This window comes from Micromonospora sp. LOL_013 (assembly GCF_048060315.1).
Classification (GTDB): domain Bacteria; phylum Actinomycetota; class Actinomycetes; order Mycobacteriales; family Micromonosporaceae; genus Micromonospora_E.
Genome location: NZ_JBHMIQ010000003.1, coordinates 171,036 through 218,004 on the forward strand (window position 1 = coordinate 171,036; position 46,969 = coordinate 218,004).

42 protein-coding genes and 2 pseudogenes (1 of these 44 running past the window's edge) are annotated in these 46,969 nt (G+C 71.5%); 21 read left to right on the top strand and 23 right to left on the bottom strand.

Features of this window, described 5'->3' with window-relative positions:
* The 4 genes from ACFHWS_RS03830 to ACFHWS_RS03845 form a co-directional block, all read right to left on the bottom strand.
* Nucleotides 1-169, bottom strand: partial view of a UvrD-helicase domain-containing protein gene (locus ACFHWS_RS03830; protein ID WP_416567636.1) — the 5' end (the start) only. 3,182 nt of this gene lie to the left of the window's left edge; 169 of the gene's 3,351 nt are visible here — the first part of the coding sequence; it begins with the start codon at nucleotides 167-169; the stop codon falls past the left edge of the window.
* A complete protein-coding gene (locus ACFHWS_RS03835) occupies nucleotides 166-3,600 on the bottom strand; it encodes an ATP-dependent helicase (RefSeq protein ID WP_416552223.1) in 3,435 nt (1,144 codons plus the stop codon). Before ACFHWS_RS03835 ends, ACFHWS_RS03830 begins: the two co-directional genes overlap by 4 nt.
* Before the next feature lie 82 nt (nucleotides 3,601-3,682).
* Nucleotides 3,683-4,228, bottom strand: coding sequence for a TIGR00730 family Rossman fold protein (locus ACFHWS_RS03840; RefSeq protein ID WP_416552222.1), 546 nt, complete (start codon nucleotides 4,226-4,228; stop codon nucleotides 3,683-3,685).
* Nucleotides 4,229-4,233: 5 nt separating this feature from the next.
* A complete protein-coding gene (locus ACFHWS_RS03845; RefSeq protein ID WP_416567637.1) occupies nucleotides 4,234-5,154 on the bottom strand; it encodes a TIGR00730 family Rossman fold protein in 921 nt (306 codons plus the stop codon).
* A 233-nt stretch (nucleotides 5,155-5,387) separates the two neighbouring features.
* On the opposite strand from ACFHWS_RS03845, the gene ACFHWS_RS03850 reads away from it, so the two are divergent.
* Nucleotides 5,388-5,540, top strand: coding sequence for a hypothetical protein (locus ACFHWS_RS03850; RefSeq protein ID WP_416552220.1), 153 nt, complete (start codon nucleotides 5,388-5,390; stop codon nucleotides 5,538-5,540).
* A gap of 7 nt (nucleotides 5,541-5,547) precedes the next feature.
* On the opposite strand, the gene dapE is transcribed toward ACFHWS_RS03850, so the two are convergent.
* Nucleotides 5,548-6,621, bottom strand: coding sequence for a succinyl-diaminopimelate desuccinylase (gene dapE, locus ACFHWS_RS03855; RefSeq protein WP_416552219.1), 1,074 nt, complete (start codon nucleotides 6,619-6,621; stop codon nucleotides 5,548-5,550).
* 108 nt (nucleotides 6,622-6,729) lie between these two features.
* Here dapE and dapD point away from each other — a divergent pair, with 108 nt between their 5' ends.
* Nucleotides 6,730-7,686, top strand: a complete 957-nt coding sequence (gene dapD / locus ACFHWS_RS03860; protein ID WP_416552218.1) for a 2,3,4,5-tetrahydropyridine-2,6-dicarboxylate N-succinyltransferase — start codon at nucleotides 6,730-6,732, stop codon at nucleotides 7,684-7,686.
* A gap of 62 nt (nucleotides 7,687-7,748) precedes the next feature.
* On the opposite strand, the gene ACFHWS_RS03865 is transcribed toward dapD, so the two are convergent.
* From ACFHWS_RS03865 to fdxA, 5 genes are all read right to left on the bottom strand, one after another.
* Entirely contained in the window at nucleotides 7,749-11,159 is a 3,411-nt protein-coding gene (locus ACFHWS_RS03865; protein ID WP_416567638.1) for a S8 family serine peptidase, read from the bottom strand.
* A 154-nt stretch (nucleotides 11,160-11,313) separates the two neighbouring features.
* Nucleotides 11,314-14,436, bottom strand: a complete 3,123-nt coding sequence (locus tag ACFHWS_RS03870) for a putative bifunctional diguanylate cyclase/phosphodiesterase (protein ID WP_416552216.1) — start codon at nucleotides 14,434-14,436, stop codon at nucleotides 11,314-11,316.
* A 192-nt stretch (nucleotides 14,437-14,628) separates the two neighbouring features.
* Nucleotides 14,629-15,291 carry an SIMPL domain-containing protein gene (locus ACFHWS_RS03875; RefSeq protein ID WP_416552215.1) on the bottom strand — a complete coding sequence of 221 codons (663 nt, stop codon included), beginning with the start codon at nucleotides 15,289-15,291 and terminating at the stop codon, nucleotides 14,629-14,631.
* Between the two features lie 9 nt (nucleotides 15,292-15,300).
* Nucleotides 15,301-16,425 (bottom strand): succinyldiaminopimelate transaminase, encoded by a 1,125-nt coding sequence (gene dapC, locus ACFHWS_RS03880; protein ID WP_416552214.1) that lies wholly within the window; start codon nucleotides 16,423-16,425, stop codon nucleotides 15,301-15,303.
* A 17-nt stretch (nucleotides 16,426-16,442) separates the two neighbouring features.
* Nucleotides 16,443-16,769: a ferredoxin gene (gene fdxA, locus ACFHWS_RS03885; protein WP_233606480.1), complete on the bottom strand. Its 327-nt coding sequence runs from the start codon at nucleotides 16,767-16,769 to the stop codon at nucleotides 16,443-16,445.
* Nucleotides 16,770-16,849: 80 nt separating this feature from the next.
* On the opposite strand from fdxA, the gene ACFHWS_RS03890 reads away from it, so the two are divergent.
* Nucleotides 16,850-17,896, top strand: coding sequence for a GNAT family N-acetyltransferase (locus ACFHWS_RS03890; RefSeq protein ID WP_416552213.1), 1,047 nt, complete (start codon nucleotides 16,850-16,852; stop codon nucleotides 17,894-17,896).
* On the opposite strand, the gene ACFHWS_RS03895 is transcribed toward ACFHWS_RS03890, so the two are convergent.
* The 3 genes from ACFHWS_RS03895 to mshB all read right to left on the bottom strand — a co-directional run bounded on the left by ACFHWS_RS03895 (nucleotide 17,865) and on the right by mshB (nucleotide 19,811).
* On the bottom strand, nucleotides 17,865-18,329 hold the full coding sequence (locus ACFHWS_RS03895) for a hypothetical protein (protein ID WP_416567653.1): 465 nt from the start codon (nucleotides 18,327-18,329) through the stop codon (nucleotides 17,865-17,867). The two genes, ACFHWS_RS03890 and ACFHWS_RS03895, sit on opposite strands and share 32 nt — an antisense overlap.
* 115 nt (nucleotides 18,330-18,444) lie before the next feature.
* On the bottom strand, nucleotides 18,445-18,921 hold the full coding sequence (locus ACFHWS_RS03900; protein WP_416552212.1) for a hypothetical protein: 477 nt from the start codon (nucleotides 18,919-18,921) through the stop codon (nucleotides 18,445-18,447).
* Complete coding sequence (gene mshB / locus ACFHWS_RS03905; protein ID WP_416552211.1) at nucleotides 18,918-19,811, bottom strand: N-acetyl-1-D-myo-inositol-2-amino-2-deoxy-alpha-D-glucopyranoside deacetylase; 894 nt, start codon at nucleotides 19,809-19,811, stop codon at nucleotides 18,918-18,920. Before mshB ends, ACFHWS_RS03900 begins: the two co-directional genes overlap by 4 nt.
* Nucleotides 19,812-19,889: 78 nt before the next feature.
* Between mshB and ACFHWS_RS03910 the strand changes: the two genes are divergently transcribed.
* The 8 genes and pseudogenes from ACFHWS_RS03910 (at nucleotide 19,890) to ACFHWS_RS03945 (ending at nucleotide 30,254) form a co-directional block, all read left to right on the top strand.
* Entirely contained in the window at nucleotides 19,890-22,094 is a 2,205-nt protein-coding gene (locus ACFHWS_RS03910) for a prolyl oligopeptidase family serine peptidase (protein WP_416567639.1), read from the top strand.
* A 59-nt stretch (nucleotides 22,095-22,153) separates the two neighbouring features.
* Entirely contained in the window at nucleotides 22,154-23,590 is a 1,437-nt protein-coding gene (locus ACFHWS_RS03915) for a TldD/PmbA family protein (RefSeq protein WP_416567640.1), read from the top strand.
* Between the two features lie 14 nt (nucleotides 23,591-23,604).
* A complete protein-coding gene (locus tag ACFHWS_RS03920) occupies nucleotides 23,605-24,996 on the top strand; it encodes a TldD/PmbA family protein (RefSeq protein ID WP_416567654.1) in 1,392 nt (463 codons plus the stop codon).
* A 421-nt stretch (nucleotides 24,997-25,417) separates the two neighbouring features.
* Nucleotides 25,418-26,224 carry a hypothetical protein gene (locus ACFHWS_RS03925; protein ID WP_416567641.1) on the top strand — a complete coding sequence of 269 codons (807 nt, stop codon included), beginning with the start codon at nucleotides 25,418-25,420 and terminating at the stop codon, nucleotides 26,222-26,224.
* A 13-nt stretch (nucleotides 26,225-26,237) separates the two neighbouring features.
* Complete coding sequence (locus ACFHWS_RS03930; protein WP_416567642.1) at nucleotides 26,238-28,175, top strand: fumarate reductase/succinate dehydrogenase flavoprotein subunit; 1,938 nt, start codon at nucleotides 26,238-26,240, stop codon at nucleotides 28,173-28,175.
* Nucleotides 28,175-28,927: pseudogene (locus tag ACFHWS_RS03935) on the top strand (succinate dehydrogenase/fumarate reductase iron-sulfur subunit); the annotation flags it as partial. The gene ACFHWS_RS03930 and the pseudogene ACFHWS_RS03935, both read left to right, overlap by 1 nt.
* 93 nt (nucleotides 28,928-29,020) lie before the next feature.
* Nucleotides 29,021-29,227: pseudogene (locus ACFHWS_RS03940) on the top strand (succinate dehydrogenase/fumarate reductase iron-sulfur subunit); the annotation flags it as partial.
* A 133-nt stretch (nucleotides 29,228-29,360) separates the two neighbouring features.
* On the top strand, nucleotides 29,361-30,254 hold the full coding sequence (locus ACFHWS_RS03945; protein WP_416567643.1) for a GH12 family glycosyl hydrolase domain-containing protein: 894 nt from the start codon (nucleotides 29,361-29,363) through the stop codon (nucleotides 30,252-30,254).
* A 20-nt stretch (nucleotides 30,255-30,274) separates the two neighbouring features.
* Here the strand turns inward: ACFHWS_RS03945 and ACFHWS_RS03950 are convergent, their stop codons facing one another.
* Nucleotides 30,275-30,937 (bottom strand): NAD(P)-dependent oxidoreductase, encoded by a 663-nt coding sequence (locus ACFHWS_RS03950; RefSeq protein ID WP_282233990.1) that lies wholly within the window; start codon nucleotides 30,935-30,937, stop codon nucleotides 30,275-30,277.
* A 118-nt stretch (nucleotides 30,938-31,055) separates the two neighbouring features.
* Between ACFHWS_RS03950 and ACFHWS_RS03955 the strand changes: the two genes are divergently transcribed.
* Complete coding sequence (locus ACFHWS_RS03955; RefSeq protein ID WP_416567644.1) at nucleotides 31,056-32,048, top strand: AraC family transcriptional regulator; 993 nt, start codon at nucleotides 31,056-31,058, stop codon at nucleotides 32,046-32,048.
* A 16-nt stretch (nucleotides 32,049-32,064) separates the two neighbouring features.
* On the opposite strand, the gene ACFHWS_RS03960 is transcribed toward ACFHWS_RS03955, so the two are convergent.
* Nucleotides 32,065-32,526, bottom strand: coding sequence for a (deoxy)nucleoside triphosphate pyrophosphohydrolase (locus ACFHWS_RS03960; protein ID WP_282233988.1), 462 nt, complete (start codon nucleotides 32,524-32,526; stop codon nucleotides 32,065-32,067).
* Nucleotides 32,527-32,681: 155 nt separating this feature from the next.
* Between ACFHWS_RS03960 and ACFHWS_RS03965 the strand changes: the two genes are divergently transcribed.
* Together ACFHWS_RS03965 and ACFHWS_RS03970 are read left to right on the top strand one after the other, a co-directional pair.
* Nucleotides 32,682-32,993: a 4a-hydroxytetrahydrobiopterin dehydratase gene (locus ACFHWS_RS03965; RefSeq protein WP_281553362.1), complete on the top strand. Its 312-nt coding sequence runs from the start codon at nucleotides 32,682-32,684 to the stop codon at nucleotides 32,991-32,993.
* 87 nt (nucleotides 32,994-33,080) lie between these two features.
* The gene (locus ACFHWS_RS03970; RefSeq protein ID WP_123605368.1) at nucleotides 33,081-33,443 is read left to right on the top strand and encodes a PH domain-containing protein; all 363 of its coding nucleotides are present in this window, start codon (nucleotides 33,081-33,083) and stop codon (nucleotides 33,441-33,443) included.
* Nucleotides 33,444-33,776: 333 nt separating this feature from the next.
* Here ACFHWS_RS03970 and ACFHWS_RS03975 read toward each other — a convergent pair whose 3' ends face one another.
* Nucleotides 33,777-34,016, bottom strand: a complete 240-nt coding sequence (locus ACFHWS_RS03975) for a GntR family transcriptional regulator (protein ID WP_278174364.1) — start codon at nucleotides 34,014-34,016, stop codon at nucleotides 33,777-33,779.
* Between the two features lie 163 nt (nucleotides 34,017-34,179).
* Here ACFHWS_RS03975 and ACFHWS_RS03980 point away from each other — a divergent pair, with 163 nt between their 5' ends.
* The gene (locus ACFHWS_RS03980; RefSeq protein ID WP_282233987.1) at nucleotides 34,180-34,476 is read left to right on the top strand and encodes a hypothetical protein; all 297 of its coding nucleotides are present in this window, start codon (nucleotides 34,180-34,182) and stop codon (nucleotides 34,474-34,476) included.
* A gap of 139 nt (nucleotides 34,477-34,615) precedes the next feature.
* On the top strand, nucleotides 34,616-35,200 hold the full coding sequence (locus ACFHWS_RS03985; protein WP_416567645.1) for a Uma2 family endonuclease: 585 nt from the start codon (nucleotides 34,616-34,618) through the stop codon (nucleotides 35,198-35,200).
* Between the two features lie 54 nt (nucleotides 35,201-35,254).
* On the opposite strand, the gene ACFHWS_RS03990 is transcribed toward ACFHWS_RS03985, so the two are convergent.
* The 5 genes from ACFHWS_RS03990 to ACFHWS_RS04010 all read right to left on the bottom strand — a co-directional run bounded on the left by ACFHWS_RS03990 (nucleotide 35,255) and on the right by ACFHWS_RS04010 (nucleotide 38,177).
* Nucleotides 35,255-35,650: a PIN domain-containing protein gene (locus tag ACFHWS_RS03990; protein WP_282233986.1), complete on the bottom strand. Its 396-nt coding sequence runs from the start codon at nucleotides 35,648-35,650 to the stop codon at nucleotides 35,255-35,257.
* The gene (locus ACFHWS_RS03995; protein ID WP_123605371.1) at nucleotides 35,647-35,886 is read right to left on the bottom strand and encodes a hypothetical protein; all 240 of its coding nucleotides are present in this window, start codon (nucleotides 35,884-35,886) and stop codon (nucleotides 35,647-35,649) included. The genes ACFHWS_RS03990 and ACFHWS_RS03995 overlap by 4 nt, the downstream gene beginning before the upstream one ends.
* A 111-nt stretch (nucleotides 35,887-35,997) precedes the next feature.
* Nucleotides 35,998-37,083, bottom strand: a complete 1,086-nt coding sequence (ychF, locus tag ACFHWS_RS04000; protein WP_416552201.1) for a redox-regulated ATPase YchF — start codon at nucleotides 37,081-37,083, stop codon at nucleotides 35,998-36,000.
* Nucleotides 37,084-37,116: 33 nt separating this feature from the next.
* Nucleotides 37,117-37,623: a hypothetical protein gene (locus ACFHWS_RS04005; RefSeq protein ID WP_416552200.1), complete on the bottom strand. Its 507-nt coding sequence runs from the start codon at nucleotides 37,621-37,623 to the stop codon at nucleotides 37,117-37,119.
* A gap of 83 nt (nucleotides 37,624-37,706) precedes the next feature.
* Nucleotides 37,707-38,177 (bottom strand): hypothetical protein, encoded by a 471-nt coding sequence (locus tag ACFHWS_RS04010; protein WP_416552199.1) that lies wholly within the window; start codon nucleotides 38,175-38,177, stop codon nucleotides 37,707-37,709.
* A 335-nt stretch (nucleotides 38,178-38,512) separates the two neighbouring features.
* Here ACFHWS_RS04010 and ACFHWS_RS04015 point away from each other — a divergent pair, with 335 nt between their 5' ends.
* From ACFHWS_RS04015 to ACFHWS_RS04035, 5 genes are read left to right on the top strand one after another with little or no spacing between them, the layout of a single operon-like run.
* Nucleotides 38,513-39,727 (top strand): MFS transporter, encoded by a 1,215-nt coding sequence (locus tag ACFHWS_RS04015; RefSeq protein ID WP_416552198.1) that lies wholly within the window; start codon nucleotides 38,513-38,515, stop codon nucleotides 39,725-39,727.
* A gap of 55 nt (nucleotides 39,728-39,782) precedes the next feature.
* The gene (locus tag ACFHWS_RS04020) at nucleotides 39,783-41,243 is read left to right on the top strand and encodes an AlkA N-terminal domain-containing protein (RefSeq protein WP_416552197.1); all 1,461 of its coding nucleotides are present in this window, start codon (nucleotides 39,783-39,785) and stop codon (nucleotides 41,241-41,243) included.
* Nucleotides 41,244-41,270: 27 nt separating this feature from the next.
* A complete protein-coding gene (locus tag ACFHWS_RS04025) occupies nucleotides 41,271-41,771 on the top strand; it encodes a methylated-DNA--[protein]-cysteine S-methyltransferase (protein WP_416552196.1) in 501 nt (166 codons plus the stop codon).
* A gap of 30 nt (nucleotides 41,772-41,801) precedes the next feature.
* A complete protein-coding gene (locus tag ACFHWS_RS04030) occupies nucleotides 41,802-43,586 on the top strand; it encodes an ABC transporter ATP-binding protein (protein WP_416567646.1) in 1,785 nt (594 codons plus the stop codon).
* Entirely contained in the window at nucleotides 43,583-45,559 is a 1,977-nt protein-coding gene (locus tag ACFHWS_RS04035) for an ABC transporter ATP-binding protein (protein WP_416567647.1), read from the top strand. Before ACFHWS_RS04030 ends, ACFHWS_RS04035 begins: the two co-directional genes overlap by 4 nt.
* Here the strand turns inward: ACFHWS_RS04035 and ACFHWS_RS04040 are convergent.
* The gene (locus ACFHWS_RS04040) at nucleotides 45,552-46,379 is read right to left on the bottom strand and encodes a class I SAM-dependent methyltransferase (protein ID WP_416567648.1); all 828 of its coding nucleotides are present in this window, start codon (nucleotides 46,377-46,379) and stop codon (nucleotides 45,552-45,554) included. The two genes, ACFHWS_RS04035 and ACFHWS_RS04040, sit on opposite strands and share 8 nt — an antisense overlap.
* A 141-nt stretch (nucleotides 46,380-46,520) precedes the next feature.
* Nucleotides 46,521-46,969: IPT/TIG domain-containing protein (locus ACFHWS_RS04045; protein ID WP_416567649.1), on the bottom strand; the 449-nt coding region annotated here is incomplete at its 5' end.

A 46,969-nucleotide genomic window follows, 5' to 3' on the forward strand; every position in this document is an offset into this window, starting at 1 on the left:
CGGCGACCACCAGCAGCGGCTCCACCGGGGCGGCGATGATCGCCGCCTGCTCCGGGGTCGGTGGCGGCAGTTTCAGCAGCCGGGACAGCTCCTGCGGGGTGTAGCGCGGCCCGGCGTCGGGGCGGCGACGCGGCGGCGGAGCGGCGGCGAACAACGACTGCTGGGTCATCCGTGCTCCGCCGGTGGTTCGACGACCTGCCGGCCCTTGCCGGAGACCGGGCAGCTGGTCTTCACCGGGCAGACCCGGCAGCTGGAGTTGGCCACCGCGGAGAACGTCGACGCGGCCATCGTCTGGGCGGTACGGCGGACCATCGCGCTCGCCCAACCGGCGTCGTCGGTGTCAGCCAGCGGCTCCTGCTGCTGCTCCTTCGCCTCCTTCACCGGGGTACCGAGCTGGACCAGCGCCGCGCCACCGGCGTCGTCGCCGTACTCGGCGAACGCCCCCGCCTCGACCGCCGCCTGGTAGGCGCCGAGCTGCGGATGCTCGGCCAGCTCGGCGGCGGTCACCGAGGTCGACTTACCGGTCTTGAGGTCGATCACCACCAGCCGGCCGTCGGCGTCGATCTCCAACCGGTCCACCCGGCCGGTCAACTCCACCGGCTGCCGCGGGTCGTCCAGCCGTACGGTGAACTCGTGCTCGATGGCGAGCAGCCGACGCGGGTTGCTGGCCAGCCAGCGCAGCAGCTTGTCGACCATGCCCTCGGCGCGGGCCAGCTCCGGACCGGCCATCCAGCGGGCGGCCAGGTCGATCGCGTCGAACCGGGCGGCGACGTACTCCAGCAGTTTCGCCCGGTCGACGCTGGCGTCCTCGGCGAGCATCGCCGCCGCGTGCACCAGGTTGCCGACGCCGGCAGCCGCGCTCGGCTCGCCCCGACCGCCGTGCCGCTCCAGCAGCCAGCGCAGGCTGCACCGCAGCGCGCTCTCCATGGTCGACGGGGTGACCCGGACCGATTCCCCCTCGTCGACCAGCGGCCGGTCGTCGGACAGCGGCCGCAGCCCCCACCAGTCATCCGGGTGGGCACCGGGCACCCCGGCGACCGCCAGCCGGGCGAGCACCGCCGCCGCCTCCTGCCGGCGCTGCGGCTGCGCCGTCTGGTCGGCGACCACGGTACGCAGCTCGGCGACCAGCGCCGGCAGGGTGAGCGACCGGGGCGGCCGGCCGACCGGCAGGGTCGGCAGCTCCTCGCCGTCGGCGTCCACCGTCGACACGCCCAGCTCGTGCAGGAACCGGCTCGGCTGCTCCTCGTGGTCCAGCCCGCCGACCCCTGCGGAGGCGACCGCGGTGACCAGCAGCCGCCGGCGGGCCCGGGTCACCGCCACATAGAACAGCCGCCGCTCCTCGTCGAGCAGCGCCGACGTCTGCGCGACCAGCGACGCGGTGAGCCCGGCCCCGTCGGACCGGCCGGTCAGCACGTCGACCAGCCGTTCCGAACCGAGCAGGCTGCCACGCAGCCGCAGGTCCGGCCAGACGCCCTCCTGCACCCCGGCGACCGCCACCACGTCCCATTCCAAACCTTTCGCGGCGTGCGCGGTGAGCAGCCGGACCGCCTCGCCTCGGTCGCCGCTCGGCGCCAGGGTGTCGGCCGGCAACTGCTGGCCGAGCACATGGTCGAGGAAGACCTCGGTCCGGGCACCCGGCAGCCGATCGACGAACCGGGCAGCCGCGTCGAACAGCGCCATCACCGCGTCGAGGTCCCGGTCCGCCGCCGCGGCCCGCCACCGCCCCCCGGCGTCGGTCACCCCACCGACCGGTACGGTGCCGGCCGGGCCGGCCGGCGTCCGGCCGCGCAGAATCGCGCCGAACCACCGGTCGGCCAGCCCGCTGGTCTGCCACACCGCCCAGAGCACGTCCTCGGCGGTCGCACCCGGCCGGGCCGCGGTGTCCCGCGCGGTGGCCAGCAGCGCCGCGACCGCCTGCGCCGGTGCCGCCCAGCGGCGCTCGATCGCGGCCAGCTCCGCCGGGTCACGCAACGCGTCGACCAGCAGTTCACCGGAGGGACGGCGGTCACCGGCGGCCAGCGCCAGGGCCCGCAGCCCTTGCCGCAGGCGCCGCTCGGCCAGCGGGTCCGCCCCGCCCAGCGGGGAATGCAGCAGGGCGACCGCCGCCTCTTCGTCCAGCCTGTCCGGCTCCAACGCGCAGCGCAGCAGCAACAGCAGCGGCGCCACCGCCGGCTGCCGGTGCAGCGGCAGGTCCTCGGCGTGCACCACGGTCGGCACACCGGCGACGTGCAGCGCCCGCTGCAGCGGCGGCAGTTGCAGCGTGGTCGAGCGCACGATCACCGCCATCCGGGACCACGGCACCCCGTCGATCAGATGCGCCACCCGCAGCGCATGCGCCAGATAGCTGGCCTCGCTGGTCGACGAGCGGAACACCCGTACCGCCACGGCGTCGCCGCTGTCCGGGTCCGCGCCGACGGCCGGCGGTGGGTCGGCCGACGACCGACCGACCATCCCGCCGGCAGGGGCCGGGCGCAGCTCGCGGTGGCCGGCCGGGCCGCGCAGCCGCCGGGCCACCCGAGCGGTGGCCGCCAGCAGCTCCGGGTCGGTGCGGTAGCAGACCGGCAGCAGGATCTGCCGGGCGGGCGCGCCCGAGGCGGTCCGGAACCGGTGCCCGAACGCCGGCACGATGCCCGGATCGGCGCCCCGGAACGCGTATGTCGAGGAGTCCGGGTCGGCGAACGCGACCAGCGGCCGCCCGCCACCGGCGATCAGACCGAGCAGCTCGACCTGCGCCGGGTCCGTGTCAGCCAGCTCGTCAACGTAGACGTAGGACAGCCGGCCCCGTTCAGCCCCCAGCAGCGGCGGATCGTCGGTGAGTAACCCGGTGGCGGCCCGGACCAGCTCGGCGTGGTCGTAGCCGATCGAACCCCGGTTGCTGACGTCGCGCAGCGCGAGGACCGCGACGTACTGGCGCAGGAAGCGGGCCGCCGCCGGCCAGTCAGCCCGGCCGAGCCGTTCGCCGAGCCGGGCCAGCTCGACCGGCCCGACACCGCGTTCGGTGGCCCGCTGCAGCAGGTCTCGCAGCTGGGTGGCGAACGCCCTGGTGGGTAGGGCGGCGCGCAGCTCCGGCGGCCAGCCGACCGGGTCGCCGATCTGATCACCGGCCGGGCCGGTCGAGCCGGTGGAGGCGGCCGGGCCGGCCGGACCGGCGGTCCCCGGCTGTGGGCCGGCCACGTCCAGCAGCTCGCGGATGATCAGATCCTGCTCGGGGCCGGTGAGCAGCCGCGGCGACGGCTCACCCCGTTCGGCGGCGGCCCGGCGCAACAGGCCGAACGCGTAGCCGGGAAACGTGCGTACCAGGGGTTCGTGCAGCACCCGCCGGGAGCCGGCGGCGATCGCCGCCTCGATCCGCCGGCGCAGTGCGACGGCGGCCCGACGGTTGAAGGTGAGCACCAGGATCCGCTCCGGGTCGGTCCCCTCGGCGACCCGGGTGGCGACCGCGTCGACCAGGGTTCTGGTCTTTCCGGTCCCCGGACCGCCGACGACCAGCAGCGGCCCGTCGGTGTGTGTGACCACCGCCTGCTGCGCGGGGTCGTCGAAGCGCGCCGGCTCGGCCTGCGCCGGCCGGCGGACCAGCCGGTACGCCTGCACGCCGCTCATCTCACCACGACGATGGGACAGCTGTCGGCAGCCGGGTGGCCGGCACGCCGGGAGGTGGGCACACCGGACGGCGCGGACCCGGTCAACCTAACCGGGCCTCGATCTCGTCCAGCGCCGCCGACACCGAATCGACAACGATCAGCATCTCCCGGGCCGACCGCCCCACGAACGCCGTCTCCGCCAACGCCGTCAGCCAGTCCAGCAGCCCCTGGTAGAAGCCATCGGTGTCGACCAGCACCACCGGTTTGCGGTGCAGCCCGAGCACCGCCGTGGTCCACACCTCGAACAGTTCGTCCAGGGTGCCAAGGCCGCCGGGGAGGGTGACGAACGCATCCGACTTTTCGATCATCAGCGTCTTGCGGCTGGCCATCCCGTCGGTGACGACGAGTTCGTCGGAGTGGGTGTCGGCCACTTCCAGGTCGACCAGCGACTGCGGGATCACCCCGAGCGTCCAGCCGCCGCCGGCCCGGGTACCGTCCGCGAGCACACCCATCATGCCGACACAGCCGCCGCCGGAGACCAGGGTGTGCCCACGTCGGGCCAGCTCCCGCCCGGTCTCGGCGGCCAGGTCGAGCCACCGCTGCTCGAGAGTGCGCGACGAGGCGCAGAAGACTCCGATCGCGGCCATCCGTGCTACTCCTCTCCTTCCGCCGGCCGGTGGTACCCGGCCGGTGCCCGTTCACCGGCCTGCCGCTCGGCCTCGATCTGGGCGTGCGCCGTCTGGCGCAGCGCCGCCTGCTCCGCGGCGAGTGCGGCATCCGCGTCGACGATGTGCCGTACCGCCTCGGCGACGTCGTCGGTCAGGCAGAGCAGGTCGAGGTCGGCATCGCCGATCCGACCCTGCGCCTGCATCGTGTCACGCAGCCAGTCGACCAGTCCGGACCAGTACCCGGTGCCCATCAGCACCACCGGGAACCTGGTCACCTTGCCGGTCTGCACCAGGGTGAGCGCCTCGAACAACTCGTCCATGGTGCCGAACCCGCCGGGCAGCACCACGAACGCCTGGGCGTACTTGACGAACATGGTCTTGCGGGCGAAGAAGTAGCGGAAGTTGATGCCTACCTCCACCCATTCGTTGATGCCCTGCTCGAACGGCAATTCGATGCCGAGCCCCACCGACACGCCGCCGGCTTCGGTGGCACCCCGGTTGGCCGCCTCCATCACACCGGGACCGCCGCCGGTGATCACGGCGTAGCCGGCACCGGCGAGCGCACGGCCCAGTTCTTCGGCGAGCCGGCATTCCGGGCTGTCCGGCGCGCTGCGGGCTGACCCGAAAACACTGACCGCCGGCGGCAGATCAGCGAGAGTGTCGAACCCTTCGACGAACTCCGACAGGATTCGCAGCGCCCGCCAGGAATCCTTGGTCTTCCATTCACCACGGGCCCGTGAATCGAGCAGACCCTGATCGGCGGTGCTGCGGCGGACCGCTTCCCGGCGCAGGGTCACCGCGCCCCGGTGCCGCTCCGACCCCGGTTCGTCGGATGTCGGGCCGACCCCGTCCGGTCCCGGTCGGGATTGGTCGTCTGGCAGGCAATAGTTGTTCGACTGGTCCATCTGGACAACCGTAGTGGGCGGCGTGCCGTGCTTGACGGGCCGCCCGCGCGTGTCCAGTGCGGACGCCGAACGGCCCCGCTGCGACACTCACCTGGACCATGACGAAAAAGGTGATGTCAATCTTGCGTCAAGCGCAACCAAATCGGCTGCGGCTACGTCTTCTCTAACAGATACTGGGTACGCCGGACGGTGGGGAGGACGCCGTCACGGCACCTTCGGGGGGAGGAGTAGTCATGATGACACGTAGCGAACTCATCCGGGTCCGGCGGCAGATGCACCGCCGGATCCGTGTCGTGGTGGCCGAGCGCCGGGTTGCCGGCGGGCGAGCGCTTCCGGCTGAGCCGGGGGACGACGCCGTCGAGCAGGAGCCGGCACTGCTGCGGTGATCCCGGTTCACTCCGGCGTCAGCCAACGCCGGAGTGTCTCGGCACCTTGCTGAATCTTCTCGATCTCCACGTGCTCGTCACGGGCGTGCGCCAGGTTGGGGTCGCCGGGGCCGAAGTTGAGCGCCGGGATGCCCAGCGCGGCGAACCGGGCGACGTCGGTCCAGCCCAGCTTCGCGACCGGCGGCGCGCCGACCGCCGCGAGGAACTCCCGCGCCGGTGCCGACGTCAGTCCGGGCAGCGCCCCGCCGGCGCAGTCGACCACCTCGACGTCGAACTCGGCGAAGACCTCGCGGACGTGCTGCTCCGCCTGCTGCCCGTCGCGGTCCGGCGCGAACCGGAAGTTGACCTCGACGTCGCACCGGTCCGGGATCACATTGCCGGCCACCCCGCCGCCGATCCGGACCGCGTTCAGCCCTTCCCGGTACTCGCATTCGTCGATGGTGACGGTCCGCGCCGAATAGTCGCCCAGCCGGCGCAGCACCTCACCGGCGGCGTGGATGGCGTTCACCCCATGCCAGGACCGGGCCGAGTGGGCCCGGCGGCCGGTGGTGCCGACCACCGCCCGCAGGGTGCCCTGGCAACCGGCCTCGACGACGCCGTGGGTCGGCTCGTGCAGCACCGCGAAGTCGGCCGACAGCCACTGCGGGTGGGTCTCGGCCACCAGACGTAGCCCGTTGAACCGTGAGTCGATCTCCTCCGCCTCGTAGAACAGGTAGGTGACGTCGTACCTCGGCTCGGCGACGGTGGCCGCCAGATGCAACGCGTGCGCCACCCCGGACTTCATGTCCGAGGTGCCGCAGCCGTAGATCACGCCGTCGACCACCCGGGACGGGAAGTTGTCGGCCAGCGGCACGGTGTCCAGATGCCCGGCGAGCACCACCCGTCGGGAACGCCCCAGCTCGGTCCGGGCCATCACCGTGTTGCCGTACCGCCCGGTGGTGAGCCAGGGCACGACGGACAGCGCCTGCTCCACGCAGTCGGCGATCCGCTGCTCGTTGCGCGACACCGACTCGATGTCGACCAACGCGCGGGTCAGGGTCACCGGATCGGCCAGGACCTCGGGGGTCAGCGGGTTCACCATGGCTGGCACGGTACCGTCTCGGCAGGATCGACTCGTCCGCTGATCACCCGGATCGCCCGGACGTCGACCCGGTGGTGACTCGTACCCCGATCGGAAGGCGACAGTTCGGTGACGGTTTCGACGCAGCCCGCCTGGGGCATCGGCCTGGCCACCTGCACGGAGCAGGGGCAGGTGCTGGACACCTGGTATCCGATCGGCCAGCTGGGGCTCGGCGAGCGTCCGCCAGCCGCGGACGGCAGCACACCCGCCGGGCTGCCCGGCGCAGTGCTCGGCCCCCGGGCACTGCCCGGACTGCGTACCGAGATCGTGGTCGTCGAGATCGGTTCGTTGGCCGACCCGATCGCCGACGCCGCCGACGCGTACCTGCGCCTGCACCTGCTCTCCCACCGGCTGGTCCGGCCGAACGAGCTCAACCTGGACGGCATCTTCGGCCGGCTGGCCAACGTCGCCTGGACCTCCGCCGGTCCGTGCCCGCCGGACCGGGTCGACGAGTTGCGGCTGATCGAGCGGGCCGCCGGGCGGCACCTGGCGGTGTACGGGGTGGACAAGTTCCCCCGGATGACCGACTACGTGGTGCCGTCCGGGGTGCGGATCGCCGACGCCGACCGGGTACGGCTCGGCGCCCACCTGGCATCCGGGACGACCGTCATGCACGAAGGCTTCTGCAACTTCAACGCCGGCACGCTCGGCACCTCGATGGTCGAGGGGCGAATCGTCGCCGGCGTGGTGGTCGGCGACGGCTCCGACGTCGGGGCCGGCGCGTCGATCATGGGTACCCTCTCCGGTGGCGGCACCGAAAAGGTCCGCATCGGCGAGCGCAGCCTGCTCGGCGCGAACGCCGGCATCGGCATCTCGCTGGGCGACGACTGCGTGGTCGAGGCCGGCTGCTACATCACCGCCGGCTCCAAGGTGACCCTGCCGGACGGCCGGGTGGTCAAGGCCCGCGAACTGTCCGGCGTCGACGGGCTGCTGTTCTGGCGCAACTCGGTCACCGGGGCGCTGGAGGCCCGGCCGCGCACCGGCGCCGGCATCCAGCTCAACGAGGCACTGCACGCCAACAGCTGACCGCGGACCGGTCGGTGCCCCACCCGCCGCTACGGGGCGGACAGGGCACCGACCGGCGCGGGTCAGCGCCGCGCGATCCGGTACGCCTGGATGATCGTCTGCCGTGCCGTGTTGCCGGCCCGGTCGGTGACCGACGCCCGCAGCGACACGAAACCGTCCCGGTCCGGATGGTGGACCATGGCGGTCCAGCCGGCCTTGGCGGACCGTACGTCGGCCGGCAGCCAGGTCCGCCCACCGTCGTAGGACACCTCGACGGTCGGCCGACGGATCCCGATCCCGACCACGCCCGGCTGGTGGGTGGCGGTGAACGGGATCTCCATCGCCCGCCCGGCGACGGCGGTGTTGCCGGCGTCCACCGACGGGGTGAACCGCACCGCCATCACCGGCAGGGCCGCCACCTGGTCACGGTTCACCGGACCGGACGGAAAGGTCCACGCCCCGCTGACCGACGTGGAAAAGTCCCCGACGTCGTGCGTCGCCGACACCTCAAGCCGGTAGTCGGCCTGGGCCCGGGGCACCGGGAACCGGCCGTAGCCCGGCTCCGGGCTATCCCCGATCAGCTTGCCGCTGCGGTACAGCGCGGTCCGCGCGGTCCGCGACACCACCCCGCCGGGGTGGCCCTGCGCGTCGCCGAACATCGGCACCTGAACGTCGACGACGTTGCCCCGCCGGCTGACCCAGGCACCGTCGCCCGAGACGGCCGGGAACACCGGCCCGTACGGCGCCAGGTTCCAGGTGTCCAGGGTGCGTTTGCCGGGCTGGTGGCGGCTCGGCGGCGAGACCAGCACGGCGGTGTACTCCGGCCAGAGCTGACCCTCCACCGCCCGGCCGAACTCCAGGGAACTCTCCCAGGTCGACGTGCTCGACACGCTGTAGTGCTCCACCCGCACGCTGGGTAGTTCGACCGGGGTCACCAGCGCCCATCCCCCGATGTCCCGCTCGCCGTGGCCGGGGAAGACCAGCCGGTCGGTGAGGTCGCCGTGGCTCACCCCACGGAACCGGTGCCGGACGGTGGCCAGGTCCCGGGGACGGTAGTGCCTGGTGAACCCGTTGGGCAGCCGGTCGGCGAAAAGCTCGCTCAACCCGTAGAAGTACGGGCTGGCCGTGAACCCGTCCGCGCCGTCCGGTCGCAGCCACTGGCTGGCGATGCTGGCGGTGAACTCGCCCGCGCCCGACGGCCCGCCCTCGTGGGCGGCGGCGAGCCCGTCGAAGGTGTCAGCCAGCACTCCGATCCCAGCACCCGCGTCCGGGGTGCGGTACTGGAAGCTGATGTCGACCAGCGCCGGACGCGCGGTCGACTCGGGCACGGTCATCCGGACCGGGCGGGCGGTACGCGCGTCGAACAGTACGGTGCGGTCACCGTCCAGCCGCAGGTTCGACCGGACCAGGACGGCGAGCTCGTACTCCTGTTCGCCGGTCTGGCGTTGGATCACGCTGGACAGTCCGTACCGGCCGGCGGGCAGCCGGGCGGTGACCCGGCCGGAGCCGTCCGAGGTCCACGGCATCGCGTCCGCGGGCTGGTCCAGGCCGACCGCGACGGTCCAGTAGTCGTCGGTCGCCACGCCGGCCTGGTCGACGTGGACAAAGGTCAAATCGTAGCTTTCCACCTCTCGGTGGACGCCGAACGGGGTGACGACGCGCTGGCCGGCGCCGGTGGCGACCAGATGGCCGGAGTAGTAGCCGTTCGGGCCACCGACGCTGGTGTCCGCGGTCAGGGTGGCAGCGGCGGTGCCGCCGGCCGGTACGGTCACCGTGTCGGCACCGGCCCGGAACATCTCCGCCGGCGCGCTGCGGCCGGTCGGGCCGACGGCTTCGACGGAGAGGGTCAGGGTCTGCGGCTCGCTGCCGGTGTTGCGGTAGGTGACCTTCTCGACGATCGCCGGGTCGTCGTGGTGCGGCCAGTCGGCGCGGCCGAACGATACGCTGGCCGGTCGGCTGATCAGCTCCTGGGTGACGGCGCGGGCGACGTCCACCCGGCCGGCACCCTGCGGGTACGCTCCGGTGCCGGACCGTGGCGCGGCCGACGCCATCAGGCCGGCCTTCAACCGCACGGCGGTCCAGTTCGGCCGCCGCTGGGCGAGCAGCGCGGCGGCTCCGGCCACGTGCGGCGCGGCCATCGAGGTGCCGGAGGCGGCGACGTAGTGCTCGTCGACCGGATCGGCGAGGGTGGTGCCGGCGGCGCGGGCCGCGACGATCCCGACGCCCGGGGCGGTGAGATCCGGCTTGACCGCGTCGTCACCGGTGCGCGGGCCACGGCTGGAGAAGTCGGCGAGCGTGTCGTCGCGGTCCACCGCGCCCACGGTCAGCGCCGCGTCGGCGCTGCCCGGCGAGCCGACGGTGCGGTCCTCGCCGGAGTTGCCGGCTGAGATCACGAAGAGCGCGCCGGTCTGCGCGGTGAGCGTGTCGACCGCCTTTTCCAGCGGATCGGTCTGCGCAGTGTCCGGGCCACCGAGACTGAGGTTGACGACGGTGGCCCGCTGGTCGGTCGCGGCCCACTGCATCCCGGCCAGAATCGCCGACTCGGTGCACCAGGACGACTCGCACACCTTGCCGGAGATCAGGGTGGCGTCGGGGGCCACACCACGGTTCGCCCCGCCCGAGGCGGCACCGCTGCCGGCGATGATCGAGGCGACGTGGGTGCCGTGGCCGACCCGGTCGGCCGGGTCCGGATCGTCGGTGAAGTTTTCCGACCGGGCCACCTTGCCGGTCAGGTCGGGGTGGTCTGCGTCGACTCCGCTGTCCAGCACCGCGACGGTCACCCCGGCACCGGTGAATCCGGCGTCGTGAGCGGCCGGCGCACCGATCTGCCCGACGCTGCGGTCGAGCAGCAGTCGCCGTCGGCCGTCCAGCCAGACCCGGGCCAGGCCGGAGGCGGTGGCCAGGGTTCCGGCGCGGCCGGTGGCCTCGCCGGGCGGTACCGGGGCGGTGCCGGTGACCGCCGCCCAGAAGTCGGTCGCCGCGTGCTTGTCGGCGGTCAGCGCGGCGCCGCCGATCGCCGGCAGGTCCCGGGTGATCCGCGCGCCGGCAAGGCCACCGGCGTCCCGGCGGGCGGCGTCGGCCGGGGCGGCGTACTCGACGAGCAGCGGCAGCCGAGCGGTGGCGGCGTCGTGGTAGCCGTACGAGATCAGGTCGGTGACGTTGAACAGTCGCCGGTCCAGCACGCCGGCGCGGATCAGCGGCTGCGCGTCGGCTGGTACGACGTACCGGCCGTCGGAGCTCTGGTAGGTGTGGAACCGCAGGTGGTTGCGGCCTGGGGCGGGTTGGACAGCGGTGCCGGCGCTGGTGACGACGACCCGGTCCCCGGTGACCAGGGTGACCGCGGTCGCGGGGTCGGTACGGACCCGGCTGACCGGGTCGTCGAGGGTCGGTGCCGGGCGGGCGGCGGCCGGTCCCGGCCGTCCGACACCGACCAGCGTCGCGGCCAGTACGGCGACGAGAGCGGCGGCTTGGACTCTCCTGGATGGATTGGACATCGTGAACCTCCCCGGTAGACGCCGCAGCGGCGTCAGGGTCGTGATTCCGAAGCCCCAGGATTGCATACCTGGTATGCACCGACCCGGCCCGAAACTCGGGGCAATATGGACATGATTTGCACTCTGAGTCGCCAAGCTACTACTTGTAGATGATCTATGGGTGGGTCAACCCGACCGGCCGGCCACCGGCCAGCCAGGCCGCCGCGTCCGCCTCGGCGAGCGGCCGGGAAAACAGATAACCCTGCCCGAAGCCGCAGCCCAGATTACCGAGCAGGTTCCGGTCGACAACCGTCTCAATGCCCTCTGCCACCACCTGCAGACCGAGCGAGTGCGCCAACCGGATGATCCCGTCCACCAACGACCGCTGCCGTTGCGAGAAGGCCATCTCCGCGGTGAACGAACGGTCAATCTTGAGCACGTCGATAGGCAGCTGACGCAGGTAGCTGAGCGAAGAGAACCCCGTACCGAAATCGTCGATGGCCAGCCGGACACCGAGCTCGCGCAGCTGCGCCAGGTCCGCCCAGACCTGGTCGTCGTTCTGCAGCAGCAGACTCTCGGTCAGCTCCAGCATCACCGAGTCCGCCGGCAACCCGGCGGCGATCAACTCGCGACGGACCTTGCCGGTGAAGCCGGCCACCCGGAACTGCCGGGCGGAGACGTTGATGCTGACATACGGAGCCTCGCCCACCGGCAGAGCGGCCCGCCACTGGGTGACAGCGGCGAGCGCCCGGCCCAGCACCCAGTCGCCGATCGGCTCGATCAGCCCGGTCTCCTCGGCCACGTCGATGAACTGGTCCGGCCGCAGCAGCCCCAGGCTCGGGTGCCGCCACCGCAGCAACGCCTCCAGCCCGACGGCGTTGCCGCTGGACAGCTCGACGACCGGCTGGTACACGACGGCGAAGTCGGACTCCGGCGCCGACCGTTCCAACGCGGTACGCAGCTCCATCCGCCGGATCAAACTCACGTGCAACGCCGGCTGGTACCGCCGCCAGCGTCCCTTGCCCGCACCCTTGGCGACGTAGAGGGCGAGATCCGCGTGCCGCAGCAGCTCGTCGGTGCCCTCGGCGTCCGAGGTGGTGGCGACCCCGACGCTGACCGCGCCACCGACCATCCGGCCGGCGAGCCGGAACGGCTCGGTGAAGGCCGCCACCACCCGCTGCGCCGTCTGCTCCACCTCGGCCGGGTCGGTTGCGTCGTCGACCAGCGCGGCGAACTCGTCACCGCCGAGCCGGGCGGCCGCGTCGGCCGATCCCAGCGTGGCCGCCAACCGGTTCGCCACCGCGACCAGCAACTCGTCGCCGGCCTGATGGCCCATCGTGTCGTTGACCACCTTGAAATCGTCAAGATCGATGAACAGTACGCCGACCGCGTACCCGCCGCGCTGGGCGCGGGCCACTGCCTGCTGCACCCGGTCGTGGAACAGCACCCGGTTCGCCAGACCGGTCAACGAGTCGTGGAACGCCCGGTGAGTCAACTCCTGCTCCAGCCGACGCCGCTCGGTGACGTCCCGCAGGGTGAGCACCAGACCGCGAACCGCCCGGTCCGACCGCAGGTCACGGCAGCTCACCTCGACCTGCACGGTGCTACCGTCGGCGTGCCGCAGCCGCCAGTCCGGCCAGTCGTGCGGCTCACCGGAGGAGCGGACCAGGGCCAGCCCTTCGAGCACCCGGCCGTGGTCGGGCGGATCGACCAGGTCGGTCAGCGGGCCGCCGCCCGGTGCCGGCCGACCGAGCACCGTCTGCACCGCCGGGCTGGCGTACCGGACCGCGTCGCCGTCATCGACGATCAGAATGATGTCCACGCTGTTCTGCACCAGGGCCCGGAAGTACACCTCCGCGTCCCGCCGGTTGATCTCGTCACCCAGCCGGATCCGTTCCAACGCCATGTTGGCGTGACTGGCCAGCACCTCGATGGCGTCGCGCAACGCGTTGAGGACGCCGGTCTCGGCCGAGACCAGCAGAACCCCGGCTCGCGGACCGGTCACGTCGGGCCGCGGCTGCGCCGGCACCGGACCGGGTAGCCGCTGCTCCGGCAGCACCAACGGGCAGAGCAACGCGAACGGAAACGACCCGAGCTGGTGGGCCAGCATCGGGGTCAGGGTCGGCCGACGCAGCAGCCGGGTGCGTCGCACCGCAGCGGTCGACGGCAGCAACGTGCCGGTCGCCGTCGCCGGCACCGACGGCCCCCAGACGCTGCTGGCCAGCGCCGGTACCCCGCCGGTGCGGTTGAGCACCAGCACCAGGCGGTGGTCTACGCCCTCCGGCACGATCCGGGCGATCCCGGACCGCACCGCGCGATCCACCTGCGCCGCGTCGGCCGCCGAGACCAGGGCGGCGCACGCGTCCCGCAGCCCCTGCTCCCGGCGGACCGTCTGACGGTGTGCCGCGAGCACGTCACCGAACCGGCTGAGCACCAACGCGAAGACCACCGCCGAGGTGATGGCCAGCATCGCCCCGTCGCGGATCCGCCCGGTCATCGCCTCGATCAGCAGAATCGACGGCGAGATCATGGTTGCCAGGACCAGCAGCACCGCCCACGGCCGGCTGATCTTGCCCGGCTCGATCTCCGCCGGCTCGGAGAGCTGCGCCATCGACGGATGCAGCCCGGCCGCTCCCCAGGTCAGATACGTCAGCAGCCAGCCGAGTTCGATCGGCCCGCCGGGCTGCCACGGCTCACCGAGCGTCGTCAGTCCGTACAGGATGTCGCCGGTGAGCATGCCGGCACCCCCGACGAGCAGCAAAACCAGGGCCGGGGTCCGTGGATTCGTCGCCAGCAGGCGAATCATCACGGCCAGAATCAACAGATCACCGAGGGCGTACGCGGCGAGGATCGATCGTTCGAACGGCTCCATCCCGGGAGCGGTGATGTACGGACCGATGATGAAGATCCAGGCCAGAAGCGCGGCGGTGCACAGAAATGTGAGGACGTCGAGCAGCCGCGACCGGTCGCCAAGCATCTGGTTGCCCCGGGTCAGCATGAACAGGCCGACGGCGGTGAGGGCGAATACCGTCAGATAGCACAGCTCGGTGACGATTGAGCCGGGAAGAATCGCGTAGGTCGTGTCGCCGGCGGCGAGCATCACCACTGCGGCGGCGAGACTCCACCACGCCGCGGCCCGTTTCGGCCGGTAGCGCCGGATACCGAAGAAGATTCCACCGGCGCTCATCACCCCGAGCGCCGGCCACAGCACCGGATGCCAGCCGGGGGCGAGAAGGATCCCGGCGGACAGCAGGATCATCACCGTGGCATATCCACTGGTGAGCTTCCGGACCGACACGGGCCTCCCCTCAGGCCGGACGTCAACACGTGGCAACGCCTACAACTGACCCATTGACGCCCGGGCGATCCATTCACCGCCGGGCAACACATCCACCGCTCGGTTTACCAGTCCGACAACGCGTTGGCCATACTTCTGCCGGGCAATGGTCGGCAACGATGAGACGTCGATCCGGATCGGGAAGTTCGCCGGTCACGTTGGACGCAGTACCGCCGGAGCAGAGATGGTGAATCGGGCCTCCACGACTGCCTGCACCGTCTGCACCTGCGGGTCGAGGTCGAGCTGCGGCGCGGCATCCGCCATCTCGGTCGCGGCGAACGCCCGGGGGGCGCCGCGCAACACCACCGGCTGCGGCGCGGACATCCCGTGGTCGGCCAATTCCACCAGGCCGGTCACCTCCGCCCCGAGCGCGTCGGCGTAGTCGCGTGCCCGGGTGATCGCTTCGGCGATCGCCGCCCGACGGGCCTGGCCCAGCTCAGGACTGGTCGGCCGCAGCGACCACCACGGACCACTGACCTGGACCTGGTCCTGGCCGGCCAGCCGCATCATCAGCTCACCGAGCACAGTGAAGTCAACAACCGTGACGGTGGTGGTGACGCTGGCATGGTAGGCGACAACCCGTTCCCCGGAGCGTCGCCACTCAGGCCGCACCAGCAGCGCACCGGACTCCCGGCGCTCGATCGCCGGCCCGTACCCGTCGATCAAGGTACGGACCGCGTCGCCCCGCTCGGCGAGCCGGGCGAGGGTGCCGGAGCGGTCCTTGCCCCGGGCGACGGCGGTCACCCCGAACCGGGCCAACTCGGGTGGGACCTCCCGGGTCACCTCACCGCGCACCGACACCATCGGAGCATCCATCCGGCCAGCCTAGTCGAGCCGGGCGACCGCCGTCGCCACCCGCTCGTCGGTGGCGGTCAATGCGACCCGCACATGGCGCTGCCCGGCCGGGCCGTAGAAGGCACCCGGCGCGACCAGGATGCCGCGGGCGGCGAACCAGTCGGCGGTCGACCAGCTGTCCTCGTCCCGGCTGGCCCACAGGTAAAGACCGGCGGTCGAGTGGGAGATGGTGAAGCCGGCCGCGGTGAGCGCCCCTCGGAGCCGGTCCCGGCGGGCAGCGTACCGCCGACGCTGGTCGGCCACGTGCCGCTCGTCGGTGAGCGCGGCGACCATCGCCGCCTGCACCGGAGCCGGCACGATCATGCCAGCGTGCTTGCGCACCGCGAGCAGGTCGTCGACGAGCCGCGGCTCACCGGCGACAAACCCGGCCCGGTAGCCGGCCAGGTTGCTCCGCTTGGACAACGAGTGCACGGCGAGCAGACCGGTCGGATCACCGCCGCAGACGTCGCCGCTGAGCACCGAGACCGGCTGCGCCTCGAAGCCGAGGGTCTGGTAGCACTCGTCGCTGGCCACCACCGCCCCGCGCTCGCGCGCCCAGTCGACAACCTTGCGCAGATGCCCGCTCGGCAGCACCTGGCCGGTCGGGTTGCCCGGCGAGTTGACCCAGACCAGCCGGACCCGGCTGGACGGCCCGAGCGCGGTCAGCGAATCGGTCCGTACCACCTCGGCCCCGGCGAGCCGGGCGCCCACCTCGTAGGTCGGGTAGCAGACGGACGGCACCACCACCACGTCGCCGGGACCGACCCCGAGCAGGGTGGGTAGCCAGGCGACCAGTTCTTTGGAACCGACCGTCGGGAGCACACCGATCCGGTCGCCGACGGCACCGCACTCGCGTACGCACCAGTCCCGGATGGCCTCGCGCAGTCGCGGGCTGCCGGCCGTCATCGGATAACCCGGGGTGTCCGTGGTGGCAGCCAGCGCCTGCTGGACCACGGCCGGCACCGGGTCGACCGGCGTACCGACCGAGAGGTCCACGATGCCGTCGGGGTGCCGGGCGGCACGCTCCTTGACCGGGGCCAGCCGATCCCACGGAAAGTCCGGCAGGCCGGCGGCCGGTGACCCGCCGCCGGTCGGCGCGGACCGCCCGGCGGCCAAGCCCTCCCGTGCCCCGGTCAGTGCGCGTCCCCGCGCGCCGGCTGGGCCGCGACGAACGGCGTATCCTTCTCGATCTTGCCGACCTTGGAAGCACCGCCCGGCGAGCCGAGATCCTCGAAGAACTCGTAGTTCGCGGTGGTGTACTCCTTCCACTGCTCCGGCACGTCGTCCTCGTAGAAGATCGCCTCCACCGGGCAGACCGGCTCGCATGCACCGCAGTCGACACACTCATCGGGGTGGATGTACAGCATCCGATTGCCCTCGTAGATGCAGTCGACCGGGCATTCCTCGATGCACGCCTTGTCGAGCACATCGACGCACGGCTCGGCGATGATGTAGGTCACTGGCCTTCCTTCCCGCACGACATGCCGCGATCGCCCGCGGCACTGACGAGCCTAGTATCTCGCCGGGGAGGGGGTCGATCGTGCTCCGGCCACAAGATGTGGGACACCGCGTGGTAGTCCGAAAAATTATAGGTGTTGGCGGAGATCGTCCGCTCTATACCGACCTACTCGGCCTGCTGGCCGAGCTGACCGAGACCGAACTCACGGTGCTGACCCGCAACGGGCCACGCCGGGTCGCACTCGCCGACGTGCACCGCAGCAAGCTGGTGCCGCCGACCGCCAGTCCGGCGGCCCGTCGCGCGGCGGACCGCGAATCCGCCGCCGTCACCGAGCTGGAACGGGCCGCGAACCAGACCTGGGCGGCGCCGGTACAGCAGCGGCTCGGCGACTGGCTGCTGCGCGCCGCCGACGGCTGGACCGGCCGGGCGAACTCGGCGCTGCCACTCGGCGACCCCGGCTGCCCACTGCCGGACGCGGTGGACGCGGTCACCGCCTGGTACGCCGAGCGTGGCCTGCCGGCACAGGTCAACGTGCCGCTGCCAGCTGCCGCCGAGGTCGCTGGCGAACTTGCCCGCCGAGGTTGGCGCAGCGGACCGTTGGTGCTGGTGCAGACCGTGCCGCTGGCCGACCTGCTGGCCCGTACCGCCGGGCTGGGCGAGGACGCGGCAGGCGGTTCACCCGGCGGCGGGCCGCCGGTACGGCTGGACCACGCGCCGTCGCAGGAGTGGCTCGCCCTGGTAGCGGCCCGCAAATCGGCCGGCGACCCGCTGCCGGCCGCCGCCCGCCGGCTGCTCACCGACGCACCGCAGGTGCGCTTCGCCCATCTGTACGCCGACGGCCGGCTCGTCGCCATCGCCCGGGGCGCTGTCGACGCCGACCACCGGTGGTGTCAGATCGCGCTGCTGGAGGTGCAGCCGGCGGCCCGGCGGCGGGGGCACGCCACCCGGATGCTGCGGGCCGTCGGCCGGTGGGCCGCCGACGAACTGGCCACGCCGACCGCGTTCCTCCAGGTCGAACAGCACAACCCGGCGACCGCCCTGTACGCCCGGCTCGGCTTCACCACCCACCACGTCTATCTGCCGTGGCAGCCGGCGGTCAGCGACGAACCACGCGACGGGGCTTGTTGAGCTTGGTCTCGGCGTACCGTTCCAGCGACTTGGACCGGTGGTCCCAGCCGAGTGTGATCAGCACCAGATAGCCGAGCAGCACCCCGCCGGTGGAGAAGCCGGCGTACAGCCATACCTGGGCGAAGAACGCGCCCGCCCCGGCCGAGAACGGATGGTCGCCGCTGACGAACGGCCCGACGAAAATGGTCGGCACCAACGCCGCCAGGATCGCCGCCGCGGCGTCACCGCTCCACCGCTCGACCGGGCGGTCCCGCCCCCAGACGAAGGCCACCGAGCCGAGCACGACACCGATCACCACGAACATCGCGAACGAGAGCCGGTCCTGCGTCTGCGGATCGGTGTCGATCCCGAAGCGGACCACCAGCCGGGCCACCACATTGACCGCGAACAGCACCCCGGCGAGTACGCCGACCGGCAGCCAGCGCTGCCTCATCTCCACCTCCCGCACCCAGACCCGCACCGCGTCCACGGCACGCCGGACCGCGCGGGTGTGTTCTCCGGACCCCTATATTCGTACCGAGGATTGTAGGAGCCGACACCCGGTCGCGTCAGCCTCCGTCGCTGCGGCGGGCCGGCTGGGCCAGGATCATCCGGAACGCGAGGACGGCGAAGGCGATCGCCCCGGTGAAGATCACCGCGAAGCCCACCCAGTTGTCGCCGGCCAGCAGAATGTCCCCCTCGGTGGTGCCGCCAGCGGCCAGCACCATCACCGCGAACCAGGCCGCCGCCGGCAACGTCATCGCCCACCGGGCACCCACCGCGCGGATCGCGAACCAGCTCACCAGCACGTTGCCGGCGATCGCCAGCAGCACCGACACTCCGACCAGGTGCCCGCCGACCCGTACCGTGGCCAGCAGCAGCTCCAGGACCGCGGACAGCACCGCCGCGACCGCCGCGACCACCCCGCCGACCGTCCGCAGCCCCAGGTCCACCAGCTCACGCAGGCGGGTAGGGGCCGGAGCCGTCGCCACCGGCGGCGACGGCTCCACCGCCGACACCTGGCCGGAGACACCGGGCGAGGTCACGGCAGCGGCACCTCGCCAGCCGGCAGCCCAGCGAACAGGTCGGTCTCCCAGCCGTACGGGCCGTCGCCCGGACCCTGCCGGCCGGCACCGAGGACGAAGTACTCGTAGCCCATGAACTCGCCGCCGACATTGCCGGCCAGCGCGTAGAGCCACGAATCGGCCGGGATCTGGCTGGCATGCGCCCGCATGGCGGCCTGCTTCGCCTGGTAGTGGGCGGTGCCGTCGATCCGCGCCGCGATCTGCGGATCGGGGGTGCCGAACGGCAGGTCGTCGACGTGTTCGACGCCGGCGAACGGGTTGTTCGACGCGCCCCGGAACGCGTCGATGCCGGCGGCGAGCACGCTCTTCGGCATCGCGGTGAAGTAGATCTTGTCGGGGGCGACCCCCTCGGCGGCGGCCAGTTCGGCGGCGCGCATCGTCACCCGGTGGGCCTGGATGTGGTCGGGGTGACCGTAGAAGCCGTTGTCGTCGTAGGTGACCACCACCTGCGGCCGGGTCTCCCGCAGCACCTCGAGCAGCAACCCGGCGGCCTCGTCCAGGTCGGCCTGCCAGAACGCCCGTGGGTGGTCGTTGGTGGGCAGGCCCATCATCCCGGAATCCCGGTACCGGCCCGCACCGCCGAGGAACCGGTGATCGCTCACTCCGAGCGCCGCACAGGCGGCGTCGAGCTCGGCGATCCGGTACCCGCCAAGCTGGTCGGCCTGATCAGGGGCCAGCCCGGCGAGGCGCGGCAGGTGGATCTCGCCTTCCTCGCCGAGAGTGCAGGTGACCAGGGTGACCTGCACTCCGGCGGCGGCGTACCGGGCCATCAGGGCACCGGTGCCGATCGTCTCGTCGTCCGGATGGGCATGAACCAGGAGAAGCCGTCGCGCGGCGGCAGGGTCGGTCACTCCGGCAACTTTACGCCGGATGGGCACCGGAGTGGATTAACGGTCTCATCGCTGATCAGCCGGTTCTACGATCCGGGAGTGGAATCACCGGAGCCTGCCGCCCGTACCCGCAGACCTGTCCGGGGCGCCCCGCACGCGGTGACCGTGGGCGCCGACGGCGCCCGCGTGGTGTTCCTGCGCTCCACCGGCCCGCACGACCCGGCCGCCGGTCTCTGGTCGTTCGAGGTCGACAGCGGCGAGCAGCGTCGGATTGCCGACCCGACGATCCTGCTCGGCACCGGGAACACCGCCGGTGCGAGGAACACCGCCGATGCGGGGATCACCCGGTACGCCACCGACCCGGCCGTCCGGGTCGCCGTGTTCGTCCTTTCCGGCCGGCTGTTCCGGGCCGACCTGGTGACCGGCGACGTGATCGAGGTACCGGTGGTCGGCTCGGTCACCGACGCCCAACCGGACCCGACCGGCAGCCGGATCGCGTACGTGTCGGACAACGACGCGGACCCGGTCGGACCGGCCGGCGCGACCGGCGGATCCGGCCGCGATGAACCGGCCCACGACGGATTCAGCGGCAACGGGCGGGCCGGCGACCCGCACCGCGACGGTGCCGGCAAGCTCCGGGTCGTCCACCCGGACGGCCGCGACGTGCTGCTCGCCGGCGAGGACGGCGACATCACCTGGGCACTGCCCGACCCGGCGGCGGTCGACTTCGGCCGGGACCGCGGCTACTGGTGGTCACCGGACGGCCAAAGCATCCTCGCCGCCCGGGCCGACCGTACCCGGCTGCCCCGCTGGCAGTACGCCGACCCGGCGCAGCCGCAGCTGCCGGCCCGCAGCCGGCCGTACCCGATGTGCGGTGGCCCGAACGCCGAGGTGACCCTGCACCTGCTCGACCTCGACGGCGGCTGGGTCGACGTGCACTGGGACCGGGAGACCTACCCGTACCTGGTGTCGGTCGACTGGTCCGACGGCGGCCCGCTGATCACCGTGCTGCGCCGGCTGCAGCAGCACGGTCTGGTGCTGTCCATCGACCCACGCACCGGGGAGACCCAGGTGCACGCCGAGCTGGCCGACCCCCGGTGGGTGGAGCCGATCCCCGGTACCCCGTGCCACCTCTCCGACGGTCGGGTGCTGGTCGGCGGGGAACTCGCCCACGACGGGTACGACGCTCGCTGCCTGTTCGCCGACGGCACCCTGCTCACCCCGGCGGCGCTGTACGTACGCCGGGTGGTCGGCCGGCTGCCCGGCCGGCACACCAGCCCGGACCTGCTGATCGAGGCGAGTGACGGGGAACCCAGCGAACAGCACCTCTACCGGGTCCGCACCGCGGCCTCCTCGGGTGGCCTGGACGCGGTCCGGCTCACCAGCAGCCCCGGCTGGCACGTCGCCGCGGTCGGCGGTGCCGTACTGGCCGTCGGTTCGGCCACCCTGGACCAGCCCGGGGTGCGTTGGACGATCTGCCGGGACGACACCGAACTCGGCGTGCTGCGGAGCCTGGCGGCCACCCCGGCGGTGACGCCCCGGCCCACGCTGCAACGGGTGACCGACCGCCGGCTGCCGTCCGGTGTGCTGTACCCGCACTCGCATGTCGCCGGCCGGCGGCTGCCGGTGCTGCTGGAGGTGCACGGCGGACCGGGCCACCAGCAGGTCCGGGCCGAGCGGGCGGGCTGGCTGGCCCGGCAGTGGTGGGCCGACGCCGGCTTCGCCGTGGTCACCGTCGACAACCGGGGTACGCCGGGCGTCGCGCCGAGTTTCGAAAAGGTGGTGCACCGGCGGCTGGCCGACGTGCTGCTCGCCGACCAGGTGGACGCGCTGACCGCGATCGCGGAGAAACATCCCGACCTCGACCTGGACCGGGTGGCGGTGCGGGGCACCGGGTTCGGCGGCTGGCTGGCCGCGCTGGCCGCGCTGCGCCGCCCGGACGTGTTCCGGGCCGCCGTGGCGCGCGACCCGGTCGCCGACTGGGCGTTGCTGCGCAGCGGGTACGCCGAACGGTTCCTCGGACTGCCCGAGGAGGGCGGCGAGATCTATCCGCACCACAACCTGGTGGAGGTCGCCGCCGAACCGGTGACCGGCAGCGACGAGCTCCGCCCGCTGCTGCTGGTGCACGGGCTGGCCGACGGCGCCGTGCCGGTGGCGCACACCCTGCGGTTGTCCGCCGCGTTGCTGGCCGCCGGCCGACCGCACGCGGTGCTGCCGTTGGTCGCCGGCACCGACCCGGACGCGGCCACCGTGCTGCGCGCCGAACTCGCCTTCGTCCGGCAGACGTTGGGACCGCTCGGCTGAGCGGCCGCCAGCGGGCGTCGGGATCGCCCGGCCGAGCCGATGTCGCATAAGGTCACAGGGTGACCCAGTTCGAGGTGGCGACGGCCGCCGTGCAGGCGGCACTCGACGCCGGTGCCCGGTACGCCGACGCGCGGGTGATGCACCGCCGTTACGAGTCGATGACCGCACGCAACGGTGATATCGAGGCGCTGGTCCAGCACAGCGACGCCGGTCTCGGCGTCCGCGCACTGGTCGGTTCCAGTTGGGGCTTCTACGCCGTACCGGATCCGTCGCCGGCGGCGGCGCGGGCTGCCGGTGGTCGGGCGGCGAAGATCGCCGCGGCCAGCGCTCAGGTGCCAGGGCCGCCGATCGACCTGGTGCCGGCCGGGTCCGGCACCGCGAGCTGGGCCAGCCCGTGCCGGATCGACCCGTTGTCGGTGCCGCTGCCGGACAAGGGCGATCTGCTGGTGTCGGCGACCCGCACGATGCTCGACCACGGCGCCGACCTGGCCGAAGGGCTGTACCAGATCTGGGACACCGAAAAGTGGTTCGTCTCCAGCGAGGGGCACCGGATCGACCAGCGGATCCGCGAGTGCGGTGCGGGGTTGTCCGCGACGGTGATCGGTGACGGGGAGACCCAGCGCCGTTCCTATCCGAGCCACCGCGGCCAGTACGGCACCAGCGGCTGGGAGCTGGTCGACGACCTGGACCTGCCGGCGCACGCCGCGCGGATCGCCGAGGAGGCACGGGCGCTGCTCACCGCGCCGGCCTGCCCATCCGGGGAGACCACGCTGATCCTCGGCGGGGAGCAGATGGCGTTGCAGATCCACGAGTCGGTCGGGCACGCCATCGAGCTGGACCGGATCCTCGGCTGGGAGGCCGCCTTCGCCGGCACGTCCTGGCTGGACCTGGCCCAACTCGGCAGCCTGCGGTACGGATCCGAACTGATGAACGTGACGATCGACCCGACCATCCCGGGCGCGTTGGGCAGTTTCGGGTTCGACGACGAGGGCAGCCCGGCGGTCAAGCGGGACGCGGTCCGGCAGGGCCGGTGGGTCGGCGTACTGGCCGGGCGGGACTCGGCCGCCGTCGCCGGCCTGGACCACGGCGGCAGCGTGCGGGCGGACGGCTGGTCACGGCTGCCGATGGTCCGGATGACCAACGTCGGTCTGGAGCCGGGGCCGCACACGTTGGACGAGATGATCGCGGCGACCGATCACGGGGTGCTGATGGACATCAACCGATCCTGGTCGATCGACGACAAGCGGCTCAACTTCCAGTTCGGCTGTGAAATCGGCTGGGAAATCCGCAATGGCAAGTTGGGGCGGATGCTGCGCAACCCGACGTACACCGGAATTGGCCCGGTGTTCTGGCGGTCGATGGACATGCTGTCGTCGGAGAGCGTCGCCTGGGGGACGCCGAACTGCGGCAAGGGCCAGCCCGGTCAGGTCGGGCACACCGGGCACCCGGCGGCGCCGGCCCGGTTCACCAACGTCCGGGTGGGGGTACGCGGGTGAGTCTGGACGCGGGGCTGACCGGCGCGGCGACGTCGCCCGCCGAGACCGATCTGGCCCTCCGGGTGGTGGCGGCGGTCCGCCGGGCCGCCGGGCCGGGTGCGCAGGCCGAGGCGTACGTCAGCCACCGGGCGCTGGCGCTGACCCGGTTCGCCAACTCGTTCATCCACCAGAACGTCGCCGAGGCGGTCACCACAGTGTGGCTGCGGCTGCACGTCGACGGCCGGACCGCGATCGGTTCGACCACGCTGACCGGTCCGGACGGGTTGGCCGACCTGGTCGAGCGCACCTTGGCGGCGGCCCGGCTCTGCCCGCCGGATCCGGCCTGGCCGGGGCTCGCCGGACCGGCGCCGCTGCTCGCGGCCGGGTCGTGGGACGAGGCGACCGCGCAGGCCGGCCCGGCGGAGCGGGCTGCCCGGGTGCGGGACTTCGTCGCGGCCGCCGGCGGTCTGGAATGCGCCGGGTTCTGCCGTACCGTGCACCGGTCGACGGGGTTTGCCAACAGCGCCGGGCAGACCGCCGGCGGCCGGGCGGCGGAGGCCGCGATGGACGGGATCGCCCGGACCGACGGCGCCGACGGGGTGGCCCGGCAGGCGGCCGACCGGCTGGCCGAGATCGACGGCGCGGCGCTGGGTGCCCGGGCGGCGGTGAAGGCCCGGGCCGGCCGGCACCCGGTCGATCTGCCGCCTGGGCGCTACCCGGTGGTGCTCGAACCGACCGCGGTGCTGGATCTGTTGCAGATGCTGGCCCGGCACGGCTTCGCCGGCAAGGCGCACCACGAGCGGCGGTCGTTCGTCCGGCTCGGCGAGGCCCAGTTCGACCCGGCCATCACGCTGGTCGACGACCCGGCCACCGGCGGCGGGCTGCCGTTCGACGCCGAGGGCACCCCGACCGGCCGCACGGTGCTGGTGGACGCCGGCCGATCGACGGCGCTCACCCACGACCGACGGACCGCGGCGGCAGCCGGCACCGCTTCGACCGGACACGCGGCACCGGGCAGCGTCGCGTGGGGGCCGGTGGGTCAGCATCTGCGGCTGCTTCCGGCCGGCGGCCGGCAGTTCGCCAGCGACGACGGGCCGGCGGCTGGCGGCAGTGCGGCGCTGCTCGGCGGTGTGCAGCGCGGTCTGCTGGTGACCGACCTGTGGTACACCCGGATCCTCGATCCACGCAGCCTGGTGGTGACCGGTCTGACCCGTAACGGTGCGTGGCTGGTCGAGTCAGGCGAGATCGTGGCGGCGGTCCGCAGTCTGCGGTTCACCCAGTCGTATCCGCAGGCACTCGCGCCCGGTGCGGTGCTGGGTCTGGGCTCGGAGTTGCGCCGGCTGCCGGACAGTTGGGACGACACCTCCTGGCACGCGCCGGCTCTGCACCTGGCGGACTGGCAGATCACCGGCGGCGCCGCGGGCTGACCCGGCGAATTGCGAGATTGACGACGCTACGCGGATTACTTAGGTTAGGCATACCTCATTCCTGAGGGTCAGCGACGGGCGGTGCGGGCTGGTCGACCGCGCCGCCCGTCACCCCTGACGACGCGTTCGCTGTCAATCTGTGACCGACGCCGCTCGGGATCCAGTGAGCTTCTGCACATCCACCCCCATAGCGGCGGGCCGGGCTTTCGTAACCGACGCGATACCGGCGAGACTCCCTTGCGCATACGGCCGCCGGTACTGGGCGTAACGTGTGCACCGGACCAGCGCCCGCCGATGCGTGTGGTGCGGGTTCCGGAGCACGCGGTCGCACGGCATCTGGGCTCTGCCCTGCTACGCCACAGACCGGCCGAAGATATCCGGGTCCGCCCTTGCACGGGTCGGGCCCCGTCAGGGAGACAGGATGACGACTACGGCAACGATGCCGGGGCAGGCGCGGGCGCGCGCCGCCATCGCGGCGAAGACGTTGCGCACCGACCGGTGGTGGCTACCCCCGCTGATCACCGTGATCGGACTCGGTGCCTGGGTCACCTACGCCACTGTCCGTGTTTTCATGCACGACTTCTACTGGGTCCAGGAGCACCACTACCTCACCCCGTTCTACTCACCGTGCGTCACCGAGCGCTGCGTACCGGAGGCGGCGCACTTCGGCCGGTTCCTACCCGGCTGGTGGATCATCCCGGACGCGGCGCTGACCCTGCCGTTCCTGCTGCTGTTCCGGCTGACCTGCTACTACTACCGCAAGGCCTACTACCGGGCGTTCTGGCTCTCCCCGCCGGCCTGCGCGGTCCCGGACGGCCACCAGCGCTACACCGGTGAGACCCGCTTCCCGCTGATCTTTCAGAACGTGCACCGCTACGCCTTCTACGCGGCCGCCATCATCTCGCTGATCAACACCTGGGACGCGGTACTCGCCTTCGACGGCGAGAACGGCTTCGGCGTCGGCCTGGGCAACGTCGTCCTGCTCGGCAACGTGGTCATGCTCTGGGCGTACACCCTGTCCTGCCACTCCTGCCGGCACATCGCCGGTGGCCGGCTGAAGCACTTCTCCAAGCACCCGGTGCGCTACCGGATCTGGACGTTCATCTCCAAGCTCAACGTCCGGCACATGCAGCTGGCCTGGATCACCCTCGGCACCCTGGCGCTGACCGACTTCTACGTGATGGCGCTGTCCGCCGGCTGGTTCAGCGACCTGCGGTTCTTCAACTAAGGGCTTGGACGATATGACTACCCGAATCGAACGACACCACTACGACGTCGTGGTCATCGGTGCCGGCGGCGCCGGACTGCGAGCGGCGATCGAGGCCCGGCTCGCCGGCAAACGCACCGCGATCATCTCCAAGTCGCTGTTCGGCAAGGCGCACACGGTGATGGCCGAGGGTGGCGCCGCCGCCGCGATGGGCAACGTGAACAGCCGGGACAGCTGGCAGGTGCACTTCCGCGACACCATGCGCGGCGGCAAGTTCCTGAACAACTTCCGGATGGCCGAGCTGCACGCCAAGGAGTCACCGCAGCGGATCTGGGAACTGGAGACGTACGGCGCGCTGTTCGACCGTACGAAGGACGGCAGGATCTCGCAGCGCAACTTCGGTGGCCACGAGTACCCGCGACTGGCCCACGTCGGTGACCGCACCGGCCTGGAGCTGATCCGCACCCTGCAGCAGAAGATCGTCTCGCTGCAGCAGGAGGACAAGCGGGAGTACGGCGTCCACGACGCCCGGATCAAGGTCTTCGCCGAAACCACCATCACCGAGTTGATGCTGGAAGACGGGCCGGACGGGTCCCGGGTCGCCGGCGCCTTCGGCTACTACCGGGAGAGCGGCGAGTTCGTCCTGTTCGAGGCGCCGGCCGTGGTGCTGGCCACCGGCGGGGTCGGCAAGTCGTACAAGGTCACCTCGAACTCCTGGGAGTACACCGGCGACGGGCACGCGCTCGCCCTGCGGGCCGGCGCCACCCTGATCAACATGGAGTTCCTGCAGTTCCACCCGACCGGCATGGTCTGGCCGCCCTCGGTGAAGGGCATCCTGGTCACCGAGTCGGTCCGGGGCGACGGCGGGGTGCTGCGCAACACCGACGGCAAGCGGTTCATGTTCGACTACGTCCCCGACGTGTTCCGCAAGCAGTACGCGGAGACCGAGGAGGAGGCGGACCGCTGGTACACCGACCCGGACAACAACCGGCGTCCGCCGGAGCTGCTGCCCCGTGACGAGGTCGCCCGGGCGATCAACAGCGAGGTCAAAGCCGGTCGCGGTACGGAGTCCGGCGGCGTGCTGCTGGACATCGCCAGCCGGCTGCCGGCCGAGGAGATCCGCCGCCGGCTGCCGTCGATGTACCACCAGTTCAAGGAGCTGGCCGACGTCGACATCACCAAGCAGCCGATGGAGGTCGGGCCGACCTGCCACTACGTGATGGGTGGCGTCGAGGTCGACCCGGACACCGCTGCGGCGGCCGGCCGGATCAGCGGCCTGTTCGCCGCTGGCGAGGTCTCCGGCGGTATGCACGGCTCCAACCGCCTCGGCGGCAACTCCCTGTCCGATCTGCTGGTCTTCGGCAAGCGAGCCGGTGAACACGCGGCCGCGTACGTCGGTGGGCTGGACCGGCGGCCGAAGGTCTCGGCCGACGAGGTCGAGCAGGCGGTGGACCAGGCCCTGGCGCCACTGTCGCGCGACACCGGGGAGAACCCGTACACCCTGCAGCAGGATCTGCAGGCGGTGATGGGCGACCTGGTCGGCATCATCCGGCGCGAAGGTGAGCTGGCGGATTCGCTGGTCAGGCTGACCGAGCTGCGCGAGCGGGTGGCCAAGGTCAGCGCCGCCGGCGGCCGGCGCTACAACCCGGGCTGGCACCTGGCGCTGGACCTGCGCAACATGCTGGTGGTGTCGGAGTGCACCGCCAAGGCCGCGCTGGAGCGCACCGAGTCCCGGGGCGGGCACACCCGCGAGGACCACCCGACCATGGCCCCGACGTGGCGCACGGTCAACCTGGTCTGCTCGCTGGACGGCGACACGGTCAAGCTGGAGCACCAGCCGCTGCCGAAGATGCGCCCGGAGCTGATCAAGCTCTTCGACCGGGCGGAGCTGGCCAAGTATCTGACCGACGAGGAGTTGGCGGAGTTCGACGCGCTGGCGCAGGACGCGCTCGCTGAGGAGGCGGACAACTGATGGGCACCAAGCGCCACTTCAGGGTGTGGCGGGGCGACGAGACCGGCGGCGACCTGCAGGACTACCAGGTGGAGGTGAACGAGGGCGAGGTCGTCCTCGACGTCATCCACCGGCTGCAGGCCACCGAGGCTCCGGATCTGGCCTGCCGGTGGAACTGCAAGGCCGGCAAGTGCGGCTCCTGCTCCATGGAGATCAACGGCATGCCGAAGCTGGGCTGCATGACGCGGATGTCGACGTTCGAAGAGAACGAGACGATCAGCGTCAGCCCGCTGCGGACCTTCCCGGTGATCCGCGACCTGGTCACCGACGTCTCGTTCAACTACCAGAAGTCGTTGGAGACGCCGGCGTTCAGCCCGCCGGAGGACCTGGCCCCCGGCGAGTACCGGATGCAGCAGGTCGACGTGGAACGCTCGCAGGAGTTCCGCAAGTGCATCGAGTGCTTCCTCTGCCAGAACACCTGCCACGTGGTGCGTGACCACGAGGACAACAAGACCGCTTTCTCCGGTCCCCGGGTGTTCATCCGCGCCGCCGAGCTGGACATGCACCCGCTGGACACCAGGACCGACCGCAAGCAGTACGCGCAGGCGCAGCAGGGGCTGGGCTACTGCAACATCACCAAGTGCTGTACCGAGGTCTGCCCCGAGCACATCAAGATCACCGACAACGCGATCATCCCGATGAAGGAGCGCGTCGTCGACCGGCGGTACGATCCCCTCGTGTGGCTCGGCAGCAAGATCTTCCGGCGGGGGCAGAACGGCGCGGCGGCGAGTGGACCGGCGCTCGGTGAGTCCGGCCTGGACCAGCCGGCCGCCACGACCGCCGGGCTGCCGGCGGACGGCGACCACAGCGCGGCGGCCGACGCCGAGCGCGGGGTCAACTGGCACCGCCAGGTGCCTCGCCCACAGGCGGCGGCAGTGGACGAAAAGGGCCACCTGCCAATCAGTGAGCTGGCGTTCGACAAGCCGGCCGCGCCGTCGCCGTTCGGTGAGGACGTCACCTTCCCGCTGCCGGACAAGTCGCTCAACTACCACCACCCGGACCAGGACCGCTGAGCCGGTCTCACCGACCAGAGCCAGCTGACCGCCCCTCCCGGTGCTTCGTGCGCCGGGAGGGGCGGTTTTTTTTCGGATTGCCGGCTGCGCCACCGGGGTTGCCGGCCAGCCATCGACGGTCGCAACATCCTCGGTGGAGCCGGGAACGGACCTTGTCCACCGTTTCCGTCGTGGGGCGGCGTCGGGCCGCCGGGCCCACGGCACCAGCCCGTGCTGCGGGCTGCTCGCCGAAGGACTCCCCCACCATGATCCCGCTCCGGCTCCGGCGCCACCGCCTGCCCGCACTCATCGTCGCCGCCCTCGTCGTCGCCGGCGTGACCGTCGTCTGCTGGCACCGGACGCCGACGCCAGCGAACTCTGCGGGCGGGCCGACACGATCGACATCACCGACAAGCGGTACGTGGTGATGAACAACGTCTGGGGTGCGGACACCCCGCAGTGTCTGACCGTCGACGCGGCCGGCCGGTTCGAGGTGACCCACCCCGAGCACGACAAGCGGGACGGCTCCGCCGCCGCCTACCCGACCATCTACCAGGGCTGCCACTGGGGCAACTGCACCGTCGGCAGCGGCCTGCCGATCAAGGTTGGGCAGTTGCGCTCCGCCCGGTCCGACTGGACGATCGATACCCGGGGCGCCACCGGCCGCTGGAACGCCACGTACGACCTGTGGTTCCACACCGACGCCAACGCCCACCGCTCCCCCGACGGCGCCGAACTGATGGTCTGGCTGGATCGGGCCGGTGGGGCCGAGCCGGCCGGGACGCTGGTGGCGCGGGGAGTGCCCCTGGCCGGGGCGACCTGGGACGTCTACTACGCCGACTGGCACTGGAACTACGTGGCGTACGTGCGTACCACGCCGGTCGACGAGGCGCGGGACCTGGAGTTGGCGGCGTTCACCCGGGACGCGGTGGGCCGCGGCTACCTCGACCGGGACTGGTACCTCAGCGGGGTCGAGGCGGGCTTCGAGATCTGGCACGGCGGCGCCGGGCTCACCTCCCGGTCGTTCCAGGTCGCGATCAACCTCTGATCGGCCGTCGCGCTGTCGGGTCAACCGGCCGAGAGGGAGAGCGTCGCGCCGATGTGGTCGTCGTTCTCGACCGACTCCGCCAGGAGCCACGCGACCTGCCCACGAGCCACTTTCATGCTGCGGGTCGCACCGGTGGTCGAGACGAACGGCGGCTCGGTCGTGTCGTCGTCGGTGAGGTTCACCGGTTGAACTGCGGTCCAGTCCAGGCCGCTGGACCGTACAATCCGCTCCTGCCGCTCGGTGTCGACGATCTGCGGTCGCAGAAGCGCCCAGAAGACCAGTCGTTGGAGCATGGGCAGGTGCGTTCGGGTGGGTCCGACGCCGTACGACGTCTGCACCACCAACCGGCGTACGCCGTGACGGCGCATCGCCTCGACAACGACACCGGTCCCCCGGGAACGGACATCCAGCGACGTGTGCGCCGGACCACGCAGCCGGACCCGCACCGGGTTCTCGCTGATACCGAGCGTGACGATCACCGCGTCCTGACCACGCACCGCATCGTCGACATCGCCAGGGTCGGTGGCGTCGCCGTTCAACCCGCGCAGCGAGCCGCCATCGACCGGACCGGCCACAGTCGACGCGTTTCGCGAGAACGCGGTGACCTCGTGACCCCGGCGGCCAAGTTCCCGTACCGTGGCACGGCCGGACCCACCGGACGCACCGACCACCAGTACCTTCATCGTTTCTCCCCTTCGTCGCTGCCGCCAGCGAGCGGCTCCCCATCGACAAAATCAGTTCGGGGCCGGCGAGGATATGATCGGGAAACGCGAAAGTGTGCTCGATCGTCCAGGGACCGCGATGGCGAAACTCGAGGTCGATGCGCCGTGGGTGTCGGTGGACCCGGTCGGGGAAGCGCTGCACCTGCTGCGGATGACCGGGATCTTCTACTGCCGGACCGAGGTCAGCGCCCCATGGGCGCTGGAGATGCCGCCGTTCGGTGATTGTCTGAGTTTCCATGTCGTGACGTCCGGTGGCTGCTGGCTACGTGTCGGGGACGCACCACCACGACAGCTGAGCGCCGGTGACCTCGCGCTCGTGCCGCATGGCCGTGGACATCTGCTGCTCAGCAGCCCACAGGCCGGACAGGCTGGACGGGCCGGACGGGTCGATCTGCTGCCACAGGAGCATCTCAATGCGCACTACTCGATACTCCGTCACGGTGGCGGCGGCGAGACGTCCACGCTGGTCTGCGCAGTGGTGTCGTTCGAGGGGCCGGCCGCTCACCAACTCGTACGGCTGCTGCCACCGGTCATCCATGCGACCGGGTCGGACCCGCGGACCAGTGGCTGGATCGGTGCCACCCTCGCGTTGCTGACCAGCGAGGTGTCGGACCTTCGCCCGGGCGGGGAAGCCGTCACCACCAGACTCGCTGACATCCTGGTGATCCAGGCGATCAGGTCATGGATCGACAGCGACGACCCGCAGGCGCGAGCCGGATGGCTCGGCGCGCTGTCAGACCCACTGATCGGGCGGGCCATCGCGGCGATCCACCGCGAACCCAGCCGTACCTGGACCGTCGCCTCGCTGGCGCGCGTAGCCGCGATGTCGCGGTCGTCGTTCGCGGCCCGGTTCACCCGGCTCGTCGGTGAACCGGCACTCCGGTACGTCACCCGGTGGCGGATGCACGTCGCGCTCGCCAGGCTCGAACAGGGCCAGACGACGGTCCGCGAACTGGCCGGCCAGTCCGGCTACGGATCGGAAGCCGCCTTCGGCCGGGCGTTCAAACGCATGATGGGAGTCGCTCCAGGCTCGGTCCGCGGTAGTCGCGACCCGAGTGCCGGCCCGCGCTGAGCCACAGCACCCGGCATCAGCCGTCATTCGATCTGCTGCCGGCGAACAGCAACGGACGGAGCTCGGCGACGATCGGCCGATCCGCGGGCAGCCAGGTGACCTGGTCGAGTTCGTCGGCCGCCAACCAGCGCAGAGCGGAGTGCTCCAGCGCGGTCGGCTGCGCCGGCCCGAGCAGCCCGGCCAGGTAGACCCGCAACACAGACCGGCCGTGACCAAGCGGGCGATCGGGACCAATGCGGTCACCCACCGTGATCGCAACGCCGAGTTCCTCGCGGCACTCCCGGATCAGAGCATCGGTCTCGGTCTCGCCGCTCTCCACCTTGCCGCCGGGAAATTCCCACTTGCCGGCCGCCCCCGGTGGATGGGTCCGGGCACATGCCAGCACCCGACCGTCGAGGACGATCGCCGCCCCGACCACCACCTGACGCCTCACCTGCCCGCTCCGCACAGCAGATGAGCCTGCCAGATCAATCAGCATTTCGGGTAACCCTGCTGACTGCTAGGACAGCAGATGACGGAAGGGTGGACGTGGACACACCAACCAGTTAGCGGCCAGACTGGGGACCACCGACCAAGACACAGGATGGCGACGATTTGGCCACAAGCCGGCAACGACGCCTGGGAGGTGTGGCTTTGCGAGCACTCTGGTCCAGCCGGACCGGCCGCGACTACCTTAGCGATGCCCTTACCCAACTGGACGGGTGGACGCAGGACGGCCAGCAGCTCCGGCGAACCCTGCTGCTCGACGACAGCCAGCACGCCGAGCTCACCGAGCGGATCAAGGTAGCAGCCGACGCCCTGCACCTGCGGCCCGACGTACGCCGGGCCGACGGACGGACCCAGATCCGGCTCGGCTCCCCCGACGGCGACAAGATCACCGACGGCGACGTCGCACTCGCGGCCCGCATCGAGGACGCCTACCGTACGGTCGTCGACCTTCGCTGACCCCGCATCCTGCGCTCGGATCACCGCTGGCCGCAGCGACCTCGCGCTTCGCTGGCGTGGTTGTGCCCGCCGCCTACCCTCGGGCACATGGCGAACGTGGCGTACGACCGGCGGGAGCAACTTCGGCAGATCGAGAGCGGGCTGCTCGACGGGGAGCAGGTGATCGCGGTCTACGACGCGATCGGCACCGGCACCGGCTTCATCGGGCTGACCAACCGCCGGGTGATCATCCAGGACAAGTCGTTCGTCGGCAAGAAGGTCGCCATCACCAGCATCCCGTACTCGAAGATCACCAGCGTGAGCGTGGTGAGCAACAAGTCCTGGGGCGGCTCGTACTTCTCGTCCGGCGCCATCGCGATCAATGTCGGCACCCACACCTACGAGGTCGAGTTCCGTGGTGACCAGAAGTCCCACCACGTGCACAACGTGATCCTGCACTACATCTCGTGACCGATTGCGGGACCGACAGCCAGCAGGGCTGACCGCTCGATCATGTCCATCCCGCGCTCGACCTAAGCGGTTTCCGGCTTCTCCGGCTCGACACCGCCGGCTCGCAGGATCCGCCGGACCTGTTCCCGGCCGTAGCCAGTCACCCGAGCGATCTCGCCCACGCGGGCACCGCCTCGGTATGCAGTCACGATTGCGGCCGCAAGCCGCTTCCGTACCTGTGGCACCTCGGCACGCGCTGAAGCGACCTCCGCGAGCCCATCCTGCACGCGTTGGAGCGCAGCCCGGTACGCCTGCGCTGCCGCCTCAAGGTCACCTGCCACGGCGGAAGGTGCCTCAGGGCTTCGGGTCTGGCGTGACGAACGTGCCGCGACCGGCGAAGGTGACCACTCGGCCTTCCTCGCGTAGCACGTCGAGCGCGGCCCGCACGGTGCCACGCGCCACGCCGTACGTCTGCGCCAACGTCACCTCACCAGGCAGCTTGCGCCCCGGCAGCCAATCGCCGCTATCGATCTTCGCCTTGAGCGCATCGGCCACCTGCTCGGCAAACGAACGCGGCGACCACGGGTCGACCATGCTCACAGGCTGCCACCTGTCCAGCCGACCGATGCTGTCCATTCAGTTCACTTGATGGACAGGATGAACCTGGTGGACTAGCGTTGGATCGGCAGACAAAGGCGGCCCTCGGCTCGCGTGGCAGCGCTCGCCGAGGGCCTTGACGCGAAGCGAGGTCGCGCCCGTGAGTATTTTGCCCGAGACACCGCCACCCGACGACCAGCCCAAGACCCACCCGCACCGCGAATCCCCAGGCGAAGCGCTCGGCGGAGCGACGACTCCCCAGGAGCCGGGGATCCTGGTGGTCGGTCCGAGAGTGCTGCCGGGGCACGGGACGGTGCAGATCTGGGCCGACGCCGGCTCAGGCGGGACCGGTCAGCGGGTGGATGTTGCCGTCGACCGCCTCCGGTTGGCCAATATCGACTCCGGCGAAGGCGTCATGGCCGTATACCAACTGGAGCCGTTCCACCGCCGAGGCTGACCCCTCCGTTCAGCGTCGAGGTGAGGCTCACGCACCTCAAAACCGCCTCGGAAGGTGTCTGAGCCTCACCTCGATGCGGTGCAGACATCGAGACTGAACGACGGTAGGTCAACAGAAGCCGGATGTTACGGTGAGGAACATGACCGCAGTGCCCGAGTGGATGCGGCCGCCCCGCCCGGAAGGGTGGTACGCCGACGACCTCGACCAGCTCCCGCAGGCGCCGCGTCACACCGAGCTGATCGACGGAGCGCTCGTCTTCATGATGTCCCCCCAGCGGGCTTGGCACGGCCGAGCTGTCTCCGCTTTGCTCTTCGCTCTCATGGAGCAGGCGCCAGCAGGCGTCGAGATTGAGCGGGAGATGACGATTTGGCTCGACGAACGGAACCGCCCCGAGCCCGATCTCCTCGCCACGCGGGCTCCCTACTACGACCCGGACTGCACCTTCTACACACCCGACCAGGTGCTGTTGGTCGTCGAGGTGGTGTCGCCGGAGTCGGCCCACCGCGACCGGACAGTCAAGCTGCGCAAGTACGCGGAAGCCGGCATTCCGCACTACTGGCGCGTCGAGGACGAGGGTGGATCACCGGTGGTCCACGCATACGAGCTCGACGAGCCCACCCGGTCGTACGTCGCGACCGGGATCCACCGCCACGAGCTGCACACCACGACGCCGTTCGAGCTCAAGCTGAATCTGGACGGGCTTGTGCCCGGTCGCAAGAGCTGAGCCGGGCAGCCGCTCAACTGCCTGACGCATCTCTGCCACGGCCGCAGGGCCGGCCTACAGCCTGATGACCCGAACCCGATGCCCGCACAACCTGGTCATGTCGTCGACATCCGACGTCAAGACCGCGACCGGCGCGGGTAGTCGTAGCGCCATCTCGGCGACCATGGCATCGATGGCGTACTTGTGCCCGTGCAGCCCCGCCGCCTTCAACAGCCCCGCACTGCGACGGGCGCTCTCTTCCGTCACCGCCTCCACACGAATGCGGGACAACAGCCAGGTCAGCCGAGCGGTGTCCACGCCGGTGTGGGAAACCTCGATGATCGTGGCAGCCGACATGGCCAGATCAGCCCCGTCACGCTCCGCCTGCTCCAGCAGTCGCATCACCATGCGATCCCGGCCGATCCATCCCGAGAAGCCTTGCGAGTCGAGCACAAGCGATTCGAGGCTCACGCCGCCCGGTCCGTCTCCCTGGTCCCGTACAGAAGCGCCTGGGCCTCGGCCATCTCCTGATCGGTGAACGCCCCGGACTCAGCTTGATAGCGGTCCAACTCCTCCCGGAGAAGCCTCCGCCGTTCAGCCCGCTCGGCCAGCTCGGTGAGGTAGCCGGAGACGTTGTCGGTGTGCGACTTCATGCTCTCCAGCAGCTCCACCGGCAGCGTGATCGTGACCTTCCTCGTCCTCGCCATCCAGCAACCATACCACGGTATTACCGCGAGCTGGGCACAGCTGCTACCCCCTCGCAGACACCGCGAACCTTGGGACACGCCACACGCCGGCTCGTGCCCAGCATGCCGAAATCAGACGTTGAAGCGGAACTCGACGACGTCGCCGTCCTGCATGACGTACTCCTTGCCTTCCATCCGAACCTTGCCGGCCGCCTTGGCCGCCGCCATCGTGCCGGCCGCGACCAGGTCGTCGTAGGAGACGATCTCGGCCTTGATGAAGCCGCGCTGGAAGTCGGAGTGGATCACCCCGGCGGCCTCCGGCGCGGTCGCCCCGACCGGGATGGTCCAGGCCCGCGCCTCCTTCGGCCCGGCGGTGAGGTACGTCTGCAGCCCGAGGGTGCGGAAGCCGACCCGAATCAGCTGGTTGAGCCCCGGCTCGCTCTGCCCGGTCGACTCCAGCAGCTCCATCGCCTCGTCGTCCGGCAGATCGATCAACTCGGACTCGATCTTGGCGTCCATGAAGACCGCCTCGGCCGGGGCGACCAGCGCGCGCAGCTCGGCGAGCAGCTCGGCGTTGCCCAGCTCGTCCTCGTCGACGTTGAAGACGTACAGGAACGGCTTGGTGGTGAGCAGGTGCAGCTCGCGCAGCTCGGCAACGTCGATGCCGGCGGCGGACGCACCCGCGTACAGCGTGGTGCCGCCGTCGAGCAGCGCGGCGGCGGCCTTCGCGGCGGCGTGGATCGCCGCCCGGTCCTTGCGCAGCCGGGCTTCCTTCTCCAGCCGGGGCAGCGCCTTCTCCAAGGTCTGCAGGTCGGCCAGGATCAGCTCGGTGTTGATCGTGGCGATGTCGTCGCCCGGCGAGACCTTGCCGTCGACGTGTACCACGTTCGGGTCGGAGAAGACCCGCACGACCTGGCAGATCGCGGCGGCGTCGCGGATGTTGGCCAGGAAGGCGTTGCCTCGGCCCTGCCCCTTGGACGCGCCCCGCACCAGACCGGCGATGTCGACGAACGACACCGCCGCCGGGATGGTCTTCTCCGAGCCGAAGATCTCCGCCAGCCTGCCCAGCCGCCCGTCCGGCAGCCCCACCACCCCGACGTTCGGCTCGATAGTGGCAAACGGGTAGTTCGCCGCGAGAACGTCGTTCTTGGTGAGCGCATTGAACAGGGTGCTCTTGCCGACGTTGGGCAGGCCGACGATGCCGATGGTGAGACTCACGTCGGTCGAGTCTACGCAGCGTCCGGTGGCGGGTCAGGCGCAGGCGGTCTTCAGCTTCTCCGCCAGCTCAGCCAGGCGACCCTCCACCTGTCCCATTGGGGTGTTGTCGTCCGGGTCGACGATCTGGGCGGCGAACTCGGACGCCTCGGTCAACGCCTGCTGCACGTCAGCGTCGACCGGGTCGGCGGCGAGCGACTCCAGCATTGCCGAGAGGTCGGTGAACTTGGCCCGGAACTCGGCGTAGGCGGTCTCCGCATCCGTACCGCCCTCGGCCACTGCGGCGATGAACTCGGCGAAGTACGCCTCGATGGTCGATGCAGTCTCCTCGGCGACCGGTACCGCCGTGTCACATGCCTCCTTCGTGGCCGCAGCGGCCCCGTCCTCGGCGGAGCCGGCCGACTCCGCGTCGGCCGACGCGGTCGCCGCCGGCGGTGACGTCTGACCGGCGGTGGGGTCGACATCGCTGTCGCCACCGCCGCAGCCGGCCAGGGTGAACGCGAGCGCCGTCGCGGCGGCGGCGGTGATCAGGGTACGTCGCATTGAAAATCCGTCCATTGAGAGGCGAGCAAACTGGAGCAGGCTAACGGACGCCTGCTCCCGCCCCGCCCGGCCCCTCGCGGACGTCACTCGCAGACGGCGCGGAAGTTCTCCGGGATCGCCACCACGGCGGCCACCTGCTCATCGCTGAGTGGAGTCTCACCGATCTCGGTGGCGGCCTCGATCGCGGCCGTACTCTCGGTCAACACCGTCCGCAGCTCGTCCGACACCGGGCCGGTGGCCAGCGAGGTGAGCGTCGCCGACCAGCCACGCATCTGCGCCTCGAAGTTGTCCTTCGCGTCCGCCGGCGCCTCCGCGCTGGCCGTCGGGTCGGCGAACTGGTTGACGTCACGCTGGAAACCGGCGGCGAAGTCGCTGCTCATCGATACTGCCTGATTGCAGGCGGCATTGGTGGCGGCGAGGATGTCGGCCTCGCTGGCGGTGGTGCTGCCGCCGGTCGGCGACGGCGCGCCCGTCGGCGGCGGCTCGGTGCCGCAGCCGGTGAATCCGAGGATCAGGGCCGAGCCGAGGACGGCGCTGGCCAGTAGGCGACGCATGATATCTACCGACTCCTTTATCGAGGTACACCAAACTGTGCCACTCTATCGATCCAGGAGCCAGGTCGCCGAACGGAGCCAATCGACCAACGCAGATGGTGAGAGCGCCGCTGCCAGCAGTTGATGGTGAGCATCGTCATGCTACCTACCGGTGTCGGGTGCTCTACCGTCTGCGCAGGGCGACGGCGCCGGGTGCCCAGCGCGGCCAGACCCCGTCAGCACCGGGCGGTAGCCGCTGCGGGCGGCGTACCGTTGCCGCCCGGACGGACAGACGTCCGGGCGGGCGGGAAGGTCCGGGCGAGCGGGAAGGTCCGGGCGAGCGGGGAGCGGGTGGCGTGGTGGCGAACGGGGCGGCGACGCTGGCGCGGCCGGTGGTGGAACGGGCGCGGATCGCGGTCGCAATCGCGTTCGGGGTCAGCGGTCTGGCGTTCGCGTCGTGGATCTCCCGTACGCCGGCGATCCGCGACGCCCTCGATCTGACCAATGCCCAGTTCGGGCTGCTGCTGTTGTGCACGTCGGTGGGCGCGGTCAGTGCGCTGCCGCTGTCCGGTCCGCTGGTGCACGCGATCGGATCCCACCGGACGGTGCTGCTGGGCGCATCGGCCGTGACCGTCGGGATGCTCGCCGTCGCGGTCGGCGTGGCGGTCGTCTCACCGCCCCTGGCCGGTGCCGGGCTGCTGCTGACCGGCACCGGGTTGAGCAGCTGGGACGTGGCGATGAACGTCGAGGGTGCCGACGTCGAGCGCCGGCTCGACCGCCCGCTGATGCCCCGTTTCCACGCCGGCTTCAGCCTGGGTACGGTGACCGGCGCGCTCCTCGGGGCCGGATGTGCCTGGCTCGCGGTGCCGGTCGACTGGCAACTCGCCGTCACCGCGCTGCTGGTGATCGCCTCGATCGCCGCAGCCGTACGGATGTTCCTGCCGGTCCCGGCCCGGGTACCCGGCGCAGCGACGCCCCGGTCCGGGGTGCTGCGTGCCTGGCGGGAGCCGCGCACCCTGCTGATCGGTCTGCTGGTGCTGGCCTTCGCGTTCGTCGAAGGGGTGGCGAACGACTGGCTCACCCTGGCCGTGGTCGACGGCTACCGGGTCGGTGACGCGGTCGGCGCGGTGGCGTTCGGGGTGTTCGTCGCGGCGATGACCGCCGCCCGGATGGTCGGCGGCACGGCGTTGCAACGCTGGGGCCGGGTGACGGTGCTGCGGGCGACGGCGGTGCTGGCCCTGGTCGGCCTGGCCCTGGTGGTGTTCGGGCCGACGCTGCCGCTGGCGCTGCTCGGGGCGCTGCTGTGGGGCGCGGGGGCGTCGCTCGGCTTCCCGGTCGGGATGAGCGCGGCCGCCGACGAGGCCGACCGGGCGGCGGTACGGGTGTCGGTGGTCAGTTCGATCGGCTACACCTCGTTCCTGGCCGGTCCGCCGCTGATCGGTTTCCTGGCCGAGCAGGTCGGCATCCTGCGATCGCTGCTGGTGGTGGTCGGGGCGTTGGCGATCGGCCTGCTGGCCGCCGGCGCGACCCGGCCGGCCGGCCCGGCCGGTGCGGCCCGCCCGGGCTCGTGACTGCAGGTCCGATTCCCGCCAGCCGACCGGGCCCGCAAGCGGGCAGGATCGACCCATGGAGCTCGACTTCGAGCGGTGCTACCGGGTGCTGGACAGCCGCGACCAGCGTTTCGACGGCTGGTTCTACACCGGCGTGACGTCGACCGGCATCTACTGCCGGCCGTCCTGCCCGGCGGTCACCCCGAAGCGGGACAACGTCCGGTTCTTTGCGTCGGCGGCCGCCGCGCAACAGGCCGGGCTGCGCGCCTGCCGACGCTGCCACCCCGACGCCACCCCTGGCTCGCCCGACTGGGACCGCCGCGCCGACCTGGTCGGCCGGGCGATGCGGTTGATCAGCGACGGGGTGGTGGACCGCGACGGCGTGCCAGGGCTGGCCCGCCGCCTCGGCTACACCGAACGGCATCTCACCCGGGTGCTGACCGAGCAGGTGGGGGCCGGCCCGCTGGCGTTGGCCAGAGCACAGCGTGCGCAGACGGCCCGCATCCTGGTGGAGCGGACCGCCCTGACCGTCGCCGAGATCGCGTTCGCGGCCGGTTTCGGCAGCGTCCGGCAGTTCAATGACACGTTCCGGACGGTGTACGGCGGTCCGCCGTCGACGCTGCGCGGCCGGGTACGGCCCGGTGCGCCCGACCGGGCCGGGGTGATCACCGTACGGCTGGCCTTCCGTCAGCCGATGGCGGTCGATGCCGTACTCGGATTCCTGGCCGACCGGGCGGTGCCCGGCGTGGAGTCCGCCGACGGCGGCGGATACCGGCGTGCGCTGCGGCTGCCGTACGGTGCCGGCACGGTGGCGCTCACCCCGCACGACGGCTTCCTTGCCGCCGCGTTGCACCTCGGCGACCTGCGCGATCTGGCACCGGCGGTGTCCCGCTGCCGCCGACTGTTCGACCTGGACGCCGATCCGGCGGCGGTGGACGCCGTGCTGGGCGCCGATCCGGCGTTGGCCGCTGCCGTCGCCGCCGAGCCCGGGGTCCGGGTGCCGGGCGCGGTGGACGGCTTCGAGCTGGCGGTACGGGCCGTGGTCGGGCAGCAGATCTCGGTGTCCGCCGCCCGCCGGGTGCTGGCCCGCCTCTGCACGGCGACCGGGTCGCGAACAGCCCCGCCTGCGGACGGCCTGGCGCCGTTCCCGGGCCCGGCTGACCTGCTCGCCCTGCCCGACGACGCCTTCGCGATGCCGGCTGCCCGGCGCGGCACGCTGCGCGCGCTGGCCGCCGGCGTCACCGACGGCGGCATCGGACTCGACCCGGGCAGCGACCGGGTCGAGCTGTCGCACCGGCTCACCGCACTGCCCGGCATCGGCCCGTGGACCGCCGGGTACGTGGCGATGCGGGCGCTCGGCGACCCGGACGTGCTGCTCGGCACCGACCTGGGAGTACGGCGCGGCGCGGCGGCGCTGGGCCTGCCCGCCGCCCCCACCGACCTGACCGCCCACGCGGACCGCTGGCGGCCCTGGCGGTCGTACGCCAACCTGCGGCTGTGGCGGTCCGCCACGCCATCGAAATCGACACCGGAGTGACACATGACAAAACGTTCGACATTGGACATGAGTACCGTCGCCACGGCGGTCGGGCCGCTGACGCTGATCACCGACCCGGACGGGGCGCTACGGGCCGCCGGGTTCACCGCCGACCCGGACGACCTGCTCGACCTGGTCCACCCCGACCTGCGCGGGCCGGTGCGCCGCCGGGCCGGCCTCGGCGACGTCACCCGCGCCGTACGGTCCTACCTGTCCGGTGAGCTGACCGCGATCGACCAGCTCACGGTCTGCCAGCACGGCGGCCCGTTCCAGCGCACCGCCTGGTCGGCGCTGCGTGAGGTGAAGCCCGGCGAGCCGGTCAGCTATACGGCGTTCGCCCTGCGCTCCGGCCGTCCAGCAGCGGTCCGGGCGGCGGCCGGCGCCTGCGCCCGCAACGCGGTCGCGCTGGTGGTCCCCTGTCACCGGGTGCTGCGCGGCGACGGCACGCTGGGCGGCTACCGGTGGGGTCTGCCGATCAAGAAGTGGCTGCTCCACCATGAATCGCAGGTGACCTTCGCGGGGCAGTGAACCGGTGCCGGCACCGGCTACCGTCGTGGTGTGGACGCCGTACCCGACCGATCTCCGCCCCGGCGGCGCGCCGTCCACAATCTCTGGCGGCTGCGCCGCTACCTGCGCCCGTACCTCGGTCAACTCGGTTGGCTGCTGGCGGCCGCTGCGGCGGCGACCGGAGCCGGCATCGCCATCCCGCTGGTCATCGCCGAGGTGGTGGACGGCCCGGTGGCCGCCGGTGATCCCGCCGGTCTGCTGCTCCTCGGTGGACTCGCCCTGCTGCTCGGCGTCGTCGAGGCGGTGCTAATCTTCATCCGGCGGTGGGCACAGAGTGCCTCGTCGATCGGGATGGAAGGCACCATCCGCGACGACATCTACACCCACCTGCAGCGGCTCCCGGTCACCTTCCATGACCAGTGGCAGTCCGGGCAGTTGTTGTCCCGGGCGATCAGCGATCTGTCGGTTATCCGACGCTTCCTCTCCTTCGGTCTGCTGTTCCTGATCCTCAACTCGGCGACCTACCTGACCGTGGTGGCGTTGCTGCTGCACCTGTACTGGCCGTTGGGACTGGTGGTGGCGGCCAGCGCCGTACCGCTCTACCTGTTCAGCCGCCAGTTCACCCGCGCCTATCTGCGGGTGTCCCGACGGATGCAGGACCAGCAGGGTGACCTGGCCACCCTGGTCGAGGAGTCCGCGCAAGGGCTGCGGACCATCATCTCGTTCGGGCGCGGGCCGTACCTCACCGCACGCTTCACCGACCTGGCCCGAGAGCTGCACGACACCGCGGTCGGCAAGGGCCGGCTGCTCGCCCACGCGTCGGCCCGCTACGACCTGGTGCCGAACGCGAGCCTCGCGGTCGTGCTGGTCGCCGGGGCCGGCGCCGTCGCCGACCAGCAGCTCACCATCGGTCAGCTGGTCGCCTTCGTCACCCTGCAACTGATGCTGATCTGGCCGATCAAGTCGCTGGGCTGGATCATCTCGCACGCCCAGGAGGCGATGACCGCCGCCGACCGGATTCAGGAGGTGCTGGACACCTCGCCGTCGATCGTCGACCGGCCGGACGCCGTCCGGGTCCGGGTCGGTGAGGTCCGCGGTGAGTTGCGTTTCGACAACGTCACCTTCGGCTACCCGGGGACGCCTGAGCCGGTGCTGCGCGGCGTCAACCTCACCGTACGGCCGGGTGAGACGCTGGCCATCGCCGGCCTGACCGGCAGCGGCAAGACCAGCCTGGTGTCGCTGGTGCCGCGACTGTACGACGTCACCGGCGGACGGATCACCCTGGACGGTCATGACCTGCGCGACCTGCGCCTCGACGAGCTGCGCCGGTGCGTCGGCGTGGCGTTCGAAGATCCCACGTTGTTCTCGATGTCGGTTCGGGAAAATCTGACCCTCGGCCGGCCGGACGCCACCGACGCCGAGGTGCACGCCGCCGTCCGGTTGGCGCAGGCCGACTTCGTCCACGACCTGCCCTGGGGGTTGCATACCCGGATCGGCGAGCAGGGGCTGTCGCTGTCCGGCGGGCAGCGGCAGCGGCTGGCGCTGGCCCGGGCGGTGCTGGTCCGGCCCCGGGTGCTGGTGCTCGACGACCCGCTGTCCGCCCTGGACGTGCACACCGAGGCGCTGGTGGAGCAGGCGCTGCGCCGGGTGCTGGTCGGCACCACCGCGCTACTGGTGGTGCACCGGCCGTCCACGGTCGCGCTGGCCGACCGGGTGGCGCTGCTGGACGCGGGCCGGATCGCGGCCGTCGGCACCCACACCGAACTGCTCGCCACCGTGCCCGCCTACCGGGCCGTACTCTCCGCCGACGGACCCGGCCTGGTCAGGTCGCGGTGAGCCGGACCGACGATGCCGGCAGCACCGCGGACCGTGACGCGAGCAGGTCCGACTACGCTCAGCCGGACTGGCGCGGGGTCTCCGACCGGGCGGCGGACGAGGCCAGCAGCGGAGCCGACGGCGACCCGGTCGACAACGCCCGGGTCCGGGCCCGCAGCCGGGCGCTGCTCGGCTCGCTGACCCGGCCGCACCGGCGGATGATCGCGGTGGCGGTCGGCCTGCTGCTACTGCAGAACGCCGCCGCGATGGCCGGTCCGTACCTCGTGATGCTGGGTATCGACCGGGCCATCCCGCCGCTGACCGACGACGGTGACGCGGGGCCGCTGACCGCGATCGCCGTCGCCTTCGCGGTCGCCACCGTCGCCGAGTACGTCGGCAAGCGCAGCTTCCTGATCCTGTCTGCCCGGGTCGGTCAGGCGATCCTGCTCGACCTGCGTCAGCGGGTGTACCGGCACTTCCTCAACCTGTCGGTCAGTTTCCACGAGCGTTACACCTCCGGCCGGGTGGTGGCCCGGCTGACCAGTGACATGGACTCGATCTCCGAGCTGGTCAACGGCGGCATCGACGACCTGGTGCTCGCCGGGCTGTCGGTGATCTCGGTGGCGGCGATCCTGCTCTGGCTGGACCTGCCGCTGGCCCTGGTGACCCTGTCGGCGTTCCCGTTCCTGCTGTGGATGTCGATCTGGTTCGCCCGCGCCTCCACCGTCGCCTACCGGCGTACCCGGGAGACCGTGGCGCTGCTGATCGTCCACTTCGTGGAGTCGCTCGGCGGGGTCCGGGCCGTGCACGCGTTCCGGCGCGAGCCCCGCAACCAGGAGATCTTCGCCGAGGTCAACACCGGCTTCCAGCGGGCCAGCCTGCACGCGTTCCGGCTGATCGCGATCTACTCACCGAGCCTCAAGGGCATTGGCAACGTGGCTGTCGCGATGGTGCTCACCTTCGGCGGTTGGCAGGTGCTGCAGGGCCGCACCGAGATCGGCGTACTCGCCGCGTTCCTGCTGTACCTGCGCCGGTTCTTCGAGCCGATGCAGGAGCTGAGCCAGTTCTACAACTCGCTGCAGTCGGCGACCGCGGCGCTGGAGAAGCTCTCCGGCGTGCTCGACGAGCGGCCGGACGTCGCCGAGCCGGTGCGGCCGCGTCCGCTGCCGCAGCCGGTACGCGGCGCGGTGCGGCTGCATGCCGTCTCGTTCGGCTACCGGCCGGACCGTCTGGTGCTGCCCGAGCTGACCCTGCGGATCCCGGCCGGGCAGACGGTCGCGCTGGTCGGGGCCACCGGGGCCGGCAAGTCGACGATCGCCAAGCTGGTGGCCCGGCTCTACGATCCGGTCAGCGGGTCGGTCACCCTCGACGGCGTCGACCTGCGTGAGATCGCCGGCCGCGACCTGCGGCGAAACGTGATCATGGTTACGCAGGAGAACCACCTCTTTGCCGGCAGCGTCGCGGACAACATCCGGTTCGGCCGCCCGGACGCCACCGACGCCGAGGTGGAGGCCGCGGCGCGGGCGATCGGCGCGCACGAGTTCATCTCCGGACTTCCCGACGGGTACGCCACCGACGTGCACCGGCGCGGCGGGCGGCTGTCCGCCGGGCAACGGCAGTTGGTCGCCTTCGCCCGGGCGGTGCTGGCCGACCCGGCGGTGCTGATCCTCGACGAGGCGACCTCGTCGCTGGACGTGCCGACCGAGCGCCTGGTGCAGCGGGCGTTGCAGACCATGCTCAACGGCGGCCAGAACGACGATAGCCAGAACTGCGGTGGCCGCAACGGCGACGGGCCGGTGGCCAACCGCTGGCCGACCGGCCACGGGCGCACTGCGCTGGTCATCGCGCATCGGCTGTCGACGGTGCAGATCGCCGACCGGGTGCTGGTCCTCGACGACGGCCGGATCGTCGAGGACGGCCGGCCTGCCGACCTGATCGCCGACGGCGGTCGGTACGCCGTGCTGCACCACCAGTGGCGCGACAGCCTCAGCTGAGCCGGACCGCCTGCAGGGTGTAGCTGAGTGGGAACCGCTCCGGTCGTTCGGTCAACCGCCACTCGCCGTCATCGCCCTTGGCCATCCGGCCGGGCAACGCGTTCCACGGCACGCTGTCGTGCTCGACCAGCATCGTCACCTGCATCCCGACGCCGGTGAGCGCGGTGAAGATCTCCCCGATGCCATGGTTCCACGCGTGGGTCAGGTTGTGGGTGAAGCTGACCTCGGTGTCGACGTACGTGCCGTCCTCGTTCCACACCAGCGGCCGGTCCGTCTCGAAGTACGGCAGGTCGAGCACGAGCAGGCCGTCCGGGCGGGTCTCGTCGACCGCCCACAGCGCCGGGTGCCCCTCCCGCAGGAACAGCCGGCCGCCCGGCCGCAGCAGTGCGGCCACCGTCTCCGCCCATCGGGTCACGCTCGGCAACCAACAGAGCGCGCCGATCCCGGTGAAGACGAGGTCGAACCCGCCCGTGCCGAGCACCTCCACGGCGCGGTAGACGTCGGCTTCGACGTACTCGATCGGGGTCTGCGCGGCCCCGGCGATCCGCCGGGCCTCGGCCAACGACGCGCCGGAAAGGTCCAGGCCGGTCATGGTCGCGCCGAGCCGGGCCAGTGACAGCGTGTCGGTGCCGATGTGACACTGCAGATGCACCCCGCGTACGCCGGTCAGGTCGCCGAGCCTCGGCAGATCGAACCGCACCACCTCGCTGAGCAGCGCCGGGTCGGCGATCAACTGCGCCACCCGATAGTCCGGTGAGACGGCGTGTGCCGGCGCGCGCTCGTCCCAGCTGGCCCGGTTGAGCGCCAGATAGTCGGTCATGCCGCCGACCATCGCATGATCCGACGCCGCTGGCACCCCGTTATCGTCCGGTCGGGCTCCGGCCCGGTGAGTCTGGTAACGGCGGGTGGCCCCGGTCGCTCATGCGCTCCCGGGGCCACCCGCTTTCTCAGTTGTTACGTGTCACGCCCTGTTCGCCCGACGGCGGGTGAGCAGGAGCAACGAGATTCCCAGCACCACGAGCGCACCGCCGCTGGTGATCAGGTTCGTGGTCGCGCTGCCGGTGACCGGCAGCCCCACGTACCGGAACGCGATCTCGTTCGAGGTGCCGTTCGGTGTCGTCACCGTGATGGTTGTGTGCTTGACGTCGCACGGCGGAGTGACGAAGGTCAGCGAGGTCCCGGAACTGTTGACCGTGACCTTGTTCGCTGGAATCGTCTTGCCGCAGATCGTCACGGTCGTCTGGCCCGGGATGAAGCCGCTGCCTCCGACGACCACTGTGGTCCCGCCGTTGGCCGGTCCCTGTCCAGGGTCGACCGAGTCGATCACCGGTGCCGGGCCACCCGAGTAGGTGAAGCCGTCGGGAGCGACCGCGTCATCACCCGGCAACACCACCACCACATCAACCGGAC

Coding starts and splice junctions, on each gene's coding strand:
- ACFHWS_RS03985 (WP_416567645.1), top strand. CDS start 34,616: ATGACCGCAGTGCCCGAGTGGATGCGGCCGCCCCGCCCGGAAGGGTGG.
- ACFHWS_RS03850 (WP_416552220.1), top strand. CDS start 5,388: ATGATGACACGTAGCGAACTCATCCGGGTCCGGCGGCAGATGCACCGC.
- ACFHWS_RS03875 (WP_416552215.1), bottom strand. CDS start 15,291: ATGGATGCTCCGATGGTGTCGGTGCGCGGTGAGGTGACCCGGGAGGTC.
- ACFHWS_RS03895 (WP_416567653.1), bottom strand. CDS start 18,329: ATGAGGCAGCGCTGGCTGCCGGTCGGCGTACTCGCCGGGGTGCTGTTC.
- ACFHWS_RS03970 (WP_123605368.1), top strand. CDS start 33,081: ATGGCGAACGTGGCGTACGACCGGCGGGAGCAACTTCGGCAGATCGAG.
- dapE (WP_416552219.1), bottom strand. CDS start 6,621: ATGGTGAACCCGCTGACCCCCGAGGTCCTGGCCGATCCGGTGACCCTG.
- ACFHWS_RS04020 (WP_416552197.1), top strand. CDS start 39,783: ATGGAGCTCGACTTCGAGCGGTGCTACCGGGTGCTGGACAGCCGCGAC.
- ACFHWS_RS04025 (WP_416552196.1), top strand. CDS start 41,271: ATGAGTACCGTCGCCACGGCGGTCGGGCCGCTGACGCTGATCACCGAC.
- ACFHWS_RS03865 (WP_416567638.1), bottom strand. CDS start 11,159: ATGTCCAATCCATCCAGGAGAGTCCAAGCCGCCGCTCTCGTCGCCGTA.
- ACFHWS_RS03975 (WP_278174364.1), bottom strand. CDS start 34,016: ATGGTCGACCCGTGGTCGCCGCGTTCGTTTGCCGAGCAGGTGGCCGAT.
- ACFHWS_RS03840 (WP_416552222.1), bottom strand. CDS start 4,228: ATGGCCGCGATCGGAGTCTTCTGCGCCTCGTCGCGCACTCTCGAGCAG.
- ACFHWS_RS03960 (WP_282233988.1), bottom strand. CDS start 32,526: ATGCTGATTGATCTGGCAGGCTCATCTGCTGTGCGGAGCGGGCAGGTG.
- ACFHWS_RS04010 (WP_416552199.1), bottom strand. CDS start 38,177: ATGCGTCGCCTACTGGCCAGCGCCGTCCTCGGCTCGGCCCTGATCCTC.
- ACFHWS_RS03955 (WP_416567644.1), top strand. CDS start 31,056: ATGGCGAAACTCGAGGTCGATGCGCCGTGGGTGTCGGTGGACCCGGTC.
- ACFHWS_RS03995 (WP_123605371.1), bottom strand. CDS start 35,886: ATGGCGAGGACGAGGAAGGTCACGATCACGCTGCCGGTGGAGCTGCTG.
- ACFHWS_RS03845 (WP_416567637.1), bottom strand. CDS start 5,154: ATGGACCAGTCGAACAACTATTGCCTGCCAGACGACCAATCCCGACCG.
- ACFHWS_RS03950 (WP_282233990.1), bottom strand. CDS start 30,937: ATGAAGGTACTGGTGGTCGGTGCGTCCGGTGGGTCCGGCCGTGCCACG.
- ACFHWS_RS03925 (WP_416567641.1), top strand. CDS start 25,418: ATGACGACTACGGCAACGATGCCGGGGCAGGCGCGGGCGCGCGCCGCC.
- ACFHWS_RS04005 (WP_416552200.1), bottom strand. CDS start 37,623: ATGCGACGTACCCTGATCACCGCCGCCGCCGCGACGGCGCTCGCGTTC.
- ACFHWS_RS03930 (WP_416567642.1), top strand. CDS start 26,238: ATGACTACCCGAATCGAACGACACCACTACGACGTCGTGGTCATCGGT.
- ACFHWS_RS03835 (WP_416552223.1), bottom strand. CDS start 3,600: ATGAGCGGCGTGCAGGCGTACCGGCTGGTCCGCCGGCCGGCGCAGGCC.
- ACFHWS_RS04040 (WP_416567648.1), bottom strand. CDS start 46,379: ATGACCGACTATCTGGCGCTCAACCGGGCCAGCTGGGACGAGCGCGCG.